This window comes from Vibrio tapetis subsp. tapetis (assembly GCF_900233005.1).
Classification (GTDB): Bacteria; Pseudomonadota; Gammaproteobacteria; order Enterobacterales; family Vibrionaceae; genus Vibrio; species Vibrio tapetis.
The window spans coordinates 3,056,109-3,113,779 of sequence record NZ_LT960611.1; the positions used below are offsets into that span (position 1 = coordinate 3,056,109).

Sequence of the window (57,671 nt, forward strand, 5' to 3'; positions counted from 1 at the left end):
CACCAATCTGGTCGACTTCAATAAAGGTTATTAAGTCATGTCTTTACCAGAGCTTCTTACTCAGATTCGTAAATGTGATCTATGCCACCAGCATTTATCTCATGGAGCTAACCCTATTGTTCAGGCTGGAGCAAACGCTCGTCTGTTGATTATTGGGCAAGCTCCAGGCCTACGAGTGCATCAAACCGGGATTCCATGGAATGATCCAAGCGGAGATAGGTTAAGGCAGTGGTTACAGTTAACACCTGACGACTTCTACGACAATGAGAAAGTAGCCATTGTGCCAATGGGGCTGTGTTACCCCGGCAAAGGGAAGTCTGGAGACTTGGCACCCAGAAAAGAGTGTGCGCCATTATGGCACTCTACACTATTACATGCGCTTCCAAATATCGAACTGACTTTAGTTATTGGCCAATACGCGCAAAATCGATATTTAGAGAACAAACCAAAAACACTGACTGAAACGGTAAGAAACTGGCAAAACTGGAACAGCATCATTCCTCTTCCTCACCCATCGCCAAGAAATGCTATTTGGCTAAAGAAAAATCCATGGTTTGAAGCGCAAGTCGTGCCAGCGCTACGAGCCAAAGTTGCACAGCTAGCTTTGACCCACCAGTAACCCCTCCTTAGATTTTGCTGTACACCAACACGACCAAAACATCTTAACGTTATGTTTTTATGGGCATAAACTTAGGGCTAGCGAGGATTACATAGCATTTGGGTTACTATGATCTAATTGAAGCTATGCCTAGTGAGAGACATAAAAAAAGCCGGCTAAGAGAGCCGGCTTAATGTTGAGTTACTTGTGATATGGTTTAGATAAATCATGCACCGCTTCAACAAATACGCCTGCATTTTCAGGTGGCACATCTAGGTGAATACCATGGCCTAAGTTGAATACATGACCCGTACCACCATCACCGAAGCCTTCAAGTATCGTCCCTACTTCTTGGCGAATGCGCTCAGGCGCCGCGTAAAGCATAGATGGGTCCATGTTGCCTTGTAATGCCACTTTGTCGCCGATACGAGCTTTCGCATCTGCAATATTAATCGTCCAATCAAGGCCTACAGCATCACAACCTGTCGCAGCGATAGACTCTAGCCACATACCACCATTTTTAGTAAACAGCGTCACAGGAACGCGACGGCCGTCATTTTCGCGAATCAAGCCATCAACAATTTTGTGCATGTAGCGAAGCGAGAATTCGTTGTAGTCACGAGGCGTTAATACACCACCCCATGTATCAAATACCATCACAGATTGAGCGCCAGCTTTAATTTGAGCATTTAAATACTCGATCACGCTGTCTGCTAACTTATCAAGCAGTAGGTGCAGCGTTGCTGGCTCGGCGTACATCATTTTCTTAATTTTAGTAAAGGCTTTCGAGCTTCCACCTTCAACCATATACGTCGCCAGTGTCCATGGGCTACCAGAGAAACCGATCAGCGGAACTTCGCCTTGTAAATCTTTACGGATCTGGCGAACGGCATTCATTACGTATTGTAATTCGCCTTCAGGATCAGGCAGGCCAATCTTATCGACATCCGCTTTACAGGTAATCGGACGTTCGAATTTCGGCCCTTCTCCCGTTTCGAAGTACAAACCTAAGCCCATTGCATCAGGAATTGTCAGGATATCTGAGAATAGAATCGCCGCATCTAACGGGAAACGACGTAGAGGTTGAAGTGTTACTTCTGAAGCCAGCTCTGCATTTTTACACAGAGACATAAAATCACCAGCTTGCGCACGCGTTGCTTTGTATTCAGGAAGGTAACGGCCAGCCTGACGCATCATCCAGACAGGAGTGTAATCAACTGGTTCTTTTAGTAGAGCTCGTAAATAACGGTCATTTTTTAATTCAGACATTCCGACTTCATTCTCTTTATAGATATAAGTTTGATTACGCTATTCTAGCATTTCTTTTCACTATGGATATCCGTACTTTGCAGGCTAGATCATGTTATTAAAGATAAAATCAATAGGGAGTTTGCTTACTAATAGAGCTCATGTTAAAAATTTGTTCGCTAGCGAAAATTATAATAATTGAGCTCTTGATGCTCAAATCTCATAACGACATCTTACTTACCCCTCCGGCAACCCCGGAGGTTTTTTTTATCTGTCCTTTGCTATTTTTTCACCTAAATTATCAATGAGTTCACGAGCTATTGTCCCCCTCGGAGCGACTTCCGGAAGATTATCAAAATCGAACCACTGCGCATCACTAAGTTCGTTATAGTCTGGTTTTATTTCGCCACCAGCGTAGTCAGCAAAGAAGCCGACCATCAAACTGGATGGAAATGCCCACGGTTGGCTACCTTGATACCGAATGTTACAAACATCTATTCCGGTTTCTTCTTTGACTTCACGCGCGACGCATTGCTCCAAAGTCTCACCAACCTCGACAAAACCTGCGATAACAGTGTACATATCACCTTTGTGACGAGGGTGTTGCGCTAGCAGAACCTGATGACCTTTTCTAACGGCGACAATAATGCATGGAAATATACGAGGATAATGTAACGTTCGGCAGTCCTTACATTGCATTGCCAACTGATTTAAATTTAAATGAGTACGACCACCACATTGAGGACAAAACCGAATCGTTTGAGTCATATGCCCCAACTGAATTGCACGGCTGATCAGAAGAAATAAGGGTTCTGGAAAGTGCAAAAGGTCTCGTAATGAAACCATAGTTAGAGGCTGTTCGATTTCCACCGCATTCAACCAATAAACAGGGTATTTGTTATAAGTTCCAACCTGCACTGCGCTTTCAACGTCAAATTCTAACTGACTTGCAGGGTTAAATGGCAATTCTCCATTTTGTACCCATACCTCACTTCCTTCGACTATGCACCAGTATGCCTGTCCGTCATTTTTTACCATCGGATCCTCCCTATACTTGCAGTTCGTTCATTTTGCTGGCAATCTAAATTTCACGTTAGAGTTTGTAGCTGATTCATTTTACAGCTATATATTCTATATACCGCAATATTTTTGCATATTATATGGACCCCTTTGCTCGCAGAGGTTATCGATCTCCGATTGGCGATCGGATCATGAGGACATGGTCATGCTCAATAAATTCAAACAAGTACAAGAACAATGGGGTGGCTCTAGTGAGGTCATTGATCATTGGCTAGATACACGACAATCTTTGATCGTGGAGTACTGCAAGCTTGCCGCACCGCAAGCGGCCAAGAATCCTTCAGTGTCCAGCTTACCTTCCCCCAAAGAACTGCAACTCTTCTGCCAACACCTAGTTGATTACATCTCTGAAGGCCATTTCAAAATTTACGATATGGTCATGGATCGCTGGAACTCAACCGGTTATTCGCCAACAGATGATATCAATGCCGCATATGGCAATATTGTTCTAACCACAGATCCATTGCTCAACTTCACTGATAAGTACGCTAATGTAGCTGAAGACGATCGTTTAGAGCAATTGGAGAGTGAGCTATCACTGATTGGTGAGATTGTTGAAACTCGATTTGAAGTTGAAGATCAGTTAATCAAGCTTATCGCTGATAGTTTGGCCGTACCGCCAGGAGCGGCTAGAAAATGTTGAGGGTTGATGCTATTGCTTCAGCCCTTTTTATTTAGGTCATATCAATCACAAGCATATGCTCTAGATACAAAAAAGGCACCTTTCGGTGCCTTTTTTATTATGCGTTTTGATTACTCGTCAGACGAGAAACCCGCATTTAGCAATGCTGCTAGGTTGTCGGTTGCTTGCTCAGCAGAAGGACCCGTAGGTGCTTTCTGTTCTTCGCGTTGCTTCTGACGCTCTTGGTGGTAGGCAAAACCAGTACCAGCAGGGATCAGACGACCAACAATTACGTTCTCTTTCAGACCACGTAACTCATCACGCTTACCAGAAACCGCAGCTTCTGTTAGTACGCGAGTTGTTTCTTGGAACGATGCAGCTGAGATAAATGACTCAGTCGCAAGAGACGCTTTCGTAATACCTAGAAGATCACGTTGGTACGTAGCAGGTTGCTTACCTTCAGCTTCAAGAGCACGGTTAGCAATCTTAACGTTATGGTACTCAACTTGCTCACCAGGTAAGAAGTTAGAATCACCAGCAGTGCTAATTGTACACTTACGTAGCATTTGACGAACGATAGTCTCAATGTGCTTATCGTTAATCTTAACGCCTTGCAGACGGTATACTTCTTGAACTTCGTTCGCGATGTATTCCGTTACTGCACGGATGCCACGTAGACGTAGAATGTCATGCGGAGTTTCTGGACCGTCTGCGATTACATCGCCACGTTCAACCTTCTCACCTTCAAATACGTTCAATTGGCGATGCTTAGGAATCATCTCTTCGTAGTGCTCATCGCCTTCGCGAGTGATGACTAGACGACGTTTACCTTTAGTCTCTTTACCAAATGATACTGTACCTGTGTGCTCTGCAAGAATTGCAGGCTCTTTAGGCTTACGAGCTTCAAATAGGTCGGCTACTCGAGGTAGACCACCAGTGATATCTTTGTTACCACTAGATTTTTGAGGAATACGTGAAAGCGTATCACCCACACCTACCTCAGCGCCATCTTCAAGCTGTACGATTGCTTTACCTGGTAGGAAGTAGTGAGCTGGCATTTCAGTACCAGGGATCATTACATCGTTACCGGCAGCATCAACTAGCTTCACAGCTGGACGCATATCTTTACCAGCAGAAGGACGTTGAGCTGGGTCAGTTACTTCACTTGAAGATAGACCGGTAAGGTCATCTGTTTGGCGAGCAACAGTAACACCGTCAATCATGTCAACGAATTGGATACGACCTGCCACTTCAGTGATGATTGGCATGGTGTGCGCTTCCCAGTTAGCTACGATGTCGCCTGCAGCTACTGAATCGTTGTCTTTCTTGCTTAAGATAGAACCGTAAGGAAGTTTGTGCTTCTCTTTCGTACGACCGAACTCATCAATGATGGTCAGTTCAGATGCACGAGAAGTAATAACAAGCTTATCTTCTTTGTTGGTTACAAACTTAGCATTGTGAAGTTTAACGGTACCCGTTGTCTTCGCTTGAATGCTGTTTTCTGCTGCGGCTGTAGATGCTGCACCACCGATGTGGAACGTACGCATCGTAAGCTGTGTACCCGGCTCACCGATAGACTGAGCAGCGATAACGCCAACTGCTTCACCTTGGTTCACTAGGTGACCACGTGCTAGGTCACGACCGTAACACTGTGCACAACAACCGAAGTCTGCATCACAGGTAACTACTGAGCGCACTTTCATGCTATCTACAGAGTTCTCTTCCATGATTTGACACCACTTCTCATCAATCAGAGTATTACGTGGGATCAGTACATCTTCAGTACCAGGCTTAAGTACGTCTTCCGCAACTACACGACCAAGCGCTAGCTCAGACAGTGCAACTTTAACGTCACCACCTTCGATGTGAGGCATCATAGAGATACCTTCATGAGTACCACAATCGTGCTCATGAACAACAACATCTTGCGCTACGTCTACTAGACGACGCGTTAGGTAACCGGAGTTCGCTGTTTTCAGTGCTGTATCCGCAAGACCTTTACGAGCACCGTGCGTTGAGATAAAGTACTGAAGTACGTTCAAGCCTTCTTTAAAGTTTGCTGTGATTGGCGTTTCGATGATTGAACCATCTGGACGCGCCATCAGACCACGCATACCTGCTAGCTGACGGATCTGCGCGGCAGAACCACGAGCTCCTGAGTCGGCCATCATGTAGATGCTGTTGAACGATTCTTGCTGTTCTTCTTCGCCATCACGGTTGATAACAGTTTCAGAAGAAAGGTTATCCATCATTGCTTTCGCAACACGGTCATTCGTAGATGCCCAGATATCGATAACTTTGTTGTAACGCTCACCCGCAGTAACAAGACCTGATTGGAATTGATCCTGGATTTCACGTACTTCTTCTTCTGCCGCTGAAATCTCAGTGTATTTCGCAGCCGGTACAACCATATCGTCGATACCAACAGAAACACCTGAAAGTGCTGCGTAAGCAAAACCTGTGTACATAATTTGGTCAGCGAAGATTACTGTGTCTTTAAGACCAAGCTTACGGTAACACTCGTTAAGTAGGGTAGAAATTTGCTTCTTGCCCAGCTTTTGGTTAACGATGCTAAACGGTAGGCCTTTAGGCACGATTTGCCATAGCATTGCACGACCTACAGTCGTATCTACCATGCCAGTTGAAGACGTTGAGTTACCATCTTCATCAACAACAGTTTCGCTGATGCGTACTTTAACGCGTGTGTGTAGTTCAACAGACTTAGTACGGTATGCTTTTTCTGCTTCAGCAGGGCCAGCAAGGTACATACCTTCGCCTTTCGCGTTGATCATCTCACGAGTCATGTAGTACAGACCCAATACAACATCCTGTGAAGGAACGATGATTGGATCACCTGATGCTGGCGACAGAATGTTATTCGTCGACATCATTAGGGTACGAGCTTCAAGTTGAGCTTCCAGAGTTAGAGGTACGTGTACCGCCATCTGGTCACCATCGAAGTCGGCGTTATATGCCGCACACACGAGTGGGTGAAGCTGAATTGCTTTACCTTCGATTAGTACTGGTTCGAATGCCTGAATACCAAGACGGTGAAGTGTTGGTGCACGGTTCAATAGTACTGGGTGTTCGCGAATAACTTCGTCTAGGATATCCCATACGATAGGCTCTTCACGCTCTACCATTTTCTTAGCTGCTTTGATCGTCGTCGCCATGCCACGAGTTTCTAGCTTGCTGTAGATGAATGGTTTAAATAGCTCAAGTGCCATCTTCTTAGGAAGACCACACTGGTGCAGACGAAGGTATGGACCTACTGTGATTACAGAACGGCCAGAGTAGTCTACACGTTTACCTAGAAGGTTCTGACGGAAACGACCTTGCTTACCCTTGATCATATCAGCAAGAGACTTCAAAGGACGCTTGTTAGAACCCGTAATCGCACGACCGCGACGACCGTTATCTAGAAGGGCATCAACAGACTCTTGCAACATACGCTTTTCGTTACGTACGATGATGTCTGGAGCCGCTAGCTCTAGAAGACGCTTCAAGCGGTTGTTACGGTTAATTACGCGACGGTAAAGGTCGTTCAGATCAGAAGTCGCAAAGCGACCGCCATCTAGTGGTACTAGAGGACGAAGATCTGGCGGTAGAACCGGAAGAACGTTAAGGATCATCCACTCTGGGTTGTTACCAGATAGAATGAATGCTTCAACGATTTTCAGACGCTTAGTAACTTTTTTACGCTTAGTTTCAGAGTTAGTTGTTTCCAACTCTTCGCGCATTTGTTCAGCTTCAGCAGATAGATCCATAGTTGAAAGCAGATCTTTGATCGCTTCCGCACCCATCTTAGCTGTGAACTCGTCACCCCACTCTTCTAGACGATCCAAATACTCTTCTTCTGTAAGCATTTGAGATTTTTCTAGATCAGTCATACCAGGTTCAGTTACTACGTACATTTCGAAGTAAAGAACACGCTCGATATCACGCAGTGGGATATCCATTAGTAGACCGATACGAGACGGTAGTGATTTAAGGAACCAGATGTGAGCAACTGGAGATGCTAGCTCGATGTGGCCCATACGGTCACGACGAACTTTAGTTTGTGTAACTTCAACGCCACACTTCTCACAGATAACACCACGGTGCTTCAGGCGCTTGTATTTGCCACAAAGACATTCGTAATCTTTTACTGGACCAAAAATACGCGCACAGAACAAACCATCACGCTCAGGTTTGAACGTACGATAGTTAATAGTCTCAGGTTTCTTAACTTCACCAAAAGACCATGAACGGATCATGTCTGGTGAAGATAGACCGATTTTGATTGCATCAAATTCTTCGGTCTTATGCTGTGCTTTTAGAAAGTTTAATAAGTCTTTCACAATCAGCTCCTGTAAGGAGTTAAAAGGAGCTCACCGATTTCTCAGTGAGCACCTTTCTACCAAATAATCCTATCTTCTTTAAATAAAGAGGAGGGATTACTCTTCGTCTTCTAGCTCGATGTTGATACCTAGCGAGCGAATCTCTTTCAACAATACGTTGAACGATTCAGGCATACCAGGTTCCATGCTGTGATCACCGTCTACGATGTTTTTGTACATCTTAGTACGGCCGTTCACGTCATCTGATTTCACTGTCAACATTTCTTGTAGAGTGTAAGCGGCACCGTATGCTTCTAGTGCCCATACTTCCATCTCACCGAAACGTTGGCCACCGAACTGAGCTTTACCACCAAGTGGTTGCTGAGTTACTAGGCTGTAAGAACCAGTTGAACGCGCATGCATCTTGTCATCAACAAGGTGGTTCAGTTTCAGCATGTACATGTAACCTACAGTTACAGGACGCTCAAACTCATCACCAGTACGACCATCAAATAAGCGTAGCTGACCAGATTCTGGCAGATCTACAAGTTTCAATAGTTCTTTGATTGATGACTCAGGTGCACCATCGAAGATTGGCGTTGCGATCGGTAGACCACCACGCAAGTTCTTCACTAGTGTGCGAACTTCATCATCAGACAACGCTGCAATGTCGACTTTCTGACGAGTATCGCCAAGATCGTAAACCTCTTGTAAGAAATTGCGGAACTTATGCAGTTCTTGTTGCTCTTTCAACATTTGGTTGATCTTGTCACCAACACCTTTCGCAGCCAGACCCATATGAACTTCAAGGATCTGACCGATGTTCATACGTGACGGTACACCCAGTGGGTTCAATACGATGTCTACAGGCTGACCTTTTTCATCGTATGGCATGTCTTCAACAGGGTTAATCTTAGAGATTACACCTTTGTTACCGTGACGACCGGCCATTTTATCACCAGGCTGGATACGACGTTTAACCGCTAGGTAAACTTTCACGATCTTAAGAACGCCAGGCGCTAGGTCATCACCTTGAGTGATTTTACGACGCTTACTTTCAAACTTCTTATCGAAGTCTGCTTTCAGCTCATCCCACTGCTCAGCTAGTTGCTCTAGTTGATTCTGTAGGTTTTCGTCGTCTAGCGTTTGCTCTAACCATCTCTTACGATCAATCGTATCTAGCTTAGCTTCAGAGTAACCACCGTTGATCAATACTGCTTTAACACGCGCTAGTAGACCACCTTCAAGAATCTGGAATTCTTCAGTAAGGTCTTTCTTCGCTTCTTTAAGCTGCATTTGTTCAATTTCAAGCGCACGCTTGTCTTTCTCTACGCCATCGCGAGTGAAAACTTGAACATCAATGATCGTACCTGAAACAGAGTTTGGTACACGTAGTGATGTATCTTTAACATCTGATGCTTTTTCGCCGAAGATAGCTCGTAGTAGTTTCTCTTCAGGAGTCAGTTGTGTTTCGCCTTTAGGCGTTACTTTACCAACTAGGATGTCGCCACCCTTAACTTCAGCACCAATGTAAACGATACCTGACTCGTCTAGTTTAGACAGAGCAGACTCACCTACGTTTGGAATATCAGCTGTGATCTCTTCAGAACCCAACTTAGTATCACGCGCCACACAAGAAAGCTCTTGGATGTGGATAGTAGTGAAACGGTCTTCCTGAACGACACGCTCAGAAACAAGGATTGAATCCTCGAAGTTGTAACCATTCCACGGCATGAACGCGATACGCATGTTTTGGCCAAGCGCTAGTTCACCAAGGTCGGTTGAAGGACCATCAGCAAGAACATCACCACGTGCAACTGGTTCACCAGGTAGCACTGTAGGGCGTTGGTTGATACATGTGTTTTGGTTCGAACGTGTGTACTTAGTTAGGTTGTAAATGTCGATGCCTGCTTCACCAGGAACCAGCTCGTCTTCATTTACTTTAACTACGATGCGAGATGCGTCTACTGACTGCACCATACCGCCACGTTTCGCTACAGCTGTAACACCAGAGTCCACCGCTACGTTACGCTCGATACCAGTACCTACTAGAGGTTTGTCGGCGCGTAGAGTTGGAACAGCCTGACGTTGCATGTTCGCACCCATCAATGCACGGTTCGCATCATCGTGTTCAAGGAATGGAATTAGCGATGCCGCTACTGATACAACCTGGTTGGTTGCAACGTCCATGTAATCCACTTGATCACGTGGGTGTAGACCAGATTCACCTTTTTGACGGGCAGTAACTAGCTCTTCTTCGAAAGTAGATTCTTCCGTTAGAGTCGAGTTAGCCTGTGCAATGATGAACTGACCTTCTTGGATTGCCGAAAGGTAATCCACGTCTTCTGTAACTACACCATCAACAACACGACGGTACGGAGTTTCTAGGAAACCGTAGTCGTTACAACGTGCAAACGCTGATAATGAGTTAATTAGACCGATGTTTGGACCTTCAGGCGTTTCGATCGGACATAGTCGACCGTAGTGAGTTACGTGAACATCACGTACTTCAAAGCCTGCGCGTTCACGTGTAAGACCACCTGAACCCAATGCAGAGATACGACGCTTATGCGTTACTTCTGACAACGGGTTGTTTTGGTCCATAAACTGTGAAAGCTGTGAAGAGCCAAAGAATTCTTTAACCGCGGCAGAGATCGGCTTAGCATTGATAAGATCTTGAGGCATGATTGCATCAAGGTCACCAAGGCTTAGGCGCTCTTTAACTGCACGTTCAACACGTACAAGACCAACACGGAATTGGTTTTCAGCCATTTCACCAACAGAACGGATACGACGGTTACCAAGGTGGTCGATATCATCGACTTCACCGATACCGTTACGGATACCGATCAGCTTCTTCATCACTTCAACGATGTCTGATTCGTCAAGTGTGCCTTGCTCTAGAGCATCTTCACGCTCAATTGAGCTGTTGAACTTCATACGGCCTACAGTTGATAGGTCGTAGCGTTCTTCTGAGAAGAATAGGCTATGGAAAAGCGCTTCTGCTGCTTCTTTTGTTGGTGGCTCGCCTGGGCGCATCATGCGGTAGATTTCTACCAATGCAGAGATGCGATCAACGGTGCTGTCGACACGTAAAGTATCAGACATGAATGGACCGTGATCCAGGTCGTTAGTGAACAGAACTTGTAGCTGCTTAACACCTGCTTGTGACAGGTTAGCGAGTGCTTCAAGGCTGATCTCTTGGTTCGCCCCTACGATGATTTCGCCAGTTGCTTCGTTGATATAATCTTTAGATGCAACTTTCCCAACGATGTACTCTACTGGTACTTCGATGTGCTCAACGCCATCTTTTTCAAGTTGACGGATGTGGCGAGCCGTAACACGACGGCCAGTTTCAACGTAAGTTTTACCGTTTGACTCGATGTCGAAAGACGCAGTTTCACCACGCAAGCGATCAGGTACCAACTCCATAAGAAGAGTTTGGTCTTTCACTTCGAAGTTCACTTTGTCGAAGAAGATATCTAGGATTTCTTCTGTCGTTTTATTAAGTGCACGAAGAATGATCGATGCAGGTAGCTTACGACGACGGTCAATACGTACGTACAAGTTATCCTTAGGATCGAACTCAAAGTCTAACCATGAGCCGCGGTAAGGAATAACGCGTGCGTTATATAATACTTTGCCTGAAGAGTGGGTCTTACCCTTATCGCTGTCGAAGAACACGCCTGGGCTTCGGTGCAGCTGGGATACGATAACCCTCTCAGTACCATTGATTACGAAGGTACCATTGTCAGTCATCAATGGGATTTCGCCCATGTAGACTTCTTGTTCTTTAATATCTTTAACGGTACCTGCCGGTGCGTCTTTATCAAATACAACTAGACGCAGTTTAACGCGTAGTGGTTTTGAATATGTAACACCGCGGATTTGACATTCTTTAACATCAAAAACCGGTTCACCAAGACGATAGCTAACGTATTGCAGCTCCGAATTGCCGTTGTAGCTCTGAATTGGAAATACAGAACGAAAAGCCGCTTCTAGACCGTATTGACCTTCAGGATCCTGTTCAATGAACTTGTCGAACGAATCAAGCTGGATCGATAGTAGGTATGGAATGTCCAAAACTTGCGGACGAGTACCAAAATCCTTACGGATGCGCTTTTTCTCGGTATAAGAGTAAACCATGGGGTTCCTCAGCTCGCTGATAAGTGACCCAAACTGTCCGCCCGCTCCTAGTTACTTAAGGGGGGTAAGGGACAGTGACTAAACAACTGTTTACTGTAGTACGAAACAACGAGTTGTGTTGATTCGTTTTTTTGCTTGGATATAAGGTGCTTAAACAGCGGGAAAATTCACCTAAACCCTACAGCGCAAAAAGGCCGGTGGTTAATAAACCACCAGCCACTAGCCTTACGGCTATGAAATTAAGTAATAATTACTTGATTTCAACAGTCGCGCCAGCTTCTTCTAGCTGTGCTTTAAGAGCTTCAGCTTCAGCTTTGTCAACGCCTTCTTTTAGAGGTGCTGGAGCTGAGTCTACAAGACCCTTAGCTTCTTTCAGGCCTAGACCTGTAGCGCCACGTACTGCTTTGATAACAGATACTTTGTTACCGCCAACAGCAGTAAGAACTACGTCGAATTCAGTTTGCTCTTCAGCAGCGTCGCCGCCAGCTGCGCCGCCTGCAACTACTGCAGCAGCAGCAGTAACACCGAATTTCTCTTCCATAGCTTCGATAAGCTCAACAACTTGCATTACAGACATTTCTGCAACTGCGTCTAGGATTTGCTCGTTAGTAATAGACATAACAATTCTCTTTTAAGTCAACAATTAGTATATTTTGCAACCAGATTAAAGCAAGGCTTATGCAGCCGCTTCTTCTTTTTGGTCGCGAACAGCAGCGATAGTACGTACCAGCTTGCCAGCTGAAGCTTCTTTCATGCACATCATTAGGCGTGCAATAGCTTCGTCGTAAGTTGGTAGTGTCGCTAGTAATTCAGCATCAGTAACTGCGCCTTCAAATGCAGCAGCTTTGATCTCGAAATTTTTGTTCTCTTTAGCGAAGTCTTTAAAAAGACGCGCTGCAGCACCAGGGTGCTCATTAGAGAACGCAAGTAGGCTAGGACCAGTAAAAGTGTCTTGTAGACACTCGTACTCAGTACCTTCTACTGCACGGCGTGCTAGTGTGTTACGCACAACTCTCATGTAAACACCCGCTTCGCGAGCTTGTTTACGTAGAGAAGTCATCGCGCCAACTGTAACGCCACGAGAATCAGCTACAACTGCAGAAAGTGCACCACTGGCTGCTTCGTTGACTTCAGCAACAATTGCTTTTTTGTCTTGAAGATTTAAAGCCATTTGGATTAACCTCTGGTTGTGATTACAGCACTCATAACAAAACATTATGAGCGTTTACAGTATTAGGTCACTTCCATCTTTTCAGATGAAACTTATCTGATACTGTCTACGTAGGTTTTATTAAGTTGCTACCTTCCTTTCAGAAAATAGTAACGCCTACGGTCTTGGAGAGAGATGATATTGAATTGCTTCAATTATCACCCCAACCACAATTTATTAGGCGGCAAATTATACACTAATTTGTCGCCATTGCAAATTAGCTAGCTTGAGTATTCAGGCTTGCTTGATCCACAGAAACGCCAGCACCCATAGTAGTAGAGATGCTCACTTTCTTCAGGAAAACACCTTTCGCTGAAGACGGCTTAGCTTTCTTAAGTGCAACAAGAAGAGTTTCTAAGTTCTCTTTTAGTTGCTCTGCTTCGAAAGTAGCTTTGCCGATAGTTGTGTGGATGATGCCATTTTTGTCGTTACGGTAACGAACCTGACCAGCTTTAGCATTTTTAACTGCTTCAGCAACGTTAGGAGTTACAGTACCAACTTTAGGGTTTGGCATAAGACCGCGTGGACCTAAGATAGTACCAAGTTGACCAACAACGCGCATTGCATCTGGAGATGCTACAACTACGTCGAAGTTCATTTCGCCTTTCTTAACTTGCTCAGCAAGATCTTCCATACCTACGATGTCTGCGCCAGCTGCTTTAGCTGCTTCAGCGTTTGCACCTTGAGTGAACACTGCTACGCGGATTTCGCGGCCAGTACCGTGCGGAAGTACAGTTGCACCACGTACGTTCTGGTCAGATTTACGAGCATCGATGCCTAGGTTAATAGCTACATCAACTGATTCAACGAATTTAGCTGTAGCAAGTTCTTTAAGAAGAGCTACTGCTTCGTTGATTTCGTATTCTTTAGTTACTTCAACTTTGTCGCGGATTACGCGCATACGCTTAGTAAGTTTTGCCATGATCTTATCCCTCTACCACTAGGCCCATTGAACGAGCAGTACCTGCGATAGAACGCTTCATCGCTTCGATGTCTGCGCCAGTCATGTCTGCAGCTTTAGTTTCTGCGATCTCTTGAACTTGAGCGTCAGTAACAGTACCAACTTTCTCAGTGTTCGGACGACCTGAACCAGACTTAACGCCAGCAGCTTTCTTAAGAAGAACAGCAGCAGGTGGAGTCTTAGTTACAAACGTGAAAGAGCGGTCGCTGTATACAGAGATAACAACAGGGATCGGTAGACCTTTCTCAACAGATTCTGTTTTTGCATTAAACGCTTTACAGAATTCCATGATGTTCACACCGTGCTGACCTAGTGCAGGACCAACCGGTGGACTTGGATTCGCCATACCTGCTGCAACTTGCAACTTGATATAAGCTTCAACTTTCTTAGCCATGATATTTCCTAAATCTTGGGTTCAAACGCTAACCTACTGGTAAGCTCCCCGCTTTGAAAAAAAACTTTTTGCTTCCATAGAAACAAAAAGGCGCGAAATTATAATCATAATTCGCACCTTTAACAAGCCTAAAAGGCGAGTTTTTAATCAAGTTTTTCAACTTGACCAAATTCGAGCTCTACAGGTGTTGCACGACCAAAGATCGATACAGACACTTTAATGCGGCTCTTAACGTAATCTACTTCTTCAACAGTACCGTTGAAGTCAGCAAATGGACCTTCATTAACACGTACCACTTCACCCGCTTCAAACATCGTTTTAGGACGAGGAGCTTCGCTCGCTTTCTCAAGACGATTTAAGATAGCGTCAGCTTCTTTGTCAGTGATAGGTGCTGGACGGTCAGAGGTACCACCAATGAAGCCCAGAACACGTGGAACACTGCGCACTAGGTGCCATGATTCGTCGTTCATGATCATTTGAACAAGGACGTAACCTGGAAAGAACTTGCGTTCGCTTTTACGGCGTTGGCCAGCACGCATTTCCACTACTTCTTCAGTAGGAACCAGTACCTCACCAAACAGCTCTTCCATTGCATGCATTTTGATGTGCTCGCGAAGAGACTGCGATACACGACCTTCAAAGCCTGAAAAGGCTTGAACCACATACCAGCGTTTCTTAGGTGCTTCACTCATGATCTATAACCCTCACACTCCAGTTACTAGCGATACTAGACGAACCATTATGCCGTCAATACCCCATAGTACTAGAGCCATTACAATACTTACTGCTAAAACGATCAGTGTTGTTTGCATTGTTTCTTGGCGTGTAGGCCAAACCACTTTGCGCACTTCTACTTTTGCTTCACGAGCAAAAGTGATCGCAGCTTTACCTTTTGTTGTAATTGCAGCAACGCCTAAAGCGGCAGCAATTAGAACAACAACAACTGCTGCACGAATAACAACAGATAATTCACCATACAGGTAATTACCCACAACAGCGGCGGCTAGCAGAGCAAAAGCGGCAATCCACTTAAGCGTATCTGCTGCACCTGAGCTATCAGGAGTTTCAGCGTTTGCTTTCATAAAACCAACCTGTGACAAGTCTTTAATATAGACGACAACCACCCCGCTGTTGCAGGGCACATTCCATCGCATCGATTCCCAACGCATTGCCGTGACCCAGATGAGATCTTAGTCACATAATCGTTTACTTTCGACATCAATCGTAGCAAAAGTAAGCGATCATATTGCTTAGCGCATAAAAAGGGCATCAAATGATGCCCTTTTTGCTAGTCATTCGTCAAATCTTATTCGAAGATTTTAGCAACAACACCAGCACCAACTGTACGGCCACCTTCACGGATTGCGAAGCGTAGACCTTCGTCCATCGCGATTGGAGCGATTAGGCTAACAGTCATTTGAACGTTGTCACCAGGCATTACCATTTCAACGCCTTCAGGAAGCGTGATGTCACCAGTTACGTCCGTAGTACGGAAGTAGAACTGTGGACGGTAGCCTTTGAAGAACGGAGTATGACGGCCGCCTTCGTCTTTAGAAAGTACGTATACTTCAGACTCAAACTTAGTGTGTGGGTTGATAGAACCTTTAGCAGCAAGTACTTGGCCACGTTCAACGTCATCACGCTTAGTACCACGTAGAAGTGCACCAACGTTCTCACCAGCACGACCTTCGTCAAGCAGCTTACGGAACATTTCAACACCAGTACAAGTAGTAAGAGTTGTCTCTTTGATACCAACGATTTCTACTTCGTCACCTACACGTAGGATACCGCGCTCGATACGACCAGTAACAACAGTACCACGACCTTGGATTGAGAATACATCTTCAATAGGAAGTAGGAACGGTAGATCTACAGCACGCTCTGGAAGAGGAATGTAAGAATCTAGTGCTTCTGCAAGCTCAACGATCTTGTCTTCCCACTGCTTTTCGCCGTTTAGAGCGCCAAGAGCAGAACCTTGGATTACCGGAAGGTCATCACCTGGGTATTCGTACTCAGAAAGAAGTTCACGAACTTCCATCTCAACTAGCTCTAGAAGCTCTTCATCATCAACCATGTCACATTTGTTCATGAATACGATGATGTAAGGGATACCAACTTGACGACCAAGTAGGATGTGCTCACGAGTTTGTGGCATAGGGCCATCTGTCGCAGCAACAACTAGGATACCGCCGTCCATTTGCGCAGCACCAGTGATCATGTTTTTAACGTAATCGGCGTGTCCTGGGCAATCTACGTGTGCGTAGTGACGTTCAGGTGTATCGTACTCAACGTGAGAAGTAGCGATTGTGATACCACGCTCGCGCTCTTCTGGAGCGTTATCGATAGATGCGAAGTCTTTCGCTTCACCGCCGTATACTTTTGACAAAGTAGTACAGATAGCAGCAGTTAGAGTTGTTTTACCGTGGTCAACGTGGCCGATAGTACCAACGTTTACGTGCGGTTTCGTACGTTCAAATTTTTCTTTAGACACGATCGTGTTCCTTCCTAGTTATGATTCACATCGGAATAAGCTCCGATATGCGCCAGAATTTGCTATTTTATGCGCCAACACGCGTTAGCGCAATATTTGAACTCATTGATCTTCCAAAAAAGAAGAAAAATGTGCCCAGTTTTTTAACCACGCTCTGCAATGATTGCATTTGCAACATTTTTTGGCACTTCAGCGTACTCACTAAACTCCATAGAGTAAGAAGCACGACCTTGTGTCGCAGAACGTAAATCAGTTGCGTAACCGAACATGACAGACAACGGAACTTGTGCACGAATTATCTTCAGGCCAGCTGTCCCCTCGTCCATACCTTCGATGATGCCGCGACGACGGTTAATGTCACCAACAACGTCACCCATCCAGTCTTCTGGAGTCGTTACTTCAACTTTCATCATAGGCTCTAGCAGAACTGGTTGCGCTTCTAGCGCTCCCGATCTGAAAGCCATAGAGGCAGCGATTACAAACGCCATCTCACTTGAATCTACTTCGTGGTATGAACCATCATATAGTGTAGCTTTGATATCCAGAACTGGATAGCCAGCAAGCACACCATTATTCATTTGCTCTTCAACGCCTTTCGCGACAGAACCAATAAATTCTTTTGGCACAATACCGTTAGCAATGTCATTAACGAAAACAAAGCCTTCGCCAACTTCTGATGGTTCAAGTTTCAGCCATACGTGACCGTATTGACCTTTACCACCATGCTCACGAATAAATTTACCTTCAGCGTTTGCTGTACCACGAATGGTTTCACGGTAAGCAACTTGCGGATTACCAACGTTGCAGTTCACGCCAAACTCGCGCTTCATACGGTCAACAATGATATCCAAGTGCAGTTCACCCATGCCAGAAATCAGAGTCTGGCCTGTTTCGTCATCCATATCAACACGGAACGATGGATCTTCTGCCGCTAGTTTACCTAACGCGATGGTCATTTTATCTTGATCAGCTTGAGAGCGAGGCTCTACAACGATCTGAATAACTGGGTCTGGGAATTCCATGCGCTCTAGAACAATCTTATGGTTCTGATCACATAGAGTTTCACCTGTGGTCACATCTTTTAAGCCAATAATAGCGGCGATGTCACCTGCTCGTACTTCTTTCACTTCTTCACGTTTGTTTGAGTGCATTTGAACAATGCGCCCTAAACGTTCACGCTGCTGCTTAACTGAGTTGTAAGCTGTTTTACCGCTTTCAACAACGCCAGAATAAACACGAATGAAAGTTAATGTACCAACGAATGGGTCAGTTGCAATCTTAAATGCCAGTGCCGAAAACGGTTCGTTATCGTCTGCATGACGCTCTACTTCGTTCTCGTTTTCATCGATTCCCTTAATAGCAGGAACATCAACAGGAGAAGGAAGGAACTCAACAACAGCATCAAGAACAGCCTGTACACCTTTGTTTTTAAACGCACTACCACAAGTAGCAAGCACGATTTCATTATTAAGGGTACGAGTACGCAGACCAAGTTTGATTTCAGCTTCTGTTAGCTCACCTTCTTCAAGGTATTTATCCATCAACTCTTCGTTTGCTTCAGCCGCCGCTTCAACAAGCTCTGTGCGGTATTCTTCGGCCATTTCTTGCATATCTGCTGGAATGTCTTCATAAGTGAAGGTCATGCCTTGATCGGCTTCATTCCAGTTAATTGCTTTCATCTTGATAAGGTCAACAACACCTTTAAACTCATCTTCTGCACCAATATTTAATTGGATTGGAACTGGGTTTGCACCAAGACGATCTTTAATCTGATCAACAACGCGTAAGAAATCTGCGCCAGTACGGTCCATTTTATTAACGAAAACCATACGTGGAACTTGATACTTATCAGCTTGACGCCATACGGTCTCTGACTGCGGTTCAACACCTGATGAGCCACAGAACACAACAACCGCGCCATCTAGTACACGTAAAGAACGTTCTACTTCAATCGTAAAATCTACGTGTCCAGGAGTATCAATAATGTTGATGCGGTGATCGGGGTATTGTGCTTCCATGCCACGCCAAAACGTAGTGGTCGCAGCCGATGTGATCGTAATACCACGCTCTTGTTCTTGCTCCATCCAGTCCATGGTCGCAGCGCCATCGTGAACTTCGCCAATTTTGTGAGAAAGGCCAGTATAGAACAGAATACGTTCACTTGTGGTGGTTTTACCTGCATCTACGTGAGCAACGATACCGATGTTACGGTAGCGCTCAATAGGAGTTTTACGAGCCACGGTTGAATCCTCTTTACTTAGAGACTTAGGGACTATTGCTATGTCTAGATCTTAGATTATTGCAAAAAAGCACTGCCCTAGATATAGCAATAGTTCCTAGCATACGCATAGGAACTAAAGAAGTACTGCAGGGATCCCCGCAGTACTATAAAGGTATTACCAGCGGTAATGAGCAAACGCTTTGTTAGCGTCAGCCATGCGGTGAACGTCTTCACGTTTCTTAACCGCAGTACCTTTGTTCTCAGACGCGTCTAGCATTTCAGCAGCTAGGCGTTGAGCCATAGATTTTTCACCACGCTTACGCGCAGCTTCAACTACCCAACGCATAGCAAGAGCGTTACGGCGAACCGGACGAACTTCTACAGGTACTTGGTAAGTTGAACCACCCACACGGCGAGATTTAACTTCTACCGCTGGACGAACATTTTCAAGAGCTTCTTCAAATACAGCTAAGTGATCTTTACCAGATTTCTCAGCCATAACTTCTAGTGCAGTGTAAACAATTTTCTCTGCAGTAGATTTCTTTCCGTCAACCATTAGGATGTTAACGAATTTTGCCAGCAATTCAGATTTGAATTTAGGATCTGGAAGGATCTTACGCTGGCCTATAACGCGACGACGTGGCATGGATGTATCTCCGTTGTCTTCTTCAGGTTATCCAAAACTTTTCAGTTTCTTCAAAAATTAAGAATTAAAATTAATTTAGTGTTTGGCCTTACTTAACGGAATCCATTAAGACTTAGGACGCTTCACACCGTACTTAGAACGACCTTTCTTACGGTCATTTACGCCAGCACAGTCAAGCGCGCCGCGAACAGTGTGGTAACGTACACCCGGTAGATCTTTTACACGACCGCCACGGATTAGTACAACACTGTGCTCTTGAAGGTTGTGACCTTCACCGCCGATGTACGAAGTTACTTCGAAGCCGTTCGTTAGACGAACACGACATACTTTACGAAGTGCTGAGTTAGGTTTTTTTGGTGTAGTAGTGTATACACGAGTACATACACCACGTTTTTGTGGGCACGCTTCTAGTGCTGGCACGTTGCTTTTAACAACTTGCTTTGCACGAGGCTTGCGTACCAACTGGTTAATAGTTGCCATTAACTAGCTCCTGATTTACTTAAAGTAAGCTTGATGAAAAATCTAGTCCTAGATGCACTATCGTACAAATAGGGACGCAAAATTCTATTCAGCGCAGAGGGATGTGTCAAGAAATATACAGATCTTTTTTCATAAGGGGCTGAATACCGGTCTATCGACTGAGTCACATTTTCGAATGGTTATTCAGCTTATTGCTTGTTGGGTATTTCTATTCGTGCTTTAGAGCAGGATTAACCGCTTAATCCCACGTCATGGTCTGGCTATGTCGCTCTGTAAGCGTCACCCAGCCACTAAAGTCGACAACTTCAAACCTAACATCAACAAATTCATTCAAGCCGCGAGCGTCGATATCAGCACTTAATAAGAACACTCGCTCTGGTGCAACATGAATCAATTTGAAATCTTTATGACCAGCATTCGCCGCATAGATAGCAGCTTCGACCAAGATAAACTCATCGCTCTCATTTGAATACTGCATAGCATCATTCAATCCAGCAATGGTTTTTATAATATGTAGCATGCTGCAGTTACCTATCTAAAAGAGAAATATTCCTAACTAAGAGAGGAATATTCGAGAAAAACGGGAGATAACATTCGCCTTAAAAGGTCAGTAACTTGCCCGCAGATTGCATGACACCGGTTAATTCAGCAGGTGAAAGTGGCTGAACGTCTATCACTAACGTCGCTTCTTTTAACCCCCTTTCAGCTAATGATTGCTGACAGACGTAAACCTGTTCTATGTCATAAAGGTCGAACAGCTTCAGCATAGGGGCATAAGCTTTACTTTGAATAGCCACTGGATTTTGCGCGTTAACGAGCTGAGGGACTCCCTCGCCAAGAAAAATAACGCTAATATCTTCGCAATATGCGGATGCCGCTAATAGAGCATCAACGCCTTCTCGCCCAGCATTCGTACTATGGGGGGCACTGCGAAATACAAAGGTTAATTGACTCAAAACTGCACCACTCTGTCTTGGGTTAACAAGGCTTCGGCTAAACTACCTAACCCCGCCTGTTCAAAACCGTCAGCAAGATTATGATTATCTAAAGCATGTTGCTGCGCTTCATCAGGGCTAACAATGCCACGTCTTAAGGCCGCCGCAACACAAGTTTCCAGTCTCACATCATTCTTTATTGCGAGCTCTTGCCATGCTGTCGTTAAGTCAAATTCATCGTTAGCAGGCACGGTTAACGCACTGCCATTTGTCACGCCATCTTGATAGAAAAACACACTCACTAAACGGTGCCCTTTTTCTAGCAAAGCGCGCGCAAACTGATAAGCATTACGAGCAGACTGGCTGCCATAGACAGCCCCGTTTACCACTAAACTATACGTTAATGGTTCGCTGGCCGACAATCGCTCTGCTGACTCAGCAGTACTCACTTTTCGCCATCCTCGGTTTTACGCTGACGAATATACAAATACACAGTGTGCTTTGAAATATTAAGACGGTCAGCAACACGGTTAATTGCGTCTTTAATATCAAAGATGCCTTTATCGTATAAATCCATCACAATCTGACGGTTTTTTGTATTATTGGATACGGACTTATCACCATTAATATCTTCAATAGTGCGCTCTACTGTTTGATCAACCAGCTCTTCAACATCACTTGCAAAGTTAACCGAAGAAGCCGCATCTTTCGCATCACTGGCTGGCATGAAGGCTTTTAGCACCTGAGAAAATGGCGCATCCAAATTAATATTGATACACAAAAGCCCGATAACTCGGTTATCTGAATTACGAATGGCAATCGTAATCGACTTCATCAATACGCCGCCTTTCGCTCGCGTAAAGTACGAACGAGAGAAATTGCGCTCGGAACCTTCAATATCTTGCAACATTTTCAAGGCGAGATCGGTGATCGGTGAACCGACCTGTCGTCCAGTATTCTCACCATTGGCAATCTTGACTGCTGAAGTGTTCAGATCTTCGAGTGAATGCAGAACGATTTCACAGTGAGGACCAATCAAGCTAGCAAGGCCATCAACCACGGCTTCGTACGAGCGAAGAATGGTGTTGTCATGCACGGTAAAGGGTTTTACATCTACGGATTCCATTTCCAGAAGTGAATCCGCATAATTTGCGTCTGTTGTATTCACGAGCACCTGCCCAAGTTAAAAGCTTTATCTCAACTAATTAACGCAAGTTTATCAGAAAATTTGAAGAGGCAACGTCTACAAACATTAACAAGAAGTGACTTAGAGCAAACAATAGCGAATTTAACGAGGAAAATTGCATAAAAAAAGAGCTCGTTGTGAGCTCTTTCTCTAGTACTTTACAGCTAAGGAGACTTATTGAGTCTTTGTCGCCGCATCTGCACCATCAATGTTTAGCAACTCCACTTCGAATACAAGTGTTGAGTTAGCTGGAATTGTTGGTGTGTCTTGTGGGCCGTAAGCAAGTTCAGGTGGGATAACGAACTTGTACTTAGAACCAACTTGCATCAACTGTACGCCTTCTGTCCAACCAGGAATTACACGGTTCAGAGGGAAAGTCGCCGATTGATCGCGATCGTAAGAGCTATCGAACTTAGTGCCGTCAATTAGTGTACCCGTGTAGTGTACTTCTACCGTATCAGTGTCTACCGGAGACGCGCCTTCAGCAGGTGTTAGCACTTGATAAAGAAGGCCAGAATCTGTTTTAGTTACGCCTTCCATTTTTTCAAATTCAGCACGGAAATCTGCGCCTTTCTTTTCAGCAGCAGCTGATTTTTCTGCAGCTTGAGCCTGCATCTTCTCTGCTACACGCTTATCTAGAGATTCTAAAGCCAGGCGAATTTCTTCTTCGTTTAGCTCAGGGTTACCTGCAAATACGTGCTCGATACCTTTAAGAACGATGTCTTTTTTCAGCTCAATGCCGATTTCGTTTGGCTTTTCGATGCTAGTATTTAGATAGTTAGCGAATGAAACGCCAATTGCGTATGCCGCTTTGTCATCATCATTTTGGAAAGCTACTTGAGCAACTTGCTCAACCTTTGCGGTTTCTTCTACTTTTGGTGCTTCTTCTTTTTGACAACCTACAGCTAACACGACAGTCGCAGCAAGCAAAGACACTTTAAAAAAAGGTTTCATTAATATCTCCAAATTATGGCCTAGCCATTTTATCTATACTTGGTTAGGTAAGTAGATGTTTTCAAATACAGGCCTAGACAAATATACTCTTTTGTTCCGTACAACATATATGGGCACGGCTTAGTGCAAATTCAACGTTGCATCAATATACTAGTATCATGTCCTTAGACACAAACCGGAATTTTTCAATGATGCGGACAGTCTCTCATTCCATTATTACAACCATTGTCATATTACTGTTAAATGGCTGTTTTTTTGATGCCAAGAACGATCAGCGATGGGTGATTGAACCTCAAGGTTCTACCAGCTTCGCTCTGAGCCGAGACGGTCGTTTCGCTTTACTCTATTCCAAACAAAGAGATCTGCTTTTATGGGATCTGGAAAGCAATAGCGAACTCGCTGAACTAGGCCCACAAGATCCACAAGCGAATACTGTTTCGCATATCCGTATTGCAGACAGTGGCCGCTTTGCCGTTACCGCCACTCAACAAAACTTTGCTGTGTGGGATTTAGGCTGGACTCAAGCTCAAGGGCTTTGGTCTATCTCTGACGGTGTCATTCGAGACATCGACATATCCGCTGATGGTGAGCAAATTCTACTCGGCCTATCTAACGGAAAAGCCATTTACGTGGATTTAGTCACTGGAAGACGCTTAGAGTTCCTTGCTCATCGAGAAAAAGTTAATTCTGTGGCTCTTTCCCCCAATGGGCGATTCGCCTTATCGGGTGGCAATGATTACAAAGTCTATTTGTGGGATACCGAAACAAGCCAAGCGGTTCATCAATTTGAGCACGACAACCGCATTGTGCGAGTCGCGCTTCAGCGTGATGGTAAATACGCCTTTTCATCAGACAGCGCCAATGATGCCTTCGTGTGGGATTTAACAACAGGTGAGAAAATCGCAGAATTGAAAGCATTCGACCGTCAGCTCATCTTCACCAGTGCGCGTTTTTCTGATGATGGCAAACAACTTCTCACTGGGACACCAGGAGGACGAGTGATGCTATGGGATGCCATGAGTGGAAAACGAATCGACTATTGGCAAGTAGAGCCACAAAAAGATGCTCGTCCACCGCGAGCTGTGGTGTATGATGCCACTTTCGATAATAAGCAAAGAATTATTTCCGCAACTTCTGCAGGCATTGCACAAGCATGGCGGATAGAACCTCAATGGTATAGTAATGACTGATCAAAACAGCACCGAAGCCCTATTCACACGTATAGATGACCTAGAATGCAAGCTGGCCTTCCAAGAACAGACCATTGATGAGCTAAACGACGCACTAAGCCAGCAGCAGCTACTCATCACCAAGATGCAAGACCAAATGAAATTTGTGGTCGGTAAAGTGAAGAACATGGATGGCTCGAATCTGGCTGATGCGTCAGAAGAGACACCGCCGCCGCATTATTAACGGGTTACGGGTTACGGGTTACGGGTTACGGGTTACGGGTTAATTTCCAACCTCACAACAAAGTTGTCAACGCTTTGCCTGTCACCGGTAGGACGAAGTCCGCCCTATTACCCGTTACCTAGCTTCGTATATAAAAAAACCTCCTTTCGGAGGTTTTTTTATATCAGTTATTAGTGCGAACCGCAGCTACCGCCACCGCAGCAGCCTTCTTTTTTCTCTTCGTGACCGTGGTCATGGCCTTCGCCGCCACAACAGCCGCCTTCGTGATCGTGGCCTTCGCTACCACAACCGCCTTCTTTATGAATGTGGCCGTGCTCAACTTCTTCTGCAGTTGCTTCACGAATCGCGACAACTTCTACATCGAAAGTCAGTGTTTGACCTGCAAGCATGTGGTTGCCATCAACCACAACTTCATCACCATCAACTTCTGTTACTTCAACAGGGATCGGACCTTGGTCAGTATCCGCTAGGAAACGCATGCCAACTTCGATTTCTTCTACGCCTTGGAATACGTCAGCAGGAACACGTTGAACTAGGTCATCGTTGTGCTCGCCGTAAGCTTCGTCAGGAGAAACAGTCGCAGAAAATTTTGCGCCCACTTCTTTGCCTTCAAGCTCATTTTCCAAACCAGTAATTAGGTTGTTGTGGCCGTGTAAGTAATCCAGAGGTGCTTCAATCGTTGATTGATCAACAACAACGCCATCTTCTAGTTTTACTTGGTAAGCAACGCTAACCACTGTGTTTTTTGTAATTTTCATGGAGACTCCAAGGTTTAAGGTCCTAGGAGCAAGGAACAAGGCCCTAGGAGAAATAATAAAGACACCGCTATTATGGGGATGAATTATAAAAACTCAATCAATCTGGTTTAAATATCCCTATCATCTGATCTTGGCTATGTTCACTTTCCGCTACAGCCTCACTGGTTTTTTGCTTCTGGTAGTCACATTCCACACACTCAACCTGCTCTACAGAATCTTGCATCCACCAGCGTAAGCTATCTTGGCTTTTGCATTCAGGGCAATGAGCTCCGGCTATAAAACGTTTTTTAATTTTCATCGCTAATCCCACTTTACTCACTCCCAATTCTGGCGAGAATCATTTTCCATTTCTCGGCCAAAGATTTCTTCTAGTTCTTTACGCGCTTCTTTTGCTCTCAAGGCAAGCTCTTTATCTTCGGAACGCTGAGGCATGAGCTCTTTCAACATGGTCATGTCTAACTTCTTAAAGTGGGCTTGCGCTCTTTTCGCTTGATACGGATGCATTCCTAATTCAACCAACGTCTGGCGGCCAAGATCCAGAGCTCCTAAAAAGGTTTCTCGAGAATAATTTTGCACATCATGATTGAGCAACTGATACGCTTCAACACGACTTCGAGCTCGAGCTAAGATCTTCAAATGAGGGAAGTGTTGCTTACACAACTCCACTATTTTTACGACCTCATCGGGTGTATCAGTGCAAATAACAATGGCTTCCGCCTTACTTGCTCCTGCAGCCCTTAACAGATCCAATTGAGTGGCATCACCATAAAACACCTTATAGCCAAATCGCCTTAACAATTGAATTTGGCTCACGTCGCTTTCCAATACCGTAATACGTATTTTGTTAGCGTACATCAAACGCCCTACCACCTGACCAAAACGACCAAAGCCAGCAATGATAACTCGTGGGCTTCTGTCGACTACATCGGTTTCCATCTCATCAACATCATTGATAGTGCGCGCAAACCAATGCTTTTGAGCCAATAATAAGAGGGGGGTTGTCACCATAGAAATACTCACCACAACCAACAAAAATGCCGCTAATTCTGGATCGAGAATATTTTCAGCTTGCGCAGCGGTAAAGATAACGAACGCGAATTCACCACCTTGGCTTAAAATCACGGCAATCGAACTGCGCGCTTTAGGCCGAGTTCCAAACGCACGACCTAAGCCATACATCACCATCACTTTAATACCAATCAACACAACAACGGCAGACAATACGGCGACTGGCTCAAGCACCAATAGCCCTAAGTTAACCGCCATGCCGACAGCAATAAAAAACAGACCTAATAACAAGCCTTTAAAGGGTTCAATGGCAATTTCTAACTCATGGCGATACTCACTCTCGGCAAGGAGTACACCCGCTAAAAACGTACCAAGAGCCATAGAAAGACCCAATTGATCCATAATCAATGCGATACCCAATACAATCAGCAACGCTGTCGCAGTAAAGAGCTCTCTTACGCCGGTAACCACCACGAATCGAAAAATGGGTCTTAACAGATAATGACCACCAACAAGCAATGCAATAATCGCAGCTAATGTTGATAACCCATCAAGCCAATTCCCTACCGTATTGCCCGCCAATACAGGCAACAATGCGAGCATCGGAATTACGGCGATATCTTGGAACAGCAATACCGCAAACCCCGACTGGCCAGTTTCACTACCACCGAGTCCTTGTTCTTCTATCACTCGCAACGCGATTGCCGTAGAGGAAAGCGCAAGCCCCATTCCCACAACCAAGCTCACTTGCCAGCTTAAGCCAAATGCGTTAACCAACAACGCAATGACGGCGGTAGAAAGTATCACCTGACCACCACCAAGGCCGAGAATCGGCTTTCTTAGTTGCCATAGCTTTTTAGGGTTCAGCTCTAAGCCAATTAAAAACAGCAGCAGCACTACGCCAAATTCAGCGAAGTGTAAAATGGCATCGACATCGCTGATTAACCCCATTCCCCACGGGCCAATCGCTACACCAGCTAACAAGTAACCTAATACCGATCCAAGGCCTAAACGCTGGGCCAAGGGAACCGCAACAACGGCCGCACTTAAGAAAATAACACTGCTGGCAAGAAACTCATTGGTCACTGACATTATTCTCCTCCTTTATCATGGCATTGCGATCCGATAGGGTTGAGCAGCCATTGAAGGTAATCAGCCGCGTGAGTATGCCTTTCAAAATCACTGGTATTTCGTGCCCAATATAAAATCAGGGGCTCTAACCAATGCATCCGACAGAGCAAAGCTGACAACTCAAAAGGCCGCAAGATCTCTTCGAGCGGGTACTTGTTGTAACCACTAGACGCAAAGGCATCCTCCGCCCCTCCAGCCGTAATGACACTACGCCAATATTTCCCCTCTAGTGCTCGGCCTTCACCGAACGCAAAACCTTTACCTAAAACCCGGTCGAGCCACTCTTTGAGCAGTGCTGGGCAAGAATACATATAAAGTGGGTGTTGAAAGACGATCACGTCGTGCTGAGCGAGCAGTTGCTGTTCATGAGGAACATCAATAAAAAAGTCAGGATAGTGCGCATAAAGATCGTGCACAGTAACGTGTTCCAAGTCTTGGATCTGTTTGATCATCACTTGGTTGGCTATAGAATTATCGGGATCGGGGTGAACATAAATAACCAAAACTTTTGGTAGTGTCACCTGTTTTTCAGCATTGACGGACATACAGATTTACGTCTTCCCTAATGGCATATTGTTGTCATTGTGTTAATCCATCATATCGTAAATTGTATAATGATCGACATTTATCCTTATTCACCCTACTATTTCACGCGTTAAGCCAACTCTAACTCCAATAAAGAACATTATGATTATCTTTTCAGACATCCAATTGCTACGCGGCGGCAAGCCTTTACTAGACCAAGCCAGTGCGACCATTCACCCTGGTGATAAAGTCGGTTTAGTCGGGAAAAACGGTTGTGGTAAATCCACTCTATTTGCCTTGCTTAAAAATGAACTCTCCATTGACGCGGGTAACTTCCAGATGCCAAGTCAATGGGAACTGGCTTGGGTAGCACAAGAAACCCCGGCACTAGAGCGCCCCGCATTGGACTATGTGATTGATGGAGACCGAGAATATCGCAACCTTGAAGCGCAACTATTAAAAGCAGAACAAGCCGATAACGGCACATTAGTCGCAGAGCTTCACGGTAAAATTGAAACCATTGGTGGCTACACCATTAAATCCCGAGCGGCTGAACTGCTCGATGGTCTCGGATTTAGCCAAGAACAAATGAGCTGGAGCTTAACGCAGTTCTCTGGGGGCTGGCGTATGCGTTTGAACCTAGCACAAGCCCTGCTTTGCCGTTCAGACTTATTACTGCTTGATGAACCAACCAACCACTTGGACTTAGATGCCGTGATGTGGCTAGAACGTTGGCTGCAAAACTACCCTGGCACCTTGATTCTTATTTCCCATGACCGTGATTTCTTAGACCCGATTGTTGGCCGTATTATCCATGTAGAAAACCAGGCGCTTAACGAGTACACCGGTAACTACTCGTCGTTTGAAACCCAGCGCGCCCAAAAACTGGTGTTACAACAAGCCATGTATCAGAAGCAACAAAAGCAGATGAGCCACATGCAAAGCTACATCGACCGCTTTCGTTACAAGGCGTCAAAAGCACGCCAAGCTCAAAGCCGAATCAAAGCACTAGAAAAAATGGAACAAGTGCTTCCCGCTCAATTTGATAACCCGTTTAGCTTTGAATTCAAAGAACCATCGGCACTGCCGAATCCAATTCTGATGATGGATGAAGTATCGGCAGGCTATGACGACAACCTTATCCTAGAAAAAATTCGCTTAAACTTAGTACCAGGCAGTCGCATTGGCTTGCTTGGTCGTAATGGTGCAGGTAAATCGACCTTAATCAAATTACTTTCTGGAGAGCTGAACTCTCAATCTGGTGAATTCAACTACTCTCAAGGCGTAAAGATTGGCTACTTTGCTCAGCACCAATTAGAAACCTTGCACCCAGAAGAAACGCCGCTTCAACATATGATGCAAATTGCGCCGGGCAAAACCGAGCAGCAATTACGAGACTATTTGGGTAGCTTTGGCTTTCAAGGCGAAAAAGCGCTCGATAAAGTCGCCCCTTTTTCTGGTGGCGAAAAAGCGCGTTTAGTCTTGGCCTTAGTCGTGTGGCAAAAACCCAACCTGTTATTACTCGATGAACCAACCAACCACCTTGATCTTGATATGCGCCAAGCACTGACTTTTGCCTTGCAAACGTTTGAAGGCGCTATGGTCATCGTCAGTCACGACCGTTACTTATTGCGCGCCACTACCGATGAGCTTTACTTAGTCCACGATCGCCAAGTTGCGCCATTTGATGGTGACCTAAGCGACTATTACAAATGGCTAACTGAACAACAAAAAATTGAACGTAAAGAAGCGCAATCGACCCAACCAAGCAAAGACGGTGAAAACAGCGCCGCTTCTCGTAAAGAACAAAAACGCAAAGAAGCTGACTTTCGAAAAGTGACGGCACCAATTCGCAAAACGCTGACAAAACTTGAACAGAAAATGGATAAGCTCGGTACTATTTTGTCAGAAGCAGAACAAGATTTAGCCGACACCAGCCTGTACCAAGCTGAAAATAAAGCTAAACTTAATCAAGTATTGGCAAAACAAGCTTCCGCTAAGTCTGAACTAGAAGATGTGGAAATGGATTGGATGTCTGCCCAAGAAACCCTTGAGCAACTTGAAACGGAGTTCGCTAGCTAATGACACAACCGCAAGTCTCGATTTCACTCTCACTTGAACGCTTATGGCAATTCAGTTTGCAGTATTACAGTGTGCGAGAAGTGAAAGAGGCTTGCCTAGCGCTACAGAACCAATTTCATGGCAATGTTAACTTACTGCTGTTGTTCAAATGGCTTGATGAGCAGCAAGTTACCTTTGCCGAGCAAGACTGGCATAGCGTGCAAGAATACCTGGGTCGTTCTGAAACCCTATTACACAGTTTTCGTGAACTGCGTAAAAAGCTAAAATCCCACGTGCCCGGAACCGTTTATCGTGAATCGCTGCAATTTGAACTTCAACTAGAAAAACAACAGCAATCGGATTTAGTCGACTGCATCAATGGATTAGCGCTTAGCAAAAACTACGCCGAACCGCTTACCCTGCGCTATTGCAAACAGTTAGGTGCCGAGCATCTATACCAAGCTTTTGCCCCACCAACAGGCTTTGAAACGCTCAGAGCAAAAAACTAGTACTTATGATGACTTCATTCAAAGCGGCCACTGGCCTGCGTAATCCACACCTGCAAACCATTTTACCCCGAGTCATACGCCGCAAAGCGCTGTTTGCTCCTCATAACGAGAGGCTAACGCTGCCTGATGGTGATTTTGTTGATCTTGCTTGGAGTCTTGACACAACCTCTGAACTCGCTCAAAACAAACCCGTCTTTGTGCTATTCCACGGCCTAGAAGGCAGCTTTAACAGCCCTTACGCCAACGGATTAATGAATGCGTTTGCCAAACAAGGTTGGCTCTCTGTCATGATGCATTTTCGTGGTTGCAGTGGTGAGACAAACTTAAAGCCTCGCGCTTATCATTCAGGGGAAATTGAAGACGCTCGCTATTTTTTAACGCAGCTTGAGCAACGTTTCCCTCAGCAGAAAAAAGTCGCGGTAGGTATTTCTTTAGGTGCCAACATGTTAGTGAACTATTTAGCACACTATCACCTAAATCCGATTTTAGATGCCGCCACCATAGTATCGGCACCACTGTCTCTTGATTCATGCGCTAAACGCATCGAGCAAGGGTTTTCTAAGGTGTACCGCAACTACTTGTTAAGCTCGCTAAAACGTAATGCGTTAAAGAAACTGCCTTTGATCCAGCAAGTTTTACCTATCGAGCCTGAACAGATAGAGCAACTCAAGCGGTTAGAAGAATTTGACGATTTGATCACTTCCCAGTTACATGGTTTTGATAACGCTCAGCACTACTACCAACAATGCTCTGGCATCCGATGCTTAGATCAAATCAGCATTCCAACTCGGATCATCCACTCGAAAGACGACCCTTTCATGACTGAAGACGTGATCCCTAACTTTCCACTACCCGAGCATATAAACTACCACCTATTAGATCACGGTGGTCATGTCGGCTTTCTAACAGGCAGCCTCATAAAGCCAAGATTCTGGTTAGAAGAAACCTTACCTGAATATTATGAAGTACTAAAAGCGAGGTGCTAAAAGCTAAGTTAAGAGCTAAGTATCGTTTATACTTCGCACCTACTACTTTAGCTCTAGCTTTTTATACTTAGCTTTTAGTACTTAGTATTTCGCACTTCGCTTTTAGCACTTCACATTTAAGAGATATTTATGATCGTTCCATGGCAACAAATTGACCCTGATACATTGGAAAACCTAATCAAAGAGTTTGTACTAAGAGAAGGGACGGACTACGGCGAGAGCGAATTTAGCTTGGAACAAAAAGTCGACCACGTAAAGCAGCAACTCTCGAATGGCCAAGCCGTCGTGGTATTCTCTGAGCTGCATGAAACCGTGAATATTCAAGTAAAGCCACAGTACTAGATTCGGTTTATCGAAAGATTTTCCCTACACTGACTTAACCCTATGTTAAAATAGGCATAACAAGTACGTTACTCAAGACAAGGTCTGTCATGTCAGCAAAGCACCCAATCATTGCCGTAACCGGTTCATCTGGAGCGGGAACCACCACAACCTCTGAAGCTTTTCGCAAAATGTTCAATATGATGGACATCAAAGCCGCTAAGGTTGAAGGGGACAGCTTCCATCGCTTTACACGCCCAGAAATGGACATTGAAATTCGTAAAGCGAAAGAGCAAGGTCGTCATATTAGTTACTTTGGCCCACAAGCCAATGACTTTGCCGCTCTTGAGCAGTTTTTTCGACGTTATGGTGATGAAGGTACAGGCGAAGTTAGGCGCTACCTGCACTCATTTGATGAAGCCGTGCCCTACAATCAAATGCCAGGGACTTTTACCCCTTGGCAGGAATTGCCTGAAAACACCGACGTCATGTTTTATGAAGGGTTGCACGGGGGTGTGGTCGATGGAGACATCAATGTCTCTAAACACGTCGATTTCCTCATTGGCATGGTTCCGATTGTAAACCTAGAGTGGATTCAAAAATTTGTTCGAGATACTCGTGATCGAGGCCACTCTCGTGAAGCCGTAACCGACTCAATTGTTCGCTCTATGGATGACTACTTAAGCTACATTACGCCACAGTTTTCACGTACTCATATCAATTTTCAGCGAGTCCCTACAGTAGATACATCTAATCCATTGAACGCAAAAGGCATTCCGAGTTTAGATGAAAGTTTTGTTGTTATTCGATTGCGCGGCATGAAAAACGTAGACTTCCCATACCTACTATCAATGATTGAGGGGTCATTCATGTCCCGCCATAACACCCTTGTGGTACCCGGTGGCAAGATGAGCTTTGCCATGGAATTGATCGTTCAGCCTATGCTTGTCCAATTGATTGAAACAGGCAAGATCGGTTGATTTTCATACTCAGATGAAAATTCATGTTCAAGGCGTGATCATGTGCACATTTTTGCTTAGAAAATCACGGTTGTGGCACGATCAAAGTCAAGAAATCGTTTCCGAAACACGCTACTATTTGTTACCGAACACGAGATAGCTTGCAGCACGACATCTATCGCCCTATTCAAAACAACCAGTTTATAATCTGGCTCAGTTGATACGGAAGCTGCTGAGCAAGCCCTGCAGAGGAAGAGAGATATTATGGTTCTAGGTAAACCTCAAACCGATCCAACATTAGAGTGGTTCCTTTCACATTGTCATATTCATAAGTACCCATCAAAAAGTACTCTGATTCATGCTGGTGAAAAAGCCGAGACTCTGTACTACATTGTGAAAGGTTCTGTTGCCGTACTTATCAAGGATGAAGAAGGCAAAGAGATGATCTTGTCTTACCTTAACCAAGGCGACTTTATCGGTGAACTTGGTCTATTTGAAGAAGACCAAGAGCGTACCGCATGGGTACGTGCTAAATCCCCTTGTGAAGTAGCAGAGATTTCTTTCAAGAAATTCCGTCAACTGATTCAAGTTAACCCTGACATTCTTATGCGCCTTTCTGCGCAAATGGCAAGCCGTCTACAAACGACTAGCCAAAAAGTGGGTGACTTAGCATTCCTAGACGTGACTGGTCGTATTGCTCAAACGCTACTTAACCTAGCGAAACAACCTGACGCAATGACTCACCCAGACGGCATGCAAATCAAGATCACTCGTCAAGAGATTGGTCAGATTGTTGGCTGTTCACGTGAAACTGTTGGCCGTATCTTGAAGATGCTTGAAGAGCAGAACTTGATTTCAGCACACGGTAAAACAATTGTGGTTTACGGCACACGTTAATCCGTCGTATATATCGATGTAAATAAAAACCACCAACGGCAACGTTGGTGGTTTTTTTATGGGTTACGGGTTACGGGTTACGGGTTACGGGTTACGGGTTACGGCAGATTTTACTAATGCCTACCTCTTTGCAACTCCTTATCTTCTTCCTATAACCTGTAGAACGAAGTTCGTCCTGTTACCTATCTCCATCCGTACTTTCAAAGATTTTATCAGCAGAAGCCGCGACAAACCCTTGATACAAGTCGCCATCGGCCATTGGGTAGCGCTTAGCGAACTCATAGAAGCCACCAGGGATAGTCTCAGAGCCATTAATAAACTCAACAGAGACTTTATCAGCCATGGTTGAAGACTGCTCTAGCAACACCTCTGGAGAGCCCTTAACTTCACCACCCGACTCATTGATCGTGAAACCAGCATCACGAAGGTGTGTATTCACATCCGACACTTCCTCAAAGCGATTCAGCTGATTGACGCTAACCGTAAAGTGGTTCGCGCCAAACCCATGAGCGGCTAGCCAACCTGCGTATTCGCTTTCTTTTGCCAGCAATAGATAATCGTCGTGACTCAAAGACCAACTCGTACCCGAGTACAAGAAATCACTTGAAGCAAAATGATTAACATCCAGTTGATCCACCAGAGACTTCACAATGGCTTGCAACTGCTCAGAACATTCATTCACTTTTAATTCGCTAATGAAGACTTTTGGTTGCAGCGGGTCGGGGTGTTCGTAGTGACGGGCATAGAGTTTTTTACTGACAAACTCATACTCCCCTGCTTGCTCGTAACCTAAATCCAAAAACGGTTTAGCCAATGTATCAATCCGAATTGGATCAATCGCAAACGTACGCAGGGCAATGTGGTCATTGATTAAGGCTTGTTCTTCAGTCAGCAATTGATGGATAGTCTCTGCTGAAGGGCAAAGGCGTTGAATATAGTCTTGCCACAAAGATTGGAATAGCGCATCGGGGGTCATAACAGTTCCTTGTTGTCACGGTGGAGGGCTAAAGGCGAAGTTCTAAAAGCCAAGTGCTAAAAGCTAAGTGCTAAGTATTCACTGCGTTTACTGCTAGAAACGAGGCCGCTTCGCTACGATAAGAGCAAAAGAAACGGCAAAAGCTTTACCTTCTTTTGCTCTTATCGTTTCTAGTTTCTAGTAAGCAAAGCGCATTCTGTAATCGAGTAAGCGCAGCGAATTCTCTACTCTGCTCTAAATCTTCAGGCCTGGGCTCAGGGTTTCGGGCAGCAAGGGCTCTGCGCCTTCCATTGAGGCCATTGGGTAAGCACAGTAATCGGCTGCGTAGAACGCACTTGGTCTTAAGTTTCCTGAAGCACCAGGGCCTCCGAATGGTGCGTCGCCGCTTGCTCCGGTTAGTTGGCGATTGCGATTTACAATGCCAGCTCGAATATGGTCAACAAAGTAATCCCATTCACTATCTTCGGTAGAGATTAACCCTGCAGATAAGCCGAATCGAGTGTCGTTTGCCATCTCGACCGCTTGGTCCAACGTGCTATAACGTACAACTTGTAGCAAGGGGCCAAAATATTCTTCGTCTGGCAACTCAGCAACCGAACTAACATCAATAATACCGGGCGTCACAAATGCCGCTTTCAGGGGTTTGGCCTCCAGGAGACTTTCCCCGCCTAACGACTGTAAATGACTTTGGGCCGACAAGATAACTTGTGCCGCTTGCAAAGACACTTGGCTGCCCATAAATGGCGCTGGCTCAGCAAATGGTTCGTCTACAATAATCTCTTTAGTGGCTTCTACTAACTTCACCAATAGCGCATCACCGCTTTCGCCGTGTGGGACGTACAAGCGACGAGCGCAAGTACAACGTTGCCCTGCACTAATAAACGCGGACTGAATAATGGTATAAACCGCCGCATCTAAGTCACCAAAATGCTCAGAAATAACCATCGGATTATTGCCGCCCATTTCTAGTGCCAGCATTTTGTCTGGTTGACCTGCAAACTGTTTATGCAGGATGTGACCAGTGTTAGCACTGCCCGTAAACAACACACCATCAATGCCTTTGTGGCTTGCAAGCGCTATCCCGGTTTCTTTAGCACCTTGAACTAAGTTAATCACTCCATCTGGTAGGCCAGCTTGTTGCCAAAGTTTCATGACAATTTCAGCCACCATAGGCGTTTGCTCTGAAGGCTTAAACACCACGGTATTCCCCGCAAGCAATGCAGGAACAATATGGCCATTAGGTAAATGTGCAGGAAAGTTGTATGGTCCAAACACGGCCATCACGCCAAGAGGACGATGACGAAGTACGACATCATTACCGGCTACTTGCTTACGCGCCTCACCAGTGCGTTCATGATAAGCGCGGATTGAAATGGCAATTTTCCCCACCATCGCCCCCGCTTCAGTGCGAGTTTCCCATAATGGTTTACCTGTTTCTTGAGCTATCGCTGTCGCAATTTGCTCACTGTGTTCTTTTACCTTTTCACCGAAAGCTTGCACCACCGCTTCACGCTCAGCAAAAGAGAATTTCTTCCAGCTTAAAAAAGCAGCTCGGGCAGATTGAACCGCCAGATCGACTTGTTCAGGGCGTGCTGCTTTTCCTTGCCACACGACCTTATCATTGTACGGGCTAATTGAATTTAAAAGCTCTCCCGTGCCTTCTTGCCATTCTCCGTTGATCCACTGAGTCATGATGTGTCCTTACTGTTTTACTAATTTACTGAGGAAGTAAACGAACGTATTCGCCTTCGGCAACATTCAACGCTTGCGCGACGTCTTGGCTTAAAATGACGCTTTCACTTTCTAAATCAAACGCTGCTTTTGCTGCGGTTGCTCTGAAATGCTCAAATGATGTATTTGCGATTAGGAAATCTTTACTGCTCGAATGTTCGCTGATCACGACCTTGCCTCGGTAGGAATGCTTCACCGACTCGATATTGCGCAGATCACACTCAACCGTTGGGCCAGCGTCAAAAATATCAACATAACCTCTGCAGCTAAACCCTTCATTCTCGAGCAAGCGTAAAGCAGGGCGAGTGTTGTCATGCACCTTACCGATGACAGCCTGCGCTTCTTTGCTCAGCAAGTTAACGTAAATAGGAAGCTTAGGCATTAAGTCAGCAATAAAGCCTTTTTTTCCGATACCGGTTAGGTAATCCGCTTCGGTAAATTCAATTGAAAAGAAGTGCTCTTGTAACCACTGCCAAAAAGGAGAATTACCCTTGTCGTCAGACACACCTCGCATCTCAGCAAACACGGTTTCTGAAAAACGCTCTGGATGCTCTGCCATCATTAGAAATCGGCATTTAGACATTAAGCGACCATTCAATCCTTGGCGGAAATCTGGTCGTAAAAATAAGGTGCAGACTTCACTGCACCCAGTGTAATTATTCCCAAAGGTAAGCAGCTTAACGATGTTGTTCACACCCAACTTTGGCGAAGAGTGAACCACCTTACTGATATGATAGGTATAAAAAGGCACATCCCACCCGATAGAAGCCTCTATACCGGTTGTACCCGCGACTTCTCCGGTTTCAGAATCAAATCCAACCATCAAATACCCTTCATCACCAGGGCCGGTTACATTGGGCTTCGTAAAACTGGTAACGGAGTGATTAATCCGATTGGTTAACAGTTCTTCATTAACAGGTAATGAAGTAAATCCATGTCCCGATTCAACCGCGCACGTATGCAGCGCATCGTAATCATCTTTTGATATAGGGCGAACTACTAGCATCTCAACTCCCTCTGGTAACTGGTAAGTACTAGGTACTAAACTCTAAAAGCGAAGTAAAAACCTTCCCTCCCAGAGCCCAACACCTACCCCTTCAAACTTAGCTTTTAGTACTTAGCCTTTAGCACTTAATTCCGCAATCGCTTTTTCAAGCTTCGCTAGACCTTGTTCGATATCTTCTTTGCTGATCACTAAAGACGGTGTGAAACGCACCACATTTGCACCAGCAACCAAAATCAACAGCCCTTCATTACCAGCGGCAACCAAGATGTCTCGTGCTCTGCCTTGCCACTCATCATTAAGTGCAGCACCAAGCAATAAACCTTGACCACGAATTTCACTGAAAATCGGGTACTTCTGATTAATTCTAGTCAATCCCTCGCGAAATAGGGTTTCGCGCTCTTTAACGCCCGCTAGGGTTTCTGGTTGGCTAACCACATCGACGACCGCTTCTGCTACTGCACACGCTAACGGGTTACCGCCATAGGTAGAGCCGTGTGTGCCCACTTTCATGTGTTTAGACAGTTTATCTGTCGTCAGCATAGCGCCAATCGGAAAACCACCACCAAGCGACTTAGCTGTGCTTAAAATATCCGGTGTTACGTCAATGCCTTGGTAAGCATAAAAATTACCGGTACGACCATTACCTGTTTGCACTTCATCAAAAATCAATAGCGCATTGTGCTCATCACACAATTCACGTACTGCTTGGGCAAACTCAGCGGTAGGAGAAATAATACCGCCCTCGCCTTGCAGGGGTTCCATCATAATGGCGCAAGTACGAGAAGACATGTGCGCTTTAAGCGCTTCAACGTCGTTATAAGGTAAGTGAGTAATATCACCGGGTTTAGGGCCGAAACCGTCTGAATAAGCGGCTTGACCACCAACAGTAACGGTAAAAAAAGTACGACCATGGAAACCTTGCTTAAAGGCGATGATTTCAGATTTTTCTGCGCCATGTTCGTCGGCAGCCCAACGACGTGCCAGCTTCAACGCGGCTTCATTCGCTTCAGCGCCTGAGTTAGCAAAAAAGACTTTTTCAGCAAAGCTTACTTCCGTCAGTTTTTTTGCCAAACGTAACGCTGGCTCATTGGTCATGACATTACTTAAGTGCCACAACTTATTTGCTTGCTCGGTTAATGCCGTAACCATAGCCGGGTGACAATGCCCTAAACAACTCACGGCGATACCACCAGCAAAATCAATATACTCTTTGTCGTTTTGGTCCCAAATACGAGAACCTTCACCGCGAACAGGGATGATTTCCATCGGGTTATAACAAGGAACCATCACCTCATCAAACCAACTGCGCTCTACTTTGTTTTCCATCGTCATCACCTATTCCATTTATTCCAATGCACCGACAAGTAGCCACTTATTACGTGGTGGTATTTTCTACTGATTCCGCATTGTATTTACATTTTATTAACTAATTCAATAGTCATTTGTGCTTTTGCACCCCATACATGGCAGAAAAACATCATGCCACATGACTATTTATGCAGGAAAGTGAATCAATAATGAAGTTATTTCTAAAACTATTTTTTAATTAACGGAAGGAAGCTGAAAGACAAAGGCTTATAAGAGGTCAGCGCTTTATCTTGTGCATAATATTTCAAACGAAATTCGAGTGGAGGTAAAAACAACAGATGTTAAGAAAAGTGATCAATATCGGGTTTGAATATCGAGCTGGTTTTGAGTTTTCCAGCGTTTAACGAGCTAAAAAGTTCGCTAATAGTTCATGCCCTTGTTCAGTTTTAATGGATTCAGGGTGAAACTGAACTGCATCAATAGGGAGTGTTTTATGTTGGTAACCCATTATCTCATCCATTTCACCATTTTCTAATACCGTCCATGCGGTGATTTCGAAGCAATCTGGCAGCGTGTCGGTTTTCACGACCAATGAGTGGTAGCGAGTAACGGTGAGTTGGTTATTCAGTGCTTTAAACACACTTTGATTGGTATGGGTAATACGAGACGTTTTACCGTGCATCACCTGCCTTGCTCGCACAATTTTAGCGCCAAATACTTGCGCTATGGCTTGATGACCTAAGCAGACGCCAAGAATGGGTAATTTGCCTGCAAAATATTCAATCGCCGCAAGTGATATACCGGCTTCGTTCGGTGTACATGGCCCCGGGGATATCACAAGGTGACTAGGGTTAAGCGCTTCAATTTGCTCAATGCTGATTTCATCATTACGCATTACTTGTACTTCCACGCCCAATTCACAGAAATACTGGTAAAGGTTGTAGGTAAAAGAATCGTAATTATCGATGATTAACAACATAAAGGTGATCGTTTGCTTTTATTTAGAGGGCGGTATTGTGCAATAGCCAAAAAGAAAGGCAAGTATAATGTGGATCTAATATAAAAATAAGGCCAGCATGCGCTGGCCTTAAAGCTTTACAGTTTCTTTTCGTTGCAAAGAAGGCTGTTAGAGTAACTTCTTCTGCTTACTGACGACGACGGCGTAGGAAGCCAAAGCCGAACAGAGCGAATAGACCGCCTAGGCCAAATGCACCACCGGAACCACCTGAACCGTCGTATTCTGGCACTGCCGGTTTAGGATCCATAGCGTCCGCTTTAATCACTTCAACAGTCATGCTCTGTTGAGCAATAACTCGCGTTTCTGTTTCCGTTACTGCCGCAGCTTGTGTCACAGCACCACTTTCAACAGCCTTATCACGCTTACCTTTCAGTTTCATCGTAAAAGTATAGGTTCCTTTATCGATACCCAATAACTTAAAGTTCACCGTTTGGTTTTTTGCACTATAAAGCATCTTGGTTGGTAACTTACCAGTAAAGTTTTCAGGCATTGGCGAAACGCTGATTTCGGCTACATCATATTTCTTAACCTTAGCATCAGCTTCTACGCTATCAGGTACGTTTATTACGAATGGAACTTCCAAATAGCCCCCTGTAGCCGTCATTGTCACAGGATTAACGCCAGCTTCTAAGTTAGAATATTTTAACGCGATAATAGCTGAGTCATGATCTGATGAACGATAAGCCGTATTTGAATAGAAAGGATTCAAATCCATTCCTGCTTCCTTTTCATCATCCGTCACTTTTTTGTAATTACTGTAATCAATGACTGACGTTTCTGGTGCATTAATGTGCCAATCAGTAGCATCGATTAAGCGATCTTTTAATGACGGTGTTATTAACATATGATCCAAAGAACCTACTTCTGTTTCATATGAGTAGCTCCAAGGCTTATCTTCTTCTAGCTCAACTGCATTTAAGTATCCATAGGTTTTAGTCAATGTCTGACCTTCATCTTTACCAAACATTGGTCGGCCATTGATATTGGTGTAACTAGATGTCTTCAACACTTTACCCGTAGGGTTACTTGTTAAAAGCAACATTGGATCTTCTTTAGCGTACGAGTTCATATCACCCAATACGACTTGATCGCCACCAATTTTCGCCATCTGCTCGCCAAGTTGATAAGCTGCGGCGACACGGAAGTTCTCACACGACCCTTGATAATCATCATTCTTAACTTTGCTGTACTTATTGGATTTACTAAAATCAGACCAAGTCTCCCAGCCCTGCCAGTCTTCCCAGCATGTAGAACCCTTAGATTTTAAGTGGTTAACTGCTACAGTTAACGTTTTACCAGTATTCAATACCTTAAATGTAGCCGCAATGGTATTACGTTGATAGTTTTTACCTGATTCACGCACCGCACCATCTTGGTCAATCAAGACATTGCCATATTTATCTTCAATTCTTGGAGCATTTTGAGATGGCATTGGGATAACTTTCGCTCCTTGAAGCGAAACTTTACTAGGACGGTAAATCAAACCCGTCGTAATAACATCACCACCAATAGAGTCGAGAGCATCTAGAACGGTATCACCATTAGAATCGAAACCAACAAATGTGTATCGATTGTAGACAGAATCTGCATTACCTTTCTTACTGTATTTTCCCTCAGTAAAGTTGTTATTCACTTTTCTGAGAAGTTGACGAATTGAGCTCAGATCACCAAAACCGTTATTTTCTATCTCCATTAAACCAATCACATCAGCGTTCAAGCCTAAAATAGCTTTTACTATTTTTTCCTCTTGACGTTCAAATTCAAGATCTGTTTCAGCTCCTCGATTTGCTCCATGCTGGTTAGTAGCACCACCGAATGGTGAATTGAAGTAATTCAAAACGTTTTGAGTTGCGATGGTAATAGCGAACTCGTTGTCACCAACTTTAGTGTTCAGAGTTGGTATCTCTTTACGAGGTGTATTTCGTTCAAACTTAGACTTATCGATGGTATTTGTTGGTACCATGCGGTATTCACCGTAGCCATACTGAATAACACCCTCTAAATCAACCAATGAATCGTTCACTCGGATATAGTCTTCCAAATGTGTATTTTTGCCATTTTCAGCACGGAATGCTGGGTAGTATGGAATTTGGCCATTTGGTGCGGGTACATCAGAATCAACAAATAGTAGGCGGTCAGCATTTTCTGCCGCCTGTTTTAACGACGCTTCGCTGCCAGCGACATGATCTTGGTTTGGATGACGATTTACACGCTCGTATGCTAGAACCATATTATTTCGATAGCGATAGTTTGGCAAACCCGCAAAATCAAAGCTAAATGAACGTGTTACGCGCATGTCTTGATCGCCAGTAGCCACTTTATCCATGTCTGACACAAGTTTTACAACCATGCCTTCATAGCGCTCTAAAGTCTTACTGAACGAATCACCATCTTCTGCAATTTTCTCTAACGCAACGGGAGTAATTGATACTGGAGTCGCATTGACGACTTCATAGACATCGTCACTCGTCGGGATCAATGTTGTTTGACTATCCGTATCTTTTTTGTATTGCTTATATTCTTTTACTTTTGCTCGAACACATACTTCTTGGCCAACAAAATCTGCTGGCAAGTCTTTTTTAGTACTTACAAAAATACCTTTGGAAGTAAACTCTCCATGCTCCGAGCTTTCAGCGGAGTCAAAGAGGAAGAAGCCCTTATCTATATCTTTCGTAACAGCACTTACAATGCCTTTAACTAAGTATTCTTGCTCAGATTCATCACTTCCTTCAGCAATCAATGGGGAGCGAAAACCGGCCCCTTGAATATCCGAAATTATCTTGTAATCATATTTACTTTCATCACAAGCTGCTGCTAGCGGAGGAAGAGGAGAATCATCGACCTTAGCAGGATCTCCTAAGCCGCCAAAAGCATCTTTGGCTTCTTTAGACCAGTTACCTTCAGTAAAGGTAGCGCTAGGAGTCGTGATTAATGTATTTCTGCGTAATGTCTGATCTTTCCATGGGTCGTTAGACTTATCACTAAAGCCATAAATACCGACAATATCGTGAACCTTATCTGCATTACCTTTGACATCAGTGCTCAACCAAACAGGATCATCGCCATTAAAAGTTAGAGCGCTATGACTCACCTGCTCAAAACTACCTGACGCGACTATCACCTTATCGCCTCCATTACGCTCTGCATAACGGCGTAAATCTGAACTCGCGCTAGGATCGATGACAACAATACTTTTACCTGGTTGCAAGGTGACACCATCAAGAACCGGACTGCCATCTTTGTTCTGGATAATATTTTTATATGTACTGAAACCTTTAAATAGATATAAGTTTCCAGTTAAATCAAAAGAATTACCACCTAAATTACTAATTTCTATTGCTTTATTGTTTGAGCTGCCTTCAACATACTCAGTGATGATAATATCATTAATACCAGCTAGCGCAGAAGCACTCAAAACACTGGTGATTGCACCTGCCAGTACGGTCATTTTTTTGTTCATTTTCAATTCCTTAATTCCCTGGATTAGAAGTACACACGAGCATATGCGTAGGCACGTTGAGCGGCTTCACCACTGTTGAGCTCTAGTGCAATCACAGAGTCACGAGTTGGACGATAGTTGACACCGTAAGTTTGCCAAGTACGCTCTTTACCCCAGTCATGATCTTTGGTATCCCAGGCAGGGCTTTCTTTATCCCACACTTCATAAGTTTCATAGTTTGCAGAAACAGTCAGTTCCCAAATGTCGGTAAGTGCATATTTTGCCGAGACTAAAGCACCTTTATTTTTAACAGGTTGGTAATTGTTATAGACGTAAACTTTATTTAGAGGATCCGTTCCATCGACGAGCGTTGTTTCAAGTGCAATATCTTCTTCTTCGTAATAACCATTGATACCAATCCAAAGATCATCTGTTGCACGATAGCGCGCTCCAAATCCAGCTAGCTGCTGCTTACCATATTTAGATTTCCCTTGTGAACCAGTACGGCGTTCGTAACCCAACACAGCAGAATAATCATCAGCAAAATAGCCAATGTAACTACTAGTGATATTACCTAATTCAGAACCTGAGTTTGATTTGGCGTAGTAAGTATATGAAGCGCCAACTTTAAGGTCGCCAAAGAAGCGACCTTCATATTTGATGGTTTGATCTTGGTCTCCCGCTTCACCCGTTTCAACAGTAGTATCAAAGGTAAAATCACCCCACTTGTCATAATCATCAAACGCTGTATCGGTCAAGCCAGCCTCTAAGTAATGATTATCAAGAACGTCGTAGCCGATAAAAACTTTATCTATCGCGAGACGCATATCGCCAGAGCCGTATTTCCAGTTCTCACGCTCATAATCGAGCTCTAGACGGAAGTGCATTTTATCTTTGATACCCTTTACGCCCATCGTGGCAAAAGAGTCATCAATATATTCTTTGTCTGCATGAAATTCGCCATATTCGTAGCGAGCTCCAATATGGCCACCAACGCCTACTTCTCCATATAATTTCAGGTAATCGCCATTTTCATTTTCATAGATAGTTGCTGCGTTCGCACCACAAGCAGCAAACAATGCGGACAGCGCGATTGCTATTGCATTCCTTTTAGTCATATCAATATCCTTGTGACTCATTATTTTAGTAATTCTCAATCGATATATTTACAGCAAATATTTGCTGGAAGGTTTTTGCAAAATCTTAAATAATTAGCTCATCAAACAAATTGGATTTATATATAAAAGACCAAAAAAGAGCAGTTCCTGCGCGTCACCTTAATATCAGTAAGGTGAGTGATATTGCCTTTTAACACTAAATAAAGAAGTGAATTGCACAGCCAATGAGAGATCTATCACTTAGAACTTCGCAATATTTAGATACAAAATACAATTTCAACACATTTAGACATTAACTTTAAAAATAATATAACTTAAAGCTAAAAGTTAGAGCTAAGACTCAGTTTTGATTCTCATGATGCTGTATGTAACATCAAGTAAAAAACACTATATTAACCACATGAAAAATAAACAAATTACTTCAACGACCCCGCATATGAAAACACTAAAGTCTCAATAAATGTCGACAATACCCCTTAACAATCACCGTGAAAAAGTAGATAAGACTTCGCATCACACTTTCAACTCAATTTGTTAATAATAAATAAAAAACCTAATAAATAACAATTTTTTGAATATAAATCACAATTATATTGCTCACAGGTAGCACCTACAACTAAAGGTAAAGGTAAAGCTAATTAATAAGGCACTAATACTCACAATGCTATCATTTTCTGTTGAAAAAAGGATTGCGTAACTAAATAACGCCACTCTGTATGAATAATAACCACCCAATCGTTATCATTCATTAATAATAAGATTAACAATAAATTAGTTATTAAAATTTAAGTCCAATAAAGGTAAGAATATGAAATTCAACTTACTCGCTTTATCAATAGGTGCAGTATGCTCATTTGGTGCTCAAGCAAATATTATCATCTCGGAATACATTGAAGGTGGCGGTCACAACAAAGCAATTGAAATTGCAAATACTGGCAGAAGTGAAGCTAATCTGGCGGGCTATCAGCTCGCGACTAAAGTCAGCGGAAAAGGTGATTCAACCAAGCACTACAGTTATCCAAGTGTAGTTTTACAGCCCAATCAAGTATTTGTTCTTACACACAAAGATGCTATTACAGATATTAACGCAAAAGCTGAAGTGGTAGGTGAGGCTGTCATTAATCACAACGGTGATGAAACTTATACCCTTCTTAAAGATGGTGTTATTGTTGATATATTGGGTACAGAAGGAGATGTCGATTGGGGCAAAGATAAAACATATGAACGTAGCGACTTAACCCCTAACCTATCCACAACATTCGATGAAAAAAAATGGAATAAAAAAGCCAAAGACAGTCACACCGATCTAGGATTACTTAATGGTATCGACGCAGGCGAGCCCAACATAGGTCCAAAGCCCACACCACTAACAAGTATTATGAAACTACAAGGCAGCAGTTGGAAATCTCCTTTCACTGACCCCGCCAATGCCAAATACACCTCTGACGAAACTTTTGTGGTTCAAGGCGTGATCACCGCAATTCAAACAAGCAAAACTATTGAACAAGACTTACCGATTGGTTACTTCATTCAAGATGAACAAGGCGACAACAACCCAAAAACTTCTGATGGTATATTCGTAGTAGGCGATATTACAGGCCTAATTATTGGCCAAAAAGTACAAGTAACTGGCCCTGTTAATGAAGATTTTGGCTGGACGAAACTCACGGCAAATAGCGTTGAAACTGTCGGAACTGGCACGATAACACCGACAGCACTCAAACCACTTTCTAGCGACAGCAGTTATGATTTCACCTTGGAACGCCATGAAGGCATGCTGGTTAGCCTTATAGAGGAATCTAATTTAAAAGTAACCCGTAGTTATAGCAAAGACTACGGGCCAGATCGTAACAATATGGTGGCTGCACACGAACGAATTAACGTTCACCCTAACCAAAATTACCTTCCCGGCTCCAAAGAGGCTCAAAATCAAGCCAACTGTAATGAAGATAAACGCATTGTGATCGAGTCATTTGAAAAAGCCCCTATTGGCGTGATCCCTTGGTATCCTGAATTTGCCAAGCAAAGCGCTGTGCCGTTGGAAGATGGCACAACCACGTCAGAGCATTATATTCGTATTGGCGATACTGTTAATGGTTTACAAGGAGTATTGGGTTATTCACATTCCGACTACCGCCTATACGTAACCAATAAGGCGAATCAGCAATCCTTTGTGCGCACACAAGCACGTACGACCAAGCCAACGCTACCAGAAAGCGGCTTACGTATTGCCACTTTTAACGTTCTTAATTACTTTAACTCACCATTTGGTGGCGAAGCCAACCCAACCAGTAAAAGCCGCGGAGCACAAACTTCAGCAGAGTTTGAACGCCAAGGAGACAAAATTGCCAGTGCTTTAATCGCAATGAACGCCGATGCTATCGGTTTAATGGAAATAGAAAACAACGGGTTTGGAGAAAATTCTGCCATTGCACATTTGGTTGAAAAAGTGAATGCTCGCTTACCTAAAGCAGACCATTACGCTTATGTCACCGGAGATAGCGATGGGGATGGCAATGCCGATCGATTCATTGGCAACGGTGCAATAGCAAACCAAGTTATATTTAAACCGACCAAACTAACACTTAGCACCTACCGTATCATCAAAATGCCTGAACAACGTGAGGGGAGCAGCACTACCTCCCAGCGCGATGCGATAACACCAAGCTTTAAAATTAACGGGACAGAGCAACGTATTACCCTATCGGTCAACCATTTTAAATCGAAAGGCGGCAGTTGCTTAGAAGACAACACGGCAGGTAATGACAGCGACTTACAAGGTGCCTGTGAGAACCTACGCATTTCAGCGGCTAAACACCTAGCAACAGAACTAGAAAGCGTTATCGGTTATAAATTGATCTTAGGTGACCTTAATAGCTACGCCAATGAAGAGCCGTTGTTAGTACTTACCAACATTCCTAAAGGCCACAGTGCTACACCGGCTAAAAACACCTTTATTGGTGATACTAACATGGACGAAGAGGCACCAACGGCCATAACCCAATCCTTTAATTATAGAAATCTTATCCAAGAAAAGCACCCGCAAGCCTATAGCTACTCCTATCAAGATACTGTTGGCAGTTTAGATTATATTTTGGCAGATCAAGCTACCGCTGCAAAAGTAGTCGCCGCTGAATATTGGAATATTAACGCCGCAGAATCTACCTTATTTGAGTACCCTGAAAACAAATCAAACAGCTTAACGTCATATACAGATGTGTACAGAGCTTCGGATCATAACCCTGCACTGGTCGTTTTAGAACTCAATTCATCCGTGACTCCACCGAAAAAAGTAACGCCGCCAAATAGGCCTCTAAATCCGCCTAAATCACTCAAAGAGAAACCTGACTCACCAAAGGCTGGCAAGCAAATTAAAGTACTTATGGATCTAACTTCATTAGGCCTGTTTGATCTGCATGTTGGTGACATCGCTAGTTTGAATTTTTCCCAAATAACCAGTTTTAACGCAGCGATGGTCGGCGATATTTCCACTCCTGTTACGTTAACAGAAGGGATGATAGAGCAAGGATGGGTTGAGCTCACCGCACAGGTAAGCAAAAAAGGTAACTATCAAATGAGTAAAGTGATTCAAGGTGCGACGGGCGAAACCTATCAATCTCCAGCGGTAGAGGTAGAGGTTTCCAGTAATGAGACGAACGAAATAGGAAGCACGAGCAATTCAGGAGGCTCAACTGGACTTCTTAGTTTACTCGCTCTCGTCGGTTTAACCATTTCACGCAGTAAAAAACGTAAGTAACGCCAACTCAATAGGAAATTTGATGATGAATAAAATAACTATCGCATTGCTTGCTTTGACATCTTTTTCGGTGAATGCCGCTTATATTCAAGCACAAGACCCACATGTTGTTGCTCCCTTAACCAAGATCTGCGAGATCAAAACAGATCCCACACCTCCAGTAGATCCAAGCAACTATTACGCAGGCACCCAGGGTTTAACTGGTTTGGAACTAAAAACCAAACTTAACCAAATAATCTCAGCGAATACAGTCAAACTGCCCTACTCAAGCTCTTCTTTTGATGTCTGGGATGCGTTGGATATTACCGATGAAGACCCAGATAATCCGAATAACGTCATCTTAATGTACACTGGGCGTACACAAGAAAAAAGCCAAAAGTCAGGGCAAGGTAACCTTGGCCAAGACAACTGGAACCGTGAACACAGTTACCCAAAATCTAACGGCGGATTTAATAACAAAGGAGCAGCAGGATATACCGACATCCACCACCTTCGTCCAACAGACGAGTCCATCAACTCAGAACGCGGCAATTTAGAATATGATAATGGCGGAAATTTAACTAACGAATCACCAGAAGCTGGCAATAGAAAAACCGCGACCAGTTTTGAACCTCGTGATGAAGTGAAAGGTGATGTTGCTAGAATGATGTTCTATATGGCAACGCGTTACGAAGGTCACGACGCTAAAACTCCAGATTTAGAGTTGGTTTCCACATTACAAAATAATGGTACGGCTCTGGGTAATGTTTGTACCTTATTGACTTGGCACGCTGCTGATCCGGTTGATAATTTTGAGTCCAAGCGTAACGATAAAATTTTTGGTATTCAAAAAAACCGAAACCCTTATATCGATCACCCTGAATGGGCTGAAGAGATCTTTCGTAGCGACTGCAAATAGCACAATCAGGTTTACGAAGAAAATTGCCATATAAAAAGCCGCATCAATTTTTGATTGATGCGGCTTTAATATTTTTCGGGCTAGAAGTTACCTAGCACAACTTAAGGGCGAGTAACAAAACCTACCGCTTTATATGCTTCTTTAAGCGTAACCGCTGCGCGCTCAGAAGCTTTTTCAGCGCCTTGCTTCATCACTTGATCCATGTAAGCACGGTCGCCGCGAATACGGTGGTATTCAGACTGAATTGGCTCTAGCATTTCAACCAATGCTTGGCCGACATCTTTCTTAAATGGGCCGTACATTTCAACGCCTTGGTATTGCGCTTCGATTTCAGCAAACGTTTTGCCCGTAGCGGCTGAATACAAACCCATTAAGTTAGAGATACCCGCTTTGTTTTCCCAATCGTTGGCAATACGTGGCGGTGTTTCTGCGTCCGTTTGCGCTTTGTTGATCTTCTTGATGATCGATTTTGGATCTTCAAGCAGAGTAATCACGTTCTTGCGATTATCGTCTGACTTAGACATCTTCTTCGTTGCATCTTGCAAGCTCATTACGCGTGCGTTCACTTCCGGGATGTACGGTTCAGGCACAGTGAAGATCGGGCTTTCAGGGCTGTATACGTTGTTAAAACGCTTCGCGATATCACGAGCCAGCTCTAAGTGTTGCTTTTGATCGTTACCGACGGGTACTTGATGCGCGCCATAAAGCAAAATATCAGCAGCCATCAGCACTGGGTAGCCAAATAAGCCCGCGTTCACATCGTTTGCATAACGCGAAGACTTATCTTTAAACTGAGTCATGCGGCTCAGTTCGCCCATTTGGGTATAACAGTTAAGAAGCCAACCAAGCTGAGCATGTTCCGGTACGTGAGACTGAACAAATAGCGTGCTCTTTTTCGGATCAACGCCCACTGCGAGACAGATTGCCAATGCGTCGAGTGTTGCTTCATGCAGCGCTTTTGGGTCTTGACGAACCGTAATGGCGTGTAAATCCACAACACAATATTGGCAATCATAGTCGTCTTGCATCTGGTGCCATTGACGAAGAGCACCCAAGTAGTTACCGATACTTAGTTCACCTGATGGTTGAACACCACTCAATACGATAGGCTTGCTCATGCTTTTGATTCCTTTGACTTCTTTAAATTCAATAAAAACCGCGCAGCTTGATCAACGCGGTTCATCCAGTGTACTCATTCACTAGGATATTACTAGTAGCGCAGCACAACTTTGTTGGCTTTAATCGGCAACAGAAACCACGGCCAATAACTCAGAGATATTATCCGCAACATAATGTGGCTTAGAATCACTGATTGGCTCCCCGTGGTTGTAACCGTAAGTCAGGCCAAACGAATAACACCCGGCATTTTGCGCCGCTAGGATATCGTTTTTAGAGTCCCCAACCATCAGCATTTGCTCTGCGCTAATGCCGTGCTTTTCAAGTAACCAATTCAAGGCCATTGGGTTGGGTTTTTTCTGCTCAAAACAGTCGCCCCCCAATACGTCACAAAATAAATCACTGATACCGTGTTGCGCGAGAATATCAGGTACGAACTTAGATGGCTTATTCGTCACGATCGCCATTTTATAGCCTGCTTTGTGCAATGCATTCAGCGTTTCTACTACGTTAGAATACAAGTGGCTAAGCTTATGACCACTCTGATGATAAAAGTCATCAAAACGAATTCGAGCTGTCGCTAGGAATTCAGGCTCAAAATCAGTACGAGGTTCAATTGCTTGGCTCAGCGCTCTAGCAATCAGCACATCCGCACCATTGCCAACCCAATCACGAACTTGTTCTTCATTAACGGCTGGGTAATCTAAACTGCGAACGGCTTGATCGACGGCCAGTGCTAAATCAGGAACACTGTCGAGTAATGTTCCGTCTAAATCGAATGCGATAAGTTTGATTGAATCTAATGACATGTTTTTAATCCCTAATAAAAAAGCGAGTAATCCACTAGGATTACTCGCTTCAATCATACTTAAAATGAACGATTAACGCTCGACTTTTGCAAGCTCCGCACGCATTTCATCGATCACTGCTTTGTAGTCAGGCTGGCTGAAAATAGCCGAACCAGCAACAAACATATCAGCGCCCGCTTCCGCGATTTCACGGATGTTATCCACTTTAACGCCGCCATCAATTTCGATACGAATATCACGACCAGAGGCATCAACACGTTTACGCACTTCACGTAGTTTATCTAGCGTGTTCGGGATGAATGACTGACCACCAAAACCTGGGTTAACAGACATCAGCAAAATCATGTCTACTTTGTCCATGATGTAATCTAGGTAATGAAGTGGCGTTGCTGGGTTAAATACCACGCCCGCCTGACAGCCACACTCTTTGATAAGCTGCATGGTGCGATCTAAATGCTCAGTCGCTTCTGCGTGAACCGTAATCATTGTTGCACCCGCTTTAGCAAAATCAGGGATGATGCGGTCAACAGGTTTCACCATTAGATGAACATCGATAGGCGCTGTGATGCCGTAATCACGCAACGCTTTACAAATCGGCGCACCGAAAGTCAGGTTTGGAACATAATGGTTATCCATCACGTCGAAATGCACGACGTCTGCGCCCGCTGCGAATACTTTTTCTACGTCTTCACCCAAACGAGCGAAATCTGCGGATAGAATTGATGGAGCGATCAAAAAGTCTTTCATGCCTGACCTCAAAAAAAGGGAGTTATCGAGTAAATTTCGGGCGCAATTCTACCTAAGCAATCGGTTAAATCCTAGCGATTGTTCAGTTTAGACTCTCAGAAGTACGAATTAGTCGTTTTAGGATAGAGAATTGATGAGCGAGAATGGAGCACTATTCTTTCAAGTGATACAGGGCGAGTAACTCATCCACTTTGTTTCTACCGCCACCATTTCGGCTAATAGTACGTTTCACTTTCACGACATTTAACTCAGCACCGTGATATAAACGGCGAGTTAATGTGGTGTCGTGGTTTGAAAGCAATACGGGGATACCACGCTCAAAAGCCGTTTTCTCAGCAACATCAGCCAGCGCAGCCTGATCATCAAGAGAGAACCCGTTACCCGCATAAGAAGTGAAATTTGCCGTGGACGAAAGCGGTGCATAAGGAGGATCGCAGTACACGACAGCCCCTTTCCGAGCTCGACTGAATGTCTCTGAATAGCCTTCACACACAAAGGTGGCTTTCTTGGCTTTCTCAGCAAAGAAAATCAGCTCTTTTTCAGGGAAGTACGGCTTTTTATACGAACCGAAAGGCACGTTAAACCCGCCTTTCTTGTTATAACGGCACAAGCCATTAAAACCAAAACGGTTCATATACAAGAACGCCAGTGAGCGATAAAAAGTATCATCGGTTGCATTAAATTGAACTCGTACGTCCAAATACACTTCTTTACGATTATATTCTGGTGTGAAGAAACGTTTTGCTTCTTCAATATAACGCTCTGGTTCTTGCTTTAGAAGATTATAGAGATTGATGAGATCTGGATTGATGTCGGCCAGTAAGTATTGCTCATAGTCTGTATTTAAAAATACGGAGCCTGCACCAACAAATGGTTCGATCAGTTTTCTTGCAGGCGGCAGGTGACGTTGGATATCTTCCACCAAGCCATATTTACCACCAGCCCACTTTAAAAAAGCGCGTTGCTTCTTCATCTACTGCTCAACCCAACAACTCAAAAATACGGTTGCGGAATGTAACATATTTCGCGACAAAGCTCAGCGTTATTTGCCACGTAATATCTCTCTTTGAACCTGATTTAACGATTTAGCCCAAGGGCCAACCGCTTGAAGTTCAGTAGAAAGAGAATTAACCGCGTCACGAGCTTTTTGAATACTGTCGTAGTCTTGATAAGTGATAATGAACCACTCGACTTCATTCCGAACCGTTGGGTAGATTCTAACTTGGCCATTGAGTTGATGAAGATTAATAAATGCTTGAGCTTCTTGTTTAGAAGTCATGGCGGCAAGTTGCAATGTGTATGCCCTTGGTGACAAGGCTTCGAGCTCATCTCTTGCGTAAGAGAAAGTAATGCGGTTTTGCTCTTTGGCTGCTGGCTTAGTGTCCGCGACGACGTCATCGATAACCGTAACACTTGCGGGAGGATCGCGATCTGCCATCAGTGCATCAACCACATCCGATGGCACAATCACGCGCTTCTCATCATCCACTAACTGCCCACCAACCGTGGCGGTTTCGGACATCACCGTAGGAGGCAGCGCCATGGCGTCAGCTTCAACTTCGGTGCCATTTCGCCTATCGCCATCTGAAGGGATTCGCACCGTTTCAGTGCTGTTTGCACCAGACACATTATTCGCGTCCAGAGCCATTTGAGAGTCTTGATTTGAACTGCTTTGCTCTACCATTACTTTTGAAGAGTCGAGTTCTGGCGTCTCTTGAGAAAAGAACCACCAATACCCCCCAGCAATAAGCAGAAACAAGACTAATACCAGCGCGGCAATACGCGCGGGAGACTCAATAACAGAGCGGATAATGATCCTTTTTTCCACTTTTTTAGCCCCTAATGCAATCAGTCCACCCGGCAAACGTTGACACTTTTTCGCTTGCTTACGAATCTTTTGTTTTCCTTCCAGAGTTTGAGCATAGCGTACGACGAGCAACTCGGTAAACTCTTCCGCTTCTTGTTCGGTAAATGTTTCTATTTCAAAATCAACCGGTTTGGTTTCTTGACCATAACCGATACGAGCCAATATATGTTCAAGGCTGTCACCTTCAGAAAACAGCACGACGTTAACCGACCACTTAGGGTGATTTTGCGCTTCAACCACTAGCATCCATAATTCTGCTAACAGATCCTCTGTGAGCATTTGGGCATCATCCACCACAAACACGACATCACAAGGCTCGTCTCCCACTAATAAACCAAAGCTGTCTAATACCGAGTCACTTTCGTTAAACATGGCGTCAGAAACCAGCTGATTAAGCATCATGGCACGTTGCTGTGCATCCGTTTGAGAAGGGTAACAAAGCAATAAAGATTGGTTTTTTTCCGTCGCCCATGCTTCGAGGTAACGTTGAGCAAGCCAAGTTTTACCTGAACCTTTCGCCCCACTGATATTGATAAGGTTTGAACCAAAACGAGTTAGAAGCTGCAACCTGTCGAGCAACTCTATTTGAGACGCAATTTCTAATACTCGCATTTCATGTGCAAAACTCATCAAGACCACCTTAAGGCTGATAAATAAAGGGGCAAATAAACAAAAATCACGACATAAAGCCGTGATTTCATACTTAAACGCTAATCAATGATTGCGGCGATTTACTAAGGACTAGCTAAAACCGCGACTCGCAAACATGGCTGCTAAATTTCACGACAAAATTCAATAGCCTGCTCAATAACTTGATTAGGAACGTCCGACACCACTTCTGATGTGCCGATCCCGGTCGGTAATACTAAACGCAATTTACCTGACAACACTTTTTTATCACGCATCATGTGTTTAATAAAGTCATCAAAACTCATGGTGTTAGGTGTATGGACTGGTAGTTTGGCTTTTTTAAGTATAGTGAGGATTCGCTCGAATTGCTGCTCGTCAATTAAACCCAATAACTCAGCGGTTTTCGCAGCCATTGCAGTGCCTGATGACACGGCTTCACCATGTAACCAAACGCCGTAACCCATTTCAGCTTCAATTGCGTGACCAAAGGTATGGCCTAAGTTGAGCAGAGCACGAATACCGGACTCTTTTTCATCTTGAGCCACAACATCCGCTTTAATTTGACAACATCGAGCAATCGCATAGCTCAATGTCTGGGGGTCTAGCTCGTACAGAGAAGCCATGTTCTCTTCAAGCCAAACAAAGAAGTCTTGATCGTAGATAATACCGTACTTAATCACTTCAGCAACGCCCGCCGCGAACTCTCGTTCAGGTAAAGTCGTTAAGCACTGTGTATCAATAAGTACTGATTTTGGCTGATAGAAAGCCCCGATCATGTTTTTACCCAGCGGATGATTAACCGCTGTTTTTCCACCGACAGAAGAGTCTACTTGAGACAAGAGTGTCGTTGGAACTTGAATAAAATCTACACCACGTTGGAAGCTAGCAGCAGCAAAACCGACGATATCGCCAATTACACCTCCACCCAATGCAACCAAGGTAACGTCGCGACCATACGTGCCTTCCAATAAGAAAGACATAATGGTGTTAAACGTATCAAGTGTTTTGTATTGCTCACCGTCTGGCAATTCAAGTAGCGCGGCTTCATGGCCTTGCTGCTCAAGCTGACGAATAACAGTAGATGCATACAAAGGAGCCACTGTGACATTACTCACCACAACGACTTTTTTCGACGCTATATGACAAAAGTACGCCGAGTCATTAAATAACCCGGCGCCAATAGAAATTGGGTAGCTACGCTCACCAAGTTCAACCGTAATCCGTTCCATGGGTTTGCTCTCCGAAAAATGAACTTAACGTTCTTCTAGCATTTTTACGATTTGGTTGGCTACTACTTTTGCACTTTGATCGTCAGTACGCACAACGTAATCCGCAACTTCTTCATACAAAGTGTTGCGCTCGCCTGCTAGATTTTCTAGCACATCGCGAGGGTTGTCCGTTTGCAGCAATGGACGCTTTTTATCGCGGTTGGTGCGTGCAAGTTGTTTTTCGATAGTCGTTTCTAGGTAAACAACAATGCCGCGCGCCGAAAGGCGATTACGGTTTTCTTTGCTCTTCACCGAGCCACCACCGGTTGCCAGAACAATACCTTGTTGTTCTGTCAGATCGTTAATGACCATCTCTTCGCGTACACGGAATCCGTCTTCGCCTTCTACATCAAACACCCAAGCAATGTCGGCGCCAGTGCGCTCTTCAATGACTGTGTCAGAATCAACAAACTCCATATGGAGTTGTTGAGCTAGGTGTCTACCAATTGTACTTTTGCCAGCCCCCATAGGGCCCACAAGGAAAATATTTCGTTTCTCAGCCATGTTCAGCAGTATATTACAACGTTAATTCAATGACATTGCCTCAAGGTAAGCCAATTTTTGATTGGTTATATCACCCTCGAAACACCGATTCCTCACAGATAATTCGTGATCAGACCCGAAATTATCTCAATTAAGGCACCTGTTTTGCAACTTTATTTTTCATTCATTTTAATTAGTTTGTTTTCATAGACCTATTGAAGCACGACTTTCGGGGTAATAAAGATGAGTAATTCGCTTTTTCCTAAGTTTTCATAACTGCGTCTAAACAGCGCGCCAAGGTAGGGAATGTCGCCCAACAAGGGCACTTTATCCACGCTATTAGTGACACTTTGCTGATAAATTCCACCGAGTACCACGGTCTCACCGTTGCTCACTAAAACCTGAGTTCCAATCCGTTGTGTTTCTATGGCTACTGCTTCACCATCCCCCGTTTTTACTACCTTACCCGGTCGATCTTGAGTCACACTTAAATCCAAAACCAATCGATTATCAGGCGTAATTTGAGGCGTCACTTTTAAACTCAGGACCGCTTTTTTGAACGAGATAGAGGTGGCACCACTCGAAGAGGCTTCTAGGTAAGGAATTTCGGTTCCTTGTTCAATATAAGCAGGTTGTTTGTTGGTGGTGATTAATCGTGGGCTAGAAATAATTTCGGCTTTGTTTTCGGTTTGCAATGCAGACAATTCAAGATCAAGTAAGGTATCTGAGCCCAATTTAGCCACCTGAAATGCAATACTGGCTGCATTTGGGTTGGTAGCGGCTAAATTTACGCTAAGAAAGTCATCAATTTCTACCGAGCTTTTTCCATCACCTTTGCCATCTTTACTGTCTCCCCCTGCATCGTACAATCCGGCCACGGCTAAATTACTTTCTATTGAGCCACCAGCAGAAAAATGACCATTGGTAGAAGAAAAACCCCAACGTACCCCTAACTCTTCTAATTCGCCTTCCGAGACCGTCACGATTCGCGCTTCAATTTGAACCTGCTTTACCGGAACATCAAGCACACTGATGATGCTCTCTATTGCAGTAATATTGTCGGCTACATCGCGGATCAACAATGCATTAGTTCGCTCATCAATGGTAATCGCCCCTCGACTTGAAAGCATCGAGACTTCGCCTTCTCCTTGAATCATGTCGGCCACATCGGACGCCTTGGCGTAATTAATTTTGAGGATTTTGGAAGTAAGAAGCTGTAACCCTTGAGCCAGTTTGGCTTGCTCTAATCGTTGTTGTTCTCGTGCTTCAAATTCGGCTTTAGGGGCAACAAGAATGACATTGCCCTCAATACGCTTATCTAAGCCTTTTACTTTGAGAATGATGTCCAACACTTGTTGCCAAGGCACATCGTCCACTTTCAAGGTGAGGTTGCCGCTTACGGCGTCCGAGGTAACCAAATTGAAACCGTTATAGTCTGCGA

General features: G+C 44.3%; 51 protein-coding genes (2 of these 51 cut by a window edge). 13 read left to right on the forward strand and 38 right to left on the reverse strand.

What is annotated here, in order from left to right:
• On the forward strand, positions 1–34 hold the 3' end of the coding sequence (locus VTAP4600_RS13650; protein WP_102523296.1) for a D-2-hydroxyacid dehydrogenase. 893 nt of this gene lie to the left of the window's left edge; the window shows 34 of its 927 coding nt (coding positions 894–927); its start codon lies beyond the left edge, outside the window; it ends in the stop codon at positions 32–34.
• A gap of 3 nt (positions 35–37) precedes the next feature.
• The gene (locus VTAP4600_RS13655) at positions 38–619 is read left to right on the forward strand and encodes a uracil-DNA glycosylase family protein (RefSeq protein WP_102523297.1); all 582 of its coding nucleotides are present in this window, start codon (positions 38–40) and stop codon (positions 617–619) included.
• Between the two features lie 180 nt (positions 620–799).
• Here the strand turns inward: VTAP4600_RS13655 and hemE are convergent, their stop codons facing one another.
• Positions 800–1,867, reverse strand: coding sequence for a uroporphyrinogen decarboxylase (gene hemE / locus VTAP4600_RS13660; protein WP_102523298.1), 1,068 nt, complete (start codon positions 1,865–1,867; stop codon positions 800–802).
• 246 nt (positions 1,868–2,113) lie between these two features.
• Positions 2,114–2,884, reverse strand: coding sequence for an NAD(+) diphosphatase (nudC, locus tag VTAP4600_RS13665; RefSeq protein ID WP_102523299.1), 771 nt, complete (start codon positions 2,882–2,884; stop codon positions 2,114–2,116).
• Positions 2,885–3,065: 181 nt separating this feature from the next.
• On the opposite strand from nudC, the gene rsd reads away from it, so the two are divergent.
• Positions 3,066–3,569, forward strand: a complete 504-nt coding sequence (gene rsd, locus VTAP4600_RS13670) for a sigma D regulator (RefSeq protein ID WP_172443121.1) — start codon at positions 3,066–3,068, stop codon at positions 3,567–3,569.
• 110 nt (positions 3,570–3,679) lie between these two features.
• Here rsd and rpoC read toward each other — a convergent pair whose 3' ends face one another.
• From rpoC to fkpA, 17 genes are all read right to left on the reverse strand, one after another.
• Positions 3,680–7,888, reverse strand: a complete 4,209-nt coding sequence (gene rpoC / locus VTAP4600_RS13675) for a DNA-directed RNA polymerase subunit beta' (RefSeq protein WP_102523300.1) — start codon at positions 7,886–7,888, stop codon at positions 3,680–3,682.
• 96 nt (positions 7,889–7,984) lie between these two features.
• Positions 7,985–12,013: a DNA-directed RNA polymerase subunit beta gene (rpoB, locus tag VTAP4600_RS13680; protein WP_102523301.1), complete on the reverse strand. Its 4,029-nt coding sequence runs from the start codon at positions 12,011–12,013 to the stop codon at positions 7,985–7,987.
• 250 nt (positions 12,014–12,263) lie between these two features.
• Positions 12,264–12,632 carry a 50S ribosomal protein L7/L12 gene (rplL, locus tag VTAP4600_RS13685; RefSeq protein ID WP_102523302.1) on the reverse strand — a complete coding sequence of 123 codons (369 nt, stop codon included), beginning with the start codon at positions 12,630–12,632 and terminating at the stop codon, positions 12,264–12,266.
• 57 nt (positions 12,633–12,689) lie between these two features.
• Positions 12,690–13,184 (reverse strand): 50S ribosomal protein L10, encoded by a 495-nt coding sequence (rplJ, locus tag VTAP4600_RS13690; RefSeq protein WP_102523303.1) that lies wholly within the window; start codon positions 13,182–13,184, stop codon positions 12,690–12,692.
• Positions 13,185–13,440: 256 nt separating this feature from the next.
• Positions 13,441–14,145 (reverse strand): 50S ribosomal protein L1, encoded by a 705-nt coding sequence (gene rplA, locus VTAP4600_RS13695; RefSeq protein WP_102523304.1) that lies wholly within the window; start codon positions 14,143–14,145, stop codon positions 13,441–13,443.
• Between the two features lie 4 nt (positions 14,146–14,149).
• Complete coding sequence (gene rplK, locus VTAP4600_RS13700) at positions 14,150–14,578, reverse strand: 50S ribosomal protein L11 (RefSeq protein WP_102523305.1); 429 nt, start codon at positions 14,576–14,578, stop codon at positions 14,150–14,152.
• A gap of 143 nt (positions 14,579–14,721) precedes the next feature.
• Positions 14,722–15,270: a transcription termination/antitermination protein NusG gene (nusG, locus tag VTAP4600_RS13705; RefSeq protein WP_102523306.1), complete on the reverse strand. Its 549-nt coding sequence runs from the start codon at positions 15,268–15,270 to the stop codon at positions 14,722–14,724.
• 12 nt (positions 15,271–15,282) lie between these two features.
• Positions 15,283–15,660, reverse strand: a complete 378-nt coding sequence (secE, locus tag VTAP4600_RS13710) for a preprotein translocase subunit SecE (RefSeq protein ID WP_102523995.1) — start codon at positions 15,658–15,660, stop codon at positions 15,283–15,285.
• Positions 15,661–15,884: 224 nt separating this feature from the next.
• The gene (tuf, locus tag VTAP4600_RS13715; RefSeq protein WP_102523307.1) at positions 15,885–17,069 is read right to left on the reverse strand and encodes an elongation factor Tu; all 1,185 of its coding nucleotides are present in this window, start codon (positions 17,067–17,069) and stop codon (positions 15,885–15,887) included.
• Positions 17,070–17,212: 143 nt separating this feature from the next.
• Positions 17,213–19,309 carry an elongation factor G gene (gene fusA, locus VTAP4600_RS13720; RefSeq protein ID WP_102523308.1) on the reverse strand — a complete coding sequence of 699 codons (2,097 nt, stop codon included), beginning with the start codon at positions 19,307–19,309 and terminating at the stop codon, positions 17,213–17,215.
• A 156-nt stretch (positions 19,310–19,465) separates the two neighbouring features.
• Positions 19,466–19,936, reverse strand: a complete 471-nt coding sequence (gene rpsG, locus VTAP4600_RS13725; RefSeq protein WP_102523309.1) for a 30S ribosomal protein S7 — start codon at positions 19,934–19,936, stop codon at positions 19,466–19,468.
• Between the two features lie 105 nt (positions 19,937–20,041).
• Positions 20,042–20,416, reverse strand: a complete 375-nt coding sequence (gene rpsL / locus VTAP4600_RS13730) for a 30S ribosomal protein S12 (protein ID WP_005417208.1) — start codon at positions 20,414–20,416, stop codon at positions 20,042–20,044.
• A 238-nt stretch (positions 20,417–20,654) separates the two neighbouring features.
• Complete coding sequence (gene tusB, locus VTAP4600_RS13735; RefSeq protein WP_102523310.1) at positions 20,655–20,936, reverse strand: sulfurtransferase complex subunit TusB; 282 nt, start codon at positions 20,934–20,936, stop codon at positions 20,655–20,657.
• Positions 20,937–21,015: 79 nt separating this feature from the next.
• Positions 21,016–21,372: a sulfurtransferase complex subunit TusC gene (gene tusC / locus VTAP4600_RS13740; protein WP_102523311.1), complete on the reverse strand. Its 357-nt coding sequence runs from the start codon at positions 21,370–21,372 to the stop codon at positions 21,016–21,018.
• A complete protein-coding gene (tusD, locus tag VTAP4600_RS13745) occupies positions 21,369–21,773 on the reverse strand; it encodes a sulfurtransferase complex subunit TusD (RefSeq protein WP_102523996.1) in 405 nt (134 codons plus the stop codon). Before tusD ends, tusC begins: the two co-directional genes overlap by 4 nt.
• Positions 21,774–21,796: 23 nt before the next feature.
• Complete coding sequence (locus VTAP4600_RS13750) at positions 21,797–22,477, reverse strand: helix-turn-helix transcriptional regulator (RefSeq protein ID WP_172443163.1); 681 nt, start codon at positions 22,475–22,477, stop codon at positions 21,797–21,799.
• Positions 22,478–22,711: 234 nt separating this feature from the next.
• On the reverse strand, positions 22,712–23,491 hold the full coding sequence (gene fkpA / locus VTAP4600_RS13755; protein WP_102523313.1) for an FKBP-type peptidyl-prolyl cis-trans isomerase: 780 nt from the start codon (positions 23,489–23,491) through the stop codon (positions 22,712–22,714).
• 191 nt (positions 23,492–23,682) lie between these two features.
• Here fkpA and VTAP4600_RS13760 point away from each other — a divergent pair, with 191 nt between their 5' ends.
• Both VTAP4600_RS13760 and VTAP4600_RS13765 read left to right on the forward strand, forming a co-directional pair.
• Entirely contained in the window at positions 23,683–24,681 is a 999-nt protein-coding gene (locus tag VTAP4600_RS13760; RefSeq protein ID WP_102523997.1) for a WD40 repeat domain-containing protein, read from the forward strand.
• Positions 24,674–24,904, forward strand: a complete 231-nt coding sequence (locus VTAP4600_RS13765) for a SlyX family protein (RefSeq protein WP_102523314.1) — start codon at positions 24,674–24,676, stop codon at positions 24,902–24,904. The genes VTAP4600_RS13760 and VTAP4600_RS13765 overlap by 8 nt, the downstream gene beginning before the upstream one ends.
• 170 nt (positions 24,905–25,074) lie before the next feature.
• On the opposite strand, the gene slyD is transcribed toward VTAP4600_RS13765, so the two are convergent.
• The 4 genes from slyD to kefG form a co-directional block, all read right to left on the reverse strand.
• The gene (gene slyD / locus VTAP4600_RS13770; protein ID WP_102523315.1) at positions 25,075–25,662 is read right to left on the reverse strand and encodes a peptidylprolyl isomerase; all 588 of its coding nucleotides are present in this window, start codon (positions 25,660–25,662) and stop codon (positions 25,075–25,077) included.
• Positions 25,663–25,759: 97 nt separating this feature from the next.
• Positions 25,760–25,960 carry a YheV family putative zinc ribbon protein gene (locus VTAP4600_RS13775; RefSeq protein WP_102523998.1) on the reverse strand — a complete coding sequence of 67 codons (201 nt, stop codon included), beginning with the start codon at positions 25,958–25,960 and terminating at the stop codon, positions 25,760–25,762.
• A gap of 17 nt (positions 25,961–25,977) precedes the next feature.
• Positions 25,978–27,762, reverse strand: a complete 1,785-nt coding sequence (gene kefB / locus VTAP4600_RS13780) for a glutathione-regulated potassium-efflux system protein KefB (protein WP_102523316.1) — start codon at positions 27,760–27,762, stop codon at positions 25,978–25,980.
• Positions 27,762–28,346, reverse strand: a complete 585-nt coding sequence (gene kefG, locus VTAP4600_RS13785) for a glutathione-regulated potassium-efflux system ancillary protein KefG (protein ID WP_102523317.1) — start codon at positions 28,344–28,346, stop codon at positions 27,762–27,764. Before kefG ends, kefB begins: the two co-directional genes overlap by 1 nt.
• Positions 28,347–28,488: 142 nt before the next feature.
• Here kefG and VTAP4600_RS13790 point away from each other — a divergent pair, with 142 nt between their 5' ends.
• From VTAP4600_RS13790 to crp, 6 genes are all read left to right on the forward strand, one after another.
• The gene (locus VTAP4600_RS13790; protein ID WP_102523318.1) at positions 28,489–30,408 is read left to right on the forward strand and encodes an ABC transporter ATP-binding protein; all 1,920 of its coding nucleotides are present in this window, start codon (positions 28,489–28,491) and stop codon (positions 30,406–30,408) included.
• The gene (locus VTAP4600_RS13795; protein WP_102523319.1) at positions 30,408–30,896 is read left to right on the forward strand and encodes a TIGR02444 family protein; all 489 of its coding nucleotides are present in this window, start codon (positions 30,408–30,410) and stop codon (positions 30,894–30,896) included. The genes VTAP4600_RS13790 and VTAP4600_RS13795 overlap by 1 nt, the downstream gene beginning before the upstream one ends.
• A gap of 8 nt (positions 30,897–30,904) precedes the next feature.
• A complete protein-coding gene (locus tag VTAP4600_RS13800) occupies positions 30,905–31,882 on the forward strand; it encodes a hydrolase (protein WP_102523320.1) in 978 nt (325 codons plus the stop codon).
• 129 nt (positions 31,883–32,011) lie between these two features.
• A complete protein-coding gene (locus VTAP4600_RS13805) occupies positions 32,012–32,224 on the forward strand; it encodes a YheU family protein (protein WP_102523321.1) in 213 nt (70 codons plus the stop codon).
• Positions 32,225–32,313: 89 nt separating this feature from the next.
• Positions 32,314–33,183, forward strand: coding sequence for a phosphoribulokinase (locus VTAP4600_RS13810; protein ID WP_102523322.1), 870 nt, complete (start codon positions 32,314–32,316; stop codon positions 33,181–33,183).
• A gap of 243 nt (positions 33,184–33,426) precedes the next feature.
• Complete coding sequence (gene crp, locus VTAP4600_RS13815; RefSeq protein WP_102523323.1) at positions 33,427–34,059, forward strand: cAMP-activated global transcriptional regulator CRP; 633 nt, start codon at positions 33,427–33,429, stop codon at positions 34,057–34,059.
• Between the two features lie 178 nt (positions 34,060–34,237).
• On the opposite strand, the gene VTAP4600_RS13820 is transcribed toward crp, so the two are convergent.
• The 7 genes from VTAP4600_RS13820 to VTAP4600_RS13850 form a co-directional block, all read right to left on the reverse strand.
• The gene (locus VTAP4600_RS13820; protein WP_102523324.1) at positions 34,238–35,035 is read right to left on the reverse strand and encodes a DUF1338 domain-containing protein; all 798 of its coding nucleotides are present in this window, start codon (positions 35,033–35,035) and stop codon (positions 34,238–34,240) included.
• A gap of 234 nt (positions 35,036–35,269) precedes the next feature.
• Entirely contained in the window at positions 35,270–36,727 is a 1,458-nt protein-coding gene (gene astD, locus VTAP4600_RS13825; protein WP_102523325.1) for a succinylglutamate-semialdehyde dehydrogenase, read from the reverse strand.
• Positions 36,728–36,752: 25 nt separating this feature from the next.
• A complete protein-coding gene (astA, locus tag VTAP4600_RS13830; protein WP_102523326.1) occupies positions 36,753–37,772 on the reverse strand; it encodes an arginine N-succinyltransferase in 1,020 nt (339 codons plus the stop codon).
• 111 nt (positions 37,773–37,883) lie between these two features.
• A complete protein-coding gene (locus VTAP4600_RS13835; RefSeq protein WP_102523327.1) occupies positions 37,884–39,104 on the reverse strand; it encodes an aspartate aminotransferase family protein in 1,221 nt (406 codons plus the stop codon).
• A 376-nt stretch (positions 39,105–39,480) separates the two neighbouring features.
• The gene (locus VTAP4600_RS13840; protein ID WP_102523328.1) at positions 39,481–40,059 is read right to left on the reverse strand and encodes an aminodeoxychorismate/anthranilate synthase component II; all 579 of its coding nucleotides are present in this window, start codon (positions 40,057–40,059) and stop codon (positions 39,481–39,483) included.
• Between the two features lie 166 nt (positions 40,060–40,225).
• Positions 40,226–43,558, reverse strand: coding sequence for an ExeM/NucH family extracellular endonuclease (locus VTAP4600_RS13845; RefSeq protein WP_102523329.1), 3,333 nt, complete (start codon positions 43,556–43,558; stop codon positions 40,226–40,228).
• A 23-nt stretch (positions 43,559–43,581) separates the two neighbouring features.
• Positions 43,582–44,655, reverse strand: coding sequence for a porin (locus VTAP4600_RS13850; RefSeq protein WP_102523330.1), 1,074 nt, complete (start codon positions 44,653–44,655; stop codon positions 43,582–43,584).
• An 808-nt stretch (positions 44,656–45,463) separates the two neighbouring features.
• On the opposite strand from VTAP4600_RS13850, the gene VTAP4600_RS13855 reads away from it, so the two are divergent.
• Positions 45,464–48,412, forward strand: a complete 2,949-nt coding sequence (locus VTAP4600_RS13855; RefSeq protein ID WP_102523331.1) for an ExeM/NucH family extracellular endonuclease — start codon at positions 45,464–45,466, stop codon at positions 48,410–48,412.
• Positions 48,413–48,434: 22 nt separating this feature from the next.
• On the forward strand, positions 48,435–49,310 hold the full coding sequence (locus tag VTAP4600_RS13860) for an endonuclease I family protein (RefSeq protein ID WP_231897806.1): 876 nt from the start codon (positions 48,435–48,437) through the stop codon (positions 49,308–49,310).
• A 101-nt stretch (positions 49,311–49,411) separates the two neighbouring features.
• Here VTAP4600_RS13860 and trpS read toward each other — a convergent pair whose 3' ends face one another.
• The 8 genes from trpS to VTAP4600_RS13900 form a co-directional block, all read right to left on the reverse strand.
• Positions 49,412–50,428 carry a tryptophan--tRNA ligase gene (gene trpS, locus VTAP4600_RS13865; protein ID WP_102523332.1) on the reverse strand — a complete coding sequence of 339 codons (1,017 nt, stop codon included), beginning with the start codon at positions 50,426–50,428 and terminating at the stop codon, positions 49,412–49,414.
• 120 nt (positions 50,429–50,548) lie between these two features.
• Positions 50,549–51,235, reverse strand: a complete 687-nt coding sequence (locus VTAP4600_RS13870; protein ID WP_102523333.1) for a phosphoglycolate phosphatase — start codon at positions 51,233–51,235, stop codon at positions 50,549–50,551.
• A 72-nt stretch (positions 51,236–51,307) separates the two neighbouring features.
• Entirely contained in the window at positions 51,308–51,982 is a 675-nt protein-coding gene (gene rpe, locus VTAP4600_RS13875) for a ribulose-phosphate 3-epimerase (RefSeq protein WP_102523334.1), read from the reverse strand.
• A 151-nt stretch (positions 51,983–52,133) separates the two neighbouring features.
• A complete protein-coding gene (locus VTAP4600_RS13880) occupies positions 52,134–52,955 on the reverse strand; it encodes a Dam family site-specific DNA-(adenine-N6)-methyltransferase (protein WP_102523335.1) in 822 nt (273 codons plus the stop codon).
• A 69-nt stretch (positions 52,956–53,024) separates the two neighbouring features.
• Positions 53,025–54,479, reverse strand: a complete 1,455-nt coding sequence (locus VTAP4600_RS13885; RefSeq protein WP_102523336.1) for an SPOR domain-containing protein — start codon at positions 54,477–54,479, stop codon at positions 53,025–53,027.
• A 143-nt stretch (positions 54,480–54,622) separates the two neighbouring features.
• The gene (aroB, locus tag VTAP4600_RS13890; RefSeq protein ID WP_102523337.1) at positions 54,623–55,708 is read right to left on the reverse strand and encodes a 3-dehydroquinate synthase; all 1,086 of its coding nucleotides are present in this window, start codon (positions 55,706–55,708) and stop codon (positions 54,623–54,625) included.
• Between the two features lie 24 nt (positions 55,709–55,732).
• Positions 55,733–56,251 (reverse strand): shikimate kinase AroK, encoded by a 519-nt coding sequence (gene aroK, locus VTAP4600_RS13895; RefSeq protein WP_102523338.1) that lies wholly within the window; start codon positions 56,249–56,251, stop codon positions 55,733–55,735.
• A gap of 191 nt (positions 56,252–56,442) precedes the next feature.
• Positions 56,443–57,671 carry the 3' portion of a type IV pilus secretin PilQ gene (locus VTAP4600_RS13900; RefSeq protein WP_172443122.1) on the reverse strand. It continues 187 nt past the right edge of the window, so the window shows 1,229 of its 1,416 coding nt (coding positions 188–1,416); its start codon lies beyond the right edge, outside the window; it ends in the stop codon at positions 56,443–56,445.

Bases quoted from the DNA above. Each gene is read 5' to 3' on its own strand.
- VTAP4600_RS13655 (WP_102523297.1), top strand. From the start codon at position 38: ATGTCTTTACCAGAGCTTCTTACTCAGATTCGTAAATGTGATCTATGC.
- rpoB (WP_102523301.1), bottom strand. From the start codon at position 12,013: ATGGTTTACTCTTATACCGAGAAAAAGCGCATCCGTAAGGATTTTGGT.
- aroB (WP_102523337.1), bottom strand. From the start codon at position 55,708: ATGGAACGGATTACGGTTGAACTTGGTGAGCGTAGCTACCCAATTTCT.
- VTAP4600_RS13860 (WP_231897806.1), top strand. From the start codon at position 48,435: ATGATGAATAAAATAACTATCGCATTGCTTGCTTTGACATCTTTTTCG.
- rpsL (WP_005417208.1), bottom strand. From the start codon at position 20,416: ATGGCAACTATTAACCAGTTGGTACGCAAGCCTCGTGCAAAGCAAGTT.
- rplA (WP_102523304.1), bottom strand. From the start codon at position 14,145: ATGGCAAAACTTACTAAGCGTATGCGCGTAATCCGCGACAAAGTTGAA.
- astA (WP_102523326.1), bottom strand. From the start codon at position 37,772: ATGCTAGTAGTTCGCCCTATATCAAAAGATGATTACGATGCGCTGCAT.
- VTAP4600_RS13805 (WP_102523321.1), top strand. From the start codon at position 32,012: ATGATCGTTCCATGGCAACAAATTGACCCTGATACATTGGAAAACCTA.
- VTAP4600_RS13775 (WP_102523998.1), bottom strand. From the start codon at position 25,960: ATGAAAATTAAAAAACGTTTTATAGCCGGAGCTCATTGCCCTGAATGC.
- rsd (WP_172443121.1), top strand. From the start codon at position 3,066: ATGGTCATGCTCAATAAATTCAAACAAGTACAAGAACAATGGGGTGGC.
- nusG (WP_102523306.1), bottom strand. From the start codon at position 15,270: ATGAGTGAAGCACCTAAGAAACGCTGGTATGTGGTTCAAGCCTTTTCA.
- crp (WP_102523323.1), top strand. From the start codon at position 33,427: ATGGTTCTAGGTAAACCTCAAACCGATCCAACATTAGAGTGGTTCCTT.
- astD (WP_102523325.1), bottom strand. From the start codon at position 36,727: ATGACTCAGTGGATCAACGGAGAATGGCAAGAAGGCACGGGAGAGCTT.
- rplL (WP_102523302.1), bottom strand. From the start codon at position 12,632: ATGTCTATTACTAACGAGCAAATCCTAGACGCAGTTGCAGAAATGTCT.
- VTAP4600_RS13850 (WP_102523330.1), bottom strand. From the start codon at position 44,655: ATGACTAAAAGGAATGCAATAGCAATCGCGCTGTCCGCATTGTTTGCT.
- VTAP4600_RS13795 (WP_102523319.1), top strand. From the start codon at position 30,408: ATGACACAACCGCAAGTCTCGATTTCACTCTCACTTGAACGCTTATGG.
- tusB (WP_102523310.1), bottom strand. From the start codon at position 20,936: ATGCTACATATTATAAAAACCATTGCTGGATTGAATGATGCTATGCAG.
- rpsG (WP_102523309.1), bottom strand. From the start codon at position 19,936: ATGCCACGTCGTCGCGTTATAGGCCAGCGTAAGATCCTTCCAGATCCT.
- fkpA (WP_102523313.1), bottom strand. From the start codon at position 23,491: ATGAAACCTTTTTTTAAAGTGTCTTTGCTTGCTGCGACTGTCGTGTTA.
- hemE (WP_102523298.1), bottom strand. From the start codon at position 1,867: ATGTCTGAATTAAAAAATGACCGTTATTTACGAGCTCTACTAAAAGAA.
- rpe (WP_102523334.1), bottom strand. From the start codon at position 51,982: ATGAAAGACTTTTTGATCGCTCCATCAATTCTATCCGCAGATTTCGCT.
- trpS (WP_102523332.1), bottom strand. From the start codon at position 50,428: ATGAGCAAGCCTATCGTATTGAGTGGTGTTCAACCATCAGGTGAACTA.
- kefB (WP_102523316.1), bottom strand. From the start codon at position 27,762: ATGTCAGTGACCAATGAGTTTCTTGCCAGCAGTGTTATTTTCTTAAGT.
- secE (WP_102523995.1), bottom strand. From the start codon at position 15,660: ATGAAAGCAAACGCTGAAACTCCTGATAGCTCAGGTGCAGCAGATACG.
- rplK (WP_102523305.1), bottom strand. From the start codon at position 14,578: ATGGCTAAGAAAGTTGAAGCTTATATCAAGTTGCAAGTTGCAGCAGGT.
- nudC (WP_102523299.1), bottom strand. From the start codon at position 2,884: ATGGTAAAAAATGACGGACAGGCATACTGGTGCATAGTCGAAGGAAGT.
- VTAP4600_RS13760 (WP_102523997.1), top strand. From the start codon at position 23,683: ATGCGGACAGTCTCTCATTCCATTATTACAACCATTGTCATATTACTG.
- VTAP4600_RS13845 (WP_102523329.1), bottom strand. From the start codon at position 43,558: ATGAACAAAAAAATGACCGTACTGGCAGGTGCAATCACCAGTGTTTTG.
- VTAP4600_RS13750 (WP_172443163.1), bottom strand. From the start codon at position 22,477: ATGGAATCCGTAGATGTAAAACCCTTTACCGTGCATGACAACACCATT.
- VTAP4600_RS13800 (WP_102523320.1), top strand. From the start codon at position 30,905: ATGACTTCATTCAAAGCGGCCACTGGCCTGCGTAATCCACACCTGCAA.
- VTAP4600_RS13765 (WP_102523314.1), top strand. From the start codon at position 24,674: ATGACTGATCAAAACAGCACCGAAGCCCTATTCACACGTATAGATGAC.
- VTAP4600_RS13820 (WP_102523324.1), bottom strand. From the start codon at position 35,035: ATGACCCCCGATGCGCTATTCCAATCTTTGTGGCAAGACTATATTCAA.
- slyD (WP_102523315.1), bottom strand. From the start codon at position 25,662: ATGAAAATTACAAAAAACACAGTGGTTAGCGTTGCTTACCAAGTAAAA.
- VTAP4600_RS13855 (WP_102523331.1), top strand. From the start codon at position 45,464: ATGAAATTCAACTTACTCGCTTTATCAATAGGTGCAGTATGCTCATTT.
- aroK (WP_102523338.1), bottom strand. From the start codon at position 56,251: ATGGCTGAGAAACGAAATATTTTCCTTGTGGGCCCTATGGGGGCTGGC.
- VTAP4600_RS13885 (WP_102523336.1), bottom strand. From the start codon at position 54,479: ATGAGTTTTGCACATGAAATGCGAGTATTAGAAATTGCGTCTCAAATA.
- VTAP4600_RS13840 (WP_102523328.1), bottom strand. From the start codon at position 40,059: ATGTTGTTAATCATCGATAATTACGATTCTTTTACCTACAACCTTTAC.
- VTAP4600_RS13790 (WP_102523318.1), top strand. From the start codon at position 28,489: ATGATTATCTTTTCAGACATCCAATTGCTACGCGGCGGCAAGCCTTTA.
- VTAP4600_RS13870 (WP_102523333.1), bottom strand. From the start codon at position 51,235: ATGTCATTAGATTCAATCAAACTTATCGCATTCGATTTAGACGGAACA.
- VTAP4600_RS13810 (WP_102523322.1), top strand. From the start codon at position 32,314: ATGTCAGCAAAGCACCCAATCATTGCCGTAACCGGTTCATCTGGAGCG.
- VTAP4600_RS13835 (WP_102523327.1), bottom strand. From the start codon at position 39,104: ATGACGATGGAAAACAAAGTAGAGCGCAGTTGGTTTGATGAGGTGATG.
- VTAP4600_RS13880 (WP_102523335.1), bottom strand. From the start codon at position 52,955: ATGAAGAAGCAACGCGCTTTTTTAAAGTGGGCTGGTGGTAAATATGGC.
- kefG (WP_102523317.1), bottom strand. From the start codon at position 28,346: ATGTCCGTCAATGCTGAAAAACAGGTGACACTACCAAAAGTTTTGGTT.
- rplJ (WP_102523303.1), bottom strand. From the start codon at position 13,184: ATGGCTTTAAATCTTCAAGACAAAAAAGCAATTGTTGCTGAAGTCAAC.